At 47.3% G+C, this 52,511-nt stretch carries 46 protein-coding genes; 30 read left to right on the top strand and 16 right to left on the bottom strand.

Going from position 1 to position 52,511, the window contains the following annotated elements; all coding sequences use genetic code 11:
* Positions 1–266 precede the first annotated feature (266 nt).
* The 16 genes from AZ602_RS08435 to mscL all read left to right on the top strand — a co-directional run bounded on the left by AZ602_RS08435 (position 267) and on the right by mscL (position 20,464).
* The gene (locus tag AZ602_RS08435; protein ID WP_103034519.1) at positions 267–1,298 is read left to right on the top strand and encodes a hypothetical protein; all 1,032 of its coding nucleotides are present in this window, start codon (positions 267–269) and stop codon (positions 1,296–1,298) included.
* Positions 1,299–1,552: 254 nt separating this feature from the next.
* Entirely contained in the window at positions 1,553–2,365 is an 813-nt protein-coding gene (locus AZ602_RS08430) for an ABC transporter permease (RefSeq protein ID WP_103034518.1), read from the top strand.
* Positions 2,366–2,370: 5 nt separating this feature from the next.
* Entirely contained in the window at positions 2,371–3,042 is a 672-nt protein-coding gene (locus tag AZ602_RS08425; RefSeq protein WP_103034517.1) for an ABC transporter ATP-binding protein, read from the top strand.
* Positions 3,020–4,123, top strand: a complete 1,104-nt coding sequence (locus tag AZ602_RS08420; protein WP_103034516.1) for a capsule biosynthesis protein — start codon at positions 3,020–3,022, stop codon at positions 4,121–4,123. Before AZ602_RS08425 ends, AZ602_RS08420 begins: the two co-directional genes overlap by 23 nt.
* 8 nt (positions 4,124–4,131) lie before the next feature.
* Positions 4,132–5,841 carry a polysaccharide biosynthesis/export family protein gene (locus AZ602_RS08415; protein WP_103034515.1) on the top strand — a complete coding sequence of 570 codons (1,710 nt, stop codon included), beginning with the start codon at positions 4,132–4,134 and terminating at the stop codon, positions 5,839–5,841.
* A gap of 18 nt (positions 5,842–5,859) precedes the next feature.
* Entirely contained in the window at positions 5,860–8,160 is a 2,301-nt protein-coding gene (locus AZ602_RS08410) for a capsular polysaccharide biosynthesis protein (RefSeq protein WP_103034514.1), read from the top strand.
* Between the two features lie 97 nt (positions 8,161–8,257).
* A complete protein-coding gene (locus AZ602_RS08405) occupies positions 8,258–9,502 on the top strand; it encodes a capsule biosynthesis protein (RefSeq protein WP_103034513.1) in 1,245 nt (414 codons plus the stop codon).
* 167 nt (positions 9,503–9,669) lie between these two features.
* On the top strand, positions 9,670–11,484 hold the full coding sequence (lepA, locus tag AZ602_RS08400; protein WP_078317502.1) for a translation elongation factor 4: 1,815 nt from the start codon (positions 9,670–9,672) through the stop codon (positions 11,482–11,484).
* 128 nt (positions 11,485–11,612) lie between these two features.
* Positions 11,613–12,701: a signal peptidase I gene (lepB, locus tag AZ602_RS08390; protein ID WP_199174109.1), complete on the top strand. Its 1,089-nt coding sequence runs from the start codon at positions 11,613–11,615 to the stop codon at positions 12,699–12,701.
* A gap of 97 nt (positions 12,702–12,798) precedes the next feature.
* On the top strand, positions 12,799–13,512 hold the full coding sequence (rnc, locus tag AZ602_RS08385; protein ID WP_103034524.1) for a ribonuclease III: 714 nt from the start codon (positions 12,799–12,801) through the stop codon (positions 13,510–13,512).
* 23 nt (positions 13,513–13,535) lie between these two features.
* Positions 13,536–14,531 carry a GTPase Era gene (gene era / locus AZ602_RS08380; protein ID WP_103034512.1) on the top strand — a complete coding sequence of 332 codons (996 nt, stop codon included), beginning with the start codon at positions 13,536–13,538 and terminating at the stop codon, positions 14,529–14,531.
* Between the two features lie 39 nt (positions 14,532–14,570).
* The gene (locus tag AZ602_RS08375) at positions 14,571–15,401 is read left to right on the top strand and encodes a DNA repair protein RecO (RefSeq protein WP_103034511.1); all 831 of its coding nucleotides are present in this window, start codon (positions 14,571–14,573) and stop codon (positions 15,399–15,401) included.
* A 13-nt stretch (positions 15,402–15,414) separates the two neighbouring features.
* The gene (locus AZ602_RS08370) at positions 15,415–16,146 is read left to right on the top strand and encodes a pyridoxine 5'-phosphate synthase (protein WP_103034510.1); all 732 of its coding nucleotides are present in this window, start codon (positions 15,415–15,417) and stop codon (positions 16,144–16,146) included.
* Between the two features lie 266 nt (positions 16,147–16,412).
* Positions 16,413–17,705: an OmpA family protein gene (locus AZ602_RS08365; protein ID WP_103034509.1), complete on the top strand. Its 1,293-nt coding sequence runs from the start codon at positions 16,413–16,415 to the stop codon at positions 17,703–17,705.
* A 281-nt stretch (positions 17,706–17,986) separates the two neighbouring features.
* Positions 17,987–19,831 carry a translational GTPase TypA gene (gene typA / locus AZ602_RS08360; protein WP_103034508.1) on the top strand — a complete coding sequence of 615 codons (1,845 nt, stop codon included), beginning with the start codon at positions 17,987–17,989 and terminating at the stop codon, positions 19,829–19,831.
* A gap of 198 nt (positions 19,832–20,029) precedes the next feature.
* Positions 20,030–20,464 (top strand): large conductance mechanosensitive channel protein MscL, encoded by a 435-nt coding sequence (gene mscL, locus AZ602_RS08355; RefSeq protein ID WP_078317495.1) that lies wholly within the window; start codon positions 20,030–20,032, stop codon positions 20,462–20,464.
* A 48-nt stretch (positions 20,465–20,512) separates the two neighbouring features.
* Here mscL and glmU read toward each other — a convergent pair whose 3' ends face one another.
* The 7 genes from glmU to AZ602_RS08320 all read right to left on the bottom strand — a co-directional run bounded on the left by glmU (position 20,513) and on the right by AZ602_RS08320 (position 26,890).
* Positions 20,513–21,868: a bifunctional UDP-N-acetylglucosamine diphosphorylase/glucosamine-1-phosphate N-acetyltransferase GlmU gene (gene glmU, locus AZ602_RS08350; RefSeq protein ID WP_103034507.1), complete on the bottom strand. Its 1,356-nt coding sequence runs from the start codon at positions 21,866–21,868 to the stop codon at positions 20,513–20,515.
* Positions 21,869–21,877: 9 nt separating this feature from the next.
* Positions 21,878–22,606, bottom strand: coding sequence for an ABC transporter permease (locus AZ602_RS08345; protein WP_078317493.1), 729 nt, complete (start codon positions 22,604–22,606; stop codon positions 21,878–21,880).
* On the bottom strand, positions 22,603–23,322 hold the full coding sequence (locus AZ602_RS08340) for an ABC transporter permease (protein ID WP_078317492.1): 720 nt from the start codon (positions 23,320–23,322) through the stop codon (positions 22,603–22,605). The genes AZ602_RS08345 and AZ602_RS08340 overlap by 4 nt, the downstream gene beginning before the upstream one ends.
* Before the next feature lie 152 nt (positions 23,323–23,474).
* Positions 23,475–24,272, bottom strand: coding sequence for a transporter substrate-binding domain-containing protein (locus tag AZ602_RS08335; RefSeq protein ID WP_103034506.1), 798 nt, complete (start codon positions 24,270–24,272; stop codon positions 23,475–23,477).
* 85 nt (positions 24,273–24,357) lie between these two features.
* Positions 24,358–25,149 (bottom strand): transporter substrate-binding domain-containing protein, encoded by a 792-nt coding sequence (locus AZ602_RS08330; protein WP_103034505.1) that lies wholly within the window; start codon positions 25,147–25,149, stop codon positions 24,358–24,360.
* A gap of 85 nt (positions 25,150–25,234) precedes the next feature.
* Positions 25,235–26,008 carry a transporter substrate-binding domain-containing protein gene (locus AZ602_RS08325; protein WP_103034504.1) on the bottom strand — a complete coding sequence of 258 codons (774 nt, stop codon included), beginning with the start codon at positions 26,006–26,008 and terminating at the stop codon, positions 25,235–25,237.
* Between the two features lie 108 nt (positions 26,009–26,116).
* Complete coding sequence (locus AZ602_RS08320; protein ID WP_078317511.1) at positions 26,117–26,890, bottom strand: ABC transporter ATP-binding protein; 774 nt, start codon at positions 26,888–26,890, stop codon at positions 26,117–26,119.
* A 272-nt stretch (positions 26,891–27,162) separates the two neighbouring features.
* Between AZ602_RS08320 and AZ602_RS08315 the strand changes: the two genes are divergently transcribed.
* The 5 genes from AZ602_RS08315 (at position 27,163) to topA (ending at position 35,184) form a co-directional block, all read left to right on the top strand.
* Positions 27,163–28,467 carry a glutamate-5-semialdehyde dehydrogenase gene (locus tag AZ602_RS08315; RefSeq protein WP_103034523.1) on the top strand — a complete coding sequence of 435 codons (1,305 nt, stop codon included), beginning with the start codon at positions 27,163–27,165 and terminating at the stop codon, positions 28,465–28,467.
* A gap of 31 nt (positions 28,468–28,498) precedes the next feature.
* Positions 28,499–28,885, top strand: a complete 387-nt coding sequence (locus AZ602_RS08310) for a carboxymuconolactone decarboxylase family protein (protein ID WP_103034503.1) — start codon at positions 28,499–28,501, stop codon at positions 28,883–28,885.
* A 138-nt stretch (positions 28,886–29,023) separates the two neighbouring features.
* On the top strand, positions 29,024–31,726 hold the full coding sequence (locus AZ602_RS08305) for a DNA translocase FtsK (protein ID WP_103034502.1): 2,703 nt from the start codon (positions 29,024–29,026) through the stop codon (positions 31,724–31,726).
* 8 nt (positions 31,727–31,734) lie between these two features.
* Positions 31,735–32,367: a hypothetical protein gene (locus tag AZ602_RS08300; RefSeq protein WP_103034501.1), complete on the top strand. Its 633-nt coding sequence runs from the start codon at positions 31,735–31,737 to the stop codon at positions 32,365–32,367.
* Positions 32,368–32,553: 186 nt separating this feature from the next.
* Entirely contained in the window at positions 32,554–35,184 is a 2,631-nt protein-coding gene (topA, locus tag AZ602_RS08295) for a type I DNA topoisomerase (RefSeq protein WP_103034500.1), read from the top strand.
* Positions 35,185–35,496: 312 nt separating this feature from the next.
* On the opposite strand, the gene polA is transcribed toward topA, so the two are convergent.
* Both polA and AZ602_RS08285 read right to left on the bottom strand, forming a co-directional pair.
* Positions 35,497–38,454, bottom strand: coding sequence for a DNA polymerase I (gene polA, locus AZ602_RS08290; protein ID WP_103034499.1), 2,958 nt, complete (start codon positions 38,452–38,454; stop codon positions 35,497–35,499).
* 33 nt (positions 38,455–38,487) lie between these two features.
* On the bottom strand, positions 38,488–38,769 hold the full coding sequence (locus AZ602_RS08285; RefSeq protein ID WP_103034498.1) for a hypothetical protein: 282 nt from the start codon (positions 38,767–38,769) through the stop codon (positions 38,488–38,490).
* 143 nt (positions 38,770–38,912) lie between these two features.
* On the opposite strand from AZ602_RS08285, the gene AZ602_RS08280 reads away from it, so the two are divergent.
* From AZ602_RS08280 to AZ602_RS08250, 7 genes are all read left to right on the top strand, one after another.
* Complete coding sequence (locus AZ602_RS08280) at positions 38,913–40,496, top strand: peptide chain release factor 3 (protein ID WP_103034497.1); 1,584 nt, start codon at positions 38,913–38,915, stop codon at positions 40,494–40,496.
* Positions 40,497–40,658: 162 nt separating this feature from the next.
* Positions 40,659–41,159: a hypothetical protein gene (locus AZ602_RS08275; protein ID WP_103034496.1), complete on the top strand. Its 501-nt coding sequence runs from the start codon at positions 40,659–40,661 to the stop codon at positions 41,157–41,159.
* 384 nt (positions 41,160–41,543) lie between these two features.
* On the top strand, positions 41,544–42,128 hold the full coding sequence (locus tag AZ602_RS08270; RefSeq protein WP_103034495.1) for an NADPH-dependent F420 reductase: 585 nt from the start codon (positions 41,544–41,546) through the stop codon (positions 42,126–42,128).
* Between the two features lie 31 nt (positions 42,129–42,159).
* Positions 42,160–42,684, top strand: a complete 525-nt coding sequence (locus AZ602_RS08265) for a nuclear transport factor 2 family protein (RefSeq protein ID WP_103034494.1) — start codon at positions 42,160–42,162, stop codon at positions 42,682–42,684.
* An 84-nt stretch (positions 42,685–42,768) separates the two neighbouring features.
* Positions 42,769–43,632: a DMT family transporter gene (locus AZ602_RS08260; protein ID WP_255409089.1), complete on the top strand. Its 864-nt coding sequence runs from the start codon at positions 42,769–42,771 to the stop codon at positions 43,630–43,632.
* 79 nt (positions 43,633–43,711) lie between these two features.
* Positions 43,712–44,524 carry a putative RNA methyltransferase gene (locus AZ602_RS08255; RefSeq protein ID WP_103034521.1) on the top strand — a complete coding sequence of 271 codons (813 nt, stop codon included), beginning with the start codon at positions 43,712–43,714 and terminating at the stop codon, positions 44,522–44,524.
* An 8-nt stretch (positions 44,525–44,532) separates the two neighbouring features.
* The gene (locus AZ602_RS08250; RefSeq protein WP_146025233.1) at positions 44,533–45,189 is read left to right on the top strand and encodes a hypothetical protein; all 657 of its coding nucleotides are present in this window, start codon (positions 44,533–44,535) and stop codon (positions 45,187–45,189) included.
* Positions 45,190–45,254: 65 nt separating this feature from the next.
* Here AZ602_RS08250 and AZ602_RS08245 read toward each other — a convergent pair whose 3' ends face one another.
* The 4 genes from AZ602_RS08245 to AZ602_RS08230 all read right to left on the bottom strand — a co-directional run bounded on the left by AZ602_RS08245 (position 45,255) and on the right by AZ602_RS08230 (position 49,514).
* Positions 45,255–46,295 (bottom strand): 2,3-butanediol dehydrogenase, encoded by a 1,041-nt coding sequence (locus tag AZ602_RS08245; RefSeq protein WP_304442091.1) that lies wholly within the window; start codon positions 46,293–46,295, stop codon positions 45,255–45,257.
* Between the two features lie 245 nt (positions 46,296–46,540).
* Complete coding sequence (gene parC, locus AZ602_RS08240) at positions 46,541–48,766, bottom strand: DNA topoisomerase IV subunit A (RefSeq protein WP_103034492.1); 2,226 nt, start codon at positions 48,764–48,766, stop codon at positions 46,541–46,543.
* A gap of 150 nt (positions 48,767–48,916) precedes the next feature.
* A complete protein-coding gene (locus tag AZ602_RS08235; RefSeq protein WP_078254533.1) occupies positions 48,917–49,204 on the bottom strand; it encodes a 4a-hydroxytetrahydrobiopterin dehydratase in 288 nt (95 codons plus the stop codon).
* Between the two features lie 34 nt (positions 49,205–49,238).
* The gene (locus tag AZ602_RS08230) at positions 49,239–49,514 is read right to left on the bottom strand and encodes a GNAT family N-acetyltransferase (protein WP_103034491.1); all 276 of its coding nucleotides are present in this window, start codon (positions 49,512–49,514) and stop codon (positions 49,239–49,241) included.
* A gap of 306 nt (positions 49,515–49,820) precedes the next feature.
* Between AZ602_RS08230 and AZ602_RS09995 the strand changes: the two genes are divergently transcribed.
* Positions 49,821–50,012, top strand: a complete 192-nt coding sequence (locus AZ602_RS09995; protein ID WP_146025234.1) for a DNA/RNA helicase domain-containing protein — start codon at positions 49,821–49,823, stop codon at positions 50,010–50,012.
* Between the two features lies 1 nt (position 50,013).
* Here the strand turns inward: AZ602_RS09995 and AZ602_RS08225 are convergent, their stop codons facing one another.
* The gene (locus AZ602_RS08225) at positions 50,014–50,406 is read right to left on the bottom strand and encodes a MerR family DNA-binding protein (RefSeq protein ID WP_227525206.1); all 393 of its coding nucleotides are present in this window, start codon (positions 50,404–50,406) and stop codon (positions 50,014–50,016) included.
* A gap of 88 nt (positions 50,407–50,494) precedes the next feature.
* Here AZ602_RS08225 and AZ602_RS08220 point away from each other — a divergent pair, with 88 nt between their 5' ends.
* Positions 50,495–51,109, top strand: a complete 615-nt coding sequence (locus tag AZ602_RS08220; protein ID WP_103034489.1) for a cation transporter — start codon at positions 50,495–50,497, stop codon at positions 51,107–51,109.
* Between the two features lie 38 nt (positions 51,110–51,147).
* Here AZ602_RS08220 and AZ602_RS08215 read toward each other — a convergent pair whose 3' ends face one another.
* Both AZ602_RS08215 and AZ602_RS08210 read right to left on the bottom strand, forming a co-directional pair.
* Positions 51,148–51,516: a helix-turn-helix domain-containing protein gene (locus tag AZ602_RS08215; protein WP_103034488.1), complete on the bottom strand. Its 369-nt coding sequence runs from the start codon at positions 51,514–51,516 to the stop codon at positions 51,148–51,150.
* 20 nt (positions 51,517–51,536) lie between these two features.
* Positions 51,537–52,229: a GNAT family N-acetyltransferase gene (locus tag AZ602_RS08210; RefSeq protein WP_103034487.1), complete on the bottom strand. Its 693-nt coding sequence runs from the start codon at positions 52,227–52,229 to the stop codon at positions 51,537–51,539.
* Between the last annotated feature and the right edge of the window lie 282 nt (positions 52,230–52,511).

The following is a 52,511-nucleotide window of genomic DNA, read 5'->3' as shown; positions in this document are numbered from 1 at the left end:
CCGAACTCAGAAGTGAAACGTCTTAGCGCCGATGGTAGTGTGGTTCGCCCATGTGAGAGTAGGTCATCGTCAGCACCTTATTTGAAGCCCCCTTACAGAGATGTGAGGGGGTTTTTGTTGGGGGGTTACATACACTTACCGATTAGTAACCAAATACCTGTCAATCATTGCCAAACTCCTACTGATGCAATCAATTAATAGCTTATAATAAGTTGAATGCTTGATAAGCATTTGTTATTGATTTTCACATTTTGAATTGGAGTATTATGCGAATTCATACTACAGTAGGTAGACGCCCTTCTTGGCGTGGTATTTTTGCAGGCCTATTAATGGGTCTGGTTGTTTCTATGGCCATGCTGGCATTGGCATTGGTCCTTGGTTCATTTTTATCATTAGATCTTAGAGGTGCTGGTGTCGCAGCGGGCATTTATGCAGCGATTACGGCATTGATCAGCGCTTTTGTCGCAGGCTTTTTTGCTGTGAAAGCTTCTGCTCCAGAGGCGATATTTGGCGATGGCACAGATATTTTGCCAAAAGATGCGACATTGACAGGTATCTTGACAGCTGCGGCAATTGTGGTGATTTCTTCTGTATTTGCGATGAGTAGCGTATCAAGCGTGGTTAGAACAACTGGCAGTGCTGTTGGCACAGCCGCTAGCGCTTTAGGCGGTGCTGCCAGCACAGTGACTTCAACGGCAGCGACTGCAGTTGGCGTCGGCGCGGTGAATTCTGATGGCGAGATGAAAAATCGTGCACAAGAATTGTACCAAAAAGCCACAGGTAATATCAGTCGTCAAGACATTGAAAACTGGGTTGCAAAAAACAATGACACCTTTGATCAAGCGCAAATTCATGCTACTGTGAATGTACTTGAGGGTATGTTGAATAAAACCCAAAATGACTTGTCACAGATGGATTTTACTAATATCGATGATTATGCCAAAAAACGCGCTGATGAAGTTCAAGCTGTTTTGACTGGTGATGAACTGGTTAACCGCCTACAGGCTCAAGGCTTGTCTCAAGCACAAGCTGTGGAAGTTCAACAAGAAACCTTGGCTTCTTATCAAGAGTACCGTACAAATACTGAACAAGCAATTGCCGATGCTCGTGTTAAAATGGAGCAAACACTACGAGCTGCAGAAGAAGCTGGTCGTAAAGCTGCTTTGTACTCAGGCTTGTTCTGGCTGATCAGCACCTTGCTAACATTTGTTGCCAGTATTTTTGGCGCCAAAACTGCGGCTGCAAACTACCGCTTGGCAGCACCGATTGTGCGCGATGAGGATAAGCGTCAGTATTGATTACTGTTAGTTGTTCTTTTAAAGTTAAAAAACTCGCCCTTGTGGCGGGTTTTTTTGATGATGTTTGATTGACACCCTGTGCCAACCCGAATCAAGCCATAGGCGCTGCTTACTTTTGAGGACGGATTATTTTTTTTGGTACACATGGCCGATTGAGTTTTGGGGTTGGCGGGTTTTGTTGGCGTTTTGTCTTGTTAGCTAGTGCTTATAAAATCTATGTGCTAAAATATATCAAATTTTTCTGACTGAAATTTATGTCAATCCAGTTACCGCCTTACAGACCGATTAAAAAGCGCAGTGGCATCAAGGTGATGATGGCTGCCTTGCATGCATTGTTAATGCGTGAGCTTCAGACGCGATTTGGCAGCTATCGTTTGGGCTATTTGTGGGCGCCGCTTGAAGTGCTGCTGCAGGTATTGCTGCTGCTGATTATTTTTGGCACGGTCATGCAAAGAGTACTGCCTGGAATGAATTATTCTTTGTTCTTGGTTTCGGGCATGGTACCATTTTTCATGATGCAGCACATTGCCAATAGATCTTTGGGTGCGGTTGAGGCCAATCAAGGCCTGCTCATGTACCGTTCAGTGCGACATATTGATATCATTATTGCCAGATCGTTTCTTGAGCTGGTGATTTACTTTTTTACTTTTGTTTTGTTGCTATTGGGTTTGATGTTTTTTGGCATCGGCTTTGATATGGCGAATTTGCATATTGTGCTTGTCGGATGGCTGGGCATGTTTTTATTCAGCTTGGGACTTGCTCTGATTTTAATGATTGTTGGTTATTATGGTGGTGAGATTCGTAAAATCATTAGTATTCTTTTCACCATCTTGTATTTTACTTCTGGAGTGATCTATTCGGTTCATATTGTGCCTGAGCCGTATTTGAGCTATTTGATGTATAATCCATTTATCCATAATCTTGAGATGATGCGTCATGCGTTGTCACCAACTTATCCAATTTATCATGTCAGTTGGGCTTATTTCTGGGGTTGGGTGGCTTGTGTGATGTTTTTAGGATTGGCACTATACAAGGTCTGTGAGCGCGATTTGATTCGCAGTAAGTGATTGCTATGATTCATATAAATAATATCACCAAATCTTTTATGACCCCGCATGGCCGTCATTTTTTATTCAAAGATTTAAATTTGGTCATCGAAGACAAGCAAAGTGTCGGTTTGCTTGGTCGAAATGGTGCAGGTAAATCAACGCTCTTGCGCATTATCTGTGGACTTGATGAGCCTGACAGCGGTGAAGTCATTACCAACTCAACCATCTCATGGCCTGTGGGTGTGGCAGGTGGCTTTCAGGGTAGTTTGACAGGCCGTCAGAATGTTCGTTTTGTCTGCCGACTGTATTCAAGTGGTGATTATATCGAAGAAAAAATCCGGTTTGTTGAAGAATTTGCAGATATCGGCAAATATTTTGATATGCCAGTCAAAAGCTACTCATCTGGTATGAAAGCGCGGTTGACCTTTGGTTTATCGCTGGCTTTTGATTTTGATTATTATATGCTCGACGAAGCTGGTGCTGTGGGCGATGCAGCATTTCGTAAGCGCAGTGAAGAGATCTTGCAAGCACGGCGCGAGCAAGCTGGGTTTTTGGTAGTGTCGCATAATTTGGGCGATATTGAGCGCAATTGTGATCTGGGCATTGTCCTGATGGATCAGACCGCAAAAGTATTTTATGATGTAAAACAAGCAATTGAGGTGTATAAAGAGCATGTCCATCAAGCTAAAAAATAAACGCATCAACCAATGGCTGTTTGTCATTGTGGTCATCGCGCCTTGGATTGCCATCATTTGCTACATGCTTATGTTTGCTGCGCCGCGCTATGTCAGCACCTCAAATGTTGTGGTGAAGCAAGTCAGCGAGCAGGGAGTATCTGCAACGGGCATTTCTGCATTATTGGGTGTGAATAATACCAATCGTGATGATGCTGTGTATCTCACTGAGTTCATTTTATCGACGGATTTGGTGAATAAGCTGGATCAGCGCTTTAATTTTCGGGAAAGCTATCATCTGGATGGCCGTGATTTTATCAATGAAATCGACCAAGAGGCTTCTCAAGAAGAGTTGGTTGATTATTATAAAAAACGAGTTTCAGTCAGCTTGGATGAAGTTAGTTCGATTTTAACAGTTTCTACCCAGGGATTTACGCCTGAATTTGCGCTTGAATTAAACCAAGCCATCTTGGATGAATCTGAGCGCTTTGTTAATGACATCTCCAATAAAGTCGCCAGTGAGCAGCTGACTTTTGTAACAACACAAGTCACTGATGCTGAGAATCGCTTAAACGAAGCCAAGCAGCGACTGTTGGATTATCAAAATACCAACGAGGTATTTGATCCACAAACCAACGCACAAATTGTCAATCAAGTCATCGCAACGCTGCAAGGGCAATTAAGCAGTCTGCGAACCGAAGAGCGTCAGCTGCTCAGTTATTTAAATCCAGAAGCGCCTCAGGTGGTGAGTCTGCGTAGCCAGATCGCCTCTGTTGAGCGACAAATTCGCGAAGAGCAAGCCAAGCTGACTTCACCGCGCAATAGCCGACTCAATGCTCAGGCAGCTCAGTTTGAATCCATCAAAGCCGATGTGGAGTTTGCCAATGAGCTTTACAAACTTGCCCTGACTTCATTTGAAAGCGCGCGCATTGAAGCTGTCCGCAAGATGAAGAATTTGGTCATCATCACATCCCCTCATGCTGCTGAAGATGCGCAGTATCCACGCTATTTGTATGTCATCGGCACATCTTTGGCGCTGTTGTTGATTTTATACGGATTTGTGGTTTTGATTTTAGCAATCATTCGTGACCACTCTAAGTAGGAAAAGCTATGTTTAAAAAATCATTACTGGTATCTTGCATTGCGACTTTGTCGATGAGTGCAGCTTTGGCCAATACCACATCGAGCAATACAGGTCGTCTTGCGGTGATGGCAAATGCAGGTCAAGTGCCTGCAGAAGCCACAGCGGCTGAAGCTGTAGCGGCAGCCAGTCTTGGCAGCAGCGCTGTCATCAACAACACCAGTGCTTATCAACAAATCACGGATGTCAATCGCACACAGCCAAAAATCTTTGGTGAGCAGCTGTTTCGTGGTGCATTTTCAACGACATCAGGTTCGACATTCAATGACAGTTATGTCATCAATCCTGGCGATAATGTGCAAGTGCGAATGTGGGGCGCGTATCAGTATGCTGCGACAATGACCGTTGATCCACAGGGTAATATTTTCCTGCCAAATGTCGGTCCTGTACGCATTGCAGGCATTCAAAATGGCCAGCTTCAATCCGTTGTCCAAAATGCCATCGGTCGTATCTATCGCTCAAATGTCGGCGTCTATGCATCGCTTGAGCAGGCGCAGCCGGTGAAAGTGTTTGTGACAGGATTTGTCAATCAGCCTGGTTATTATGGCGGGTTGGCAGCAGATTCGGTACTTAGCTATCTGGATCGTGCTGGGGGTGTTGACCCAGAGCGCGGCAGTTATATTGACATCCAAATTCGCCGCAATGGTCAAGTGGTGCAGCAGGTGAATTTATATGACTTTTTGATTGCAGGTCGTCTGCAGCCGTTTGCATTTCGTGATGGCGATGTGATCACTGTTGCGCCACAGAAGCAGACTTTTAGCATCACAGGCCGTGTCCAAAATCCTTATATTTTTGAATACAATGTGCCCAATTTGACAGTGGCGGATGTGCTGTCGGTGGCCAATCCTCTGGCTGACGCAACCAATATCAGCATCACCCGAGCCTCAGGGCGTGCGCAGACGGCCGAGTATTACCCATTATCGGAGGCCGATCGCATTTCGGTGAACAATGGGGATGCTTTGGTGGTGACATCTGATCGCTATGCAGGCACGATTGCGGTACAAGTGACGGGTGCGCATAAAGGTAATGGTGCGGTGATTTTGCCACATGGTGCTCGCCTAAAAGATGTCATTGCACAGCTTGAGCCATCTAGCCTTGCCAATATCCAAAACCTGTCAATTTATCGTAAATCCGTCGCTGAGCAACAAAAGCAGGCCATCAATCAGGCACTTGATCGTTTGGAGGCCATGACTTTATCCACTCAGTCCGTGACTCGTGAAGAGGCACAGCTGCGTGCTGAAGATGCCAAGTTGGTTGAGCAATTCATCGCAAAAGCACGCCGCATTGAGCCGGCTGGTCGTATTGTTGTGGTGCCAAATTCATGGCAGGACATCATCTTGCAGCAAGGCGATATTATTCACATCCCAGAGCAGACCTCAGTGATTACAGTGAATGGACAGGTGCGCGCCCAGGGTGCATTAACTTTCGAACCAAGTTTGACAGTGGCTGATTATATTGCCAAATCAGGTGGCATGGATGAAAATGCTGACCCAAATAATATTTTGGTGATGCAGCAAAATGGCGAAACTAAGGTGGTGAATACCGCTTACCGTGTTCAGCAAGGCGATGAAATTATGGTCTTGCCAAAAGTAAAAACTCGCCGTATTGAAATTGCTCGTGGAATCTCGCAGATTTTTTATCAGCTTGCAGTGGCTGCCAGCGTGATTGTGGCCTTGTAACCTAAGTTTGAATCTGCGATGATCGAGCAGGCAAAGATTGGTGAGTTTATCACCACAGGCCATGGTATCGTCAATAATAATCGTTTATTGGCGATTGCACTTGGCGTGCCTGTACGCGCTTTGGGTAAGCAGTCTTTTAAGAATTGGTTTGGTAGTAAAAATACGCTTGATGCACATACAGCAGTGTTGACGTGGGGGCAAAAAGCATCTGCCAATAAAGCTCGCCAATTTGCCAAACAAGCCAATCTGCCACTATCGACGGCTGAAGATGGCTTTTTACGCTCGCTGGATAGTGGGATAAAAAGTCGCTATGGGGCAAGTTTTGTGCTTGATGACTTGGGGATTTATTTTGATGTGACAATGCCATCACGACTGGAGCAGCTGATTGCTGATCGTGTGGCGTGTTGGTCAGATGATGATGCTTGTCGTGCCAAGTCATTGATCAACAAAATAATTCATCATCAATTATCCAAATATAATCCCAGCACGCCACACGTACAGACTTTGCCGCCGCACAGTACATTGGTTATCGACCAAGTAGCGGGCGATGCCTCAATCCAAGGGGCGGGCGCTGATTCTACTGCATTTTATCGGATGTTGCTTTCAGTCTTACAATCACATCAGCAAATCAATATCAAAGCGCATCCTGCTGCCAAAGTGGGTTTTTTGGTGGATGAATATGGGCAACTCAATCAAGATGCGGTTAATTATTTATTGAGCCAGGGTATCAGCCAACAAAAACTGGTAGATATCCATATCATTAAACACGCCGTCAATCCCATTGCACTATTAAATCAAGCCAAGAGCGTCTATACTGTCAGCTCGCACCTAGGCTTTGAAGCACTGATGATGGGCAAGGTTGTGCATTGCTTTGGGGTGAGTTGGTATAGTGCTTATGGGTTGACCTGTGATGATGGCATCTGTGCTGATGATCAAATGGCGAAGCTGTATCGGCTAGTCAAGGCACGTCGAGCGGCATTGGGTGTAGAAACTGTCAATCTTGAGCAGCTGTTTTTTGCCAGTTATATCGATTATAGCCATTATGCCGATCCTGCCACAGGTAAAGCCTGTCAAATTGAGGCGGTGATTGACTATCTGATTCGTAATCGTGATTGGCAATCTCGCTTGGCAGGTGATGTATTGGCTTATGAGTTTAGCCGATGGAAAGTGGGCTTTGTCAAAGGTTATGCAGGCTTTCCTGAGGTGAATTTGGTGTTTAAGGCAAAGACCAAAATGCGTCTATTGTTCAGCGATAAACTCAATAGCCGTCGTGCCACGCGAGACGATAAGCTTGCTTTGACACCTTTGGCACAAAAACCAAATCAGCGGTATTTGGTTTGGGGTTTGGCTGCTAAGCGTAGCCTTGCTGACAAAATCCATATTTATCAAAATCAAACCAATCCTGCCATCATCTGCATGGAAGATGGCTTTATCCGCTCCAACGGCCTTGGGGCGACACTGCTTGAGCCATTGTCTGTGGTCATGGATGATGTTGGCGTGTATTATGATGCCACAGCGCCATCACGACTTGAACAAATTTTACAAAGCATCACCTTGGATGATGATCAAGCCGAGCGTGCTAGGCTCTTACACCAATCACTACTTGACAGGCAGGTCAGCAAATACAATGTCGGCAAAGTCAATGATGCATTGAGCGACTTACTTAGTCAGCTGATCGTCCAAAAGCCATCTGCCAAAGTGCGTCTGGTTATAGGCCAAGTCGAGGACGATGCATCGGTACAAAACTGCACCAGTATCATCAAAACCAACACCGACCTGCTCAAACAAGTACGAGCCGATCATCCCGATGACATCATCATCTATAAGCCGCACCCTGACATTGAAGCAGGGCTTCGTGTGGGCAAAGTCGATGACGCCACGCTCAAACTTGCCGACATCATCGCTCATGATACCGCCATGCCGCAGTGCTTATCGGTGTGTGATGTGGTACATACCATCAGCTCGCAGACGGGTTTTGAGGCACTGCTACGAGGTGTGGCAGTGGTGTGTTATGGGATGCCGTTTTATGCTGGATTTGGCTTGACGACTGATGTTGTTGAAAGTGATAACTTGCCCAAACAAGCCGCCATTGCACGACGCACTCGCCAAGTGCCACTGAGTTTAGAGGCGCTCATTCATGGCACGCTGATTGACTATCCTGTGTATCGATTGCCGCATGGTTATGGTCTTGCCAGCGTCGAGCAGGTGATTGATTATTTGTACAATCAGCAGCAGGGCACCTCCAAGCCATCCCTTAAAAAACGCATCATCCAAGCGGCCAAAACCAATTTTATGCGCCTACGCAGGTTTACGATTTAATAAAAGAAAAACAGCTGATTTGTGCTAAAATAGCGGTTTGGTTTATGATCATTAATCAAAGACAGCCTTTTGCCATCTTGATTTAGGTGAATGCCTTATGTCTGCATCCATGAAACGACTGCTCGATCATCGTCGCATCTTGCTCTTACAGGGTAAGATGGGGACTTTTTTTTGTCGTTTTGCGACATTTTTGATGGATGGTGGCCGCACGGTACATAAGATCAATTTCAACGCAGGCGATGCATTCTTTTATTGTCATAAAGACAAGATGAGTAACTATCGCGGGTCGCTTGCTGAATTTGATACATTCATCACACAGCTTATCGCTGAATATCAGATCGATGCAGTGGTCTGTTTTAATGATTGCCGACCATATCATACCATCGCCAAAGCAGTCTGTGAGCGGCGCGGTGTGTCATTTTTCGTCTTCGAAGAAGGGTATCTACGACCAGATTATATCACGCTTGAAGAGTATGGCATTAATGGCTACTCACAGTTGGATGCAGCACAAGTCGCGCATTTTGATAAGGCCAATGACGCACCAAAATACACCGCCAACCGATTTTGGCGACTGTGCGCAGCTAGCATTGTTTATTATGCCATCGTTTTTCTTGGCCAAAGATATTATCCGCACTATGAGCATTATCGGGGATTATCCATTTGGCAAGAGATGATGGCGTGGCTGATTGCCCCGATTCGTAAAGCGGTGCGTTATTATCCTGATAAAGCCCTACAAAAACGCTTGATGCATGAAGCAAGTGGCCAGTTTTATTTGGTCAGCTTACAAGTGCATAATGATTCGCAAATTACTCACCATAGTGATTATGCCGATGTGACTGAGTTTATTCGGGAAGTGATGGTGTCCTTTGCTAGATCTGCCCCACAAGGTACGCAGATTTTATTCAAGCATCATCCGCTGGATCGTGGACATCGGGATTATAAGGGTTTGATTGCCAAATGGGCGGATGAGCTTGGGATATCAGGACGGGCGCATTATGGCTGTGATATGCACTTGCCAAGTCTGATTCGCCACAGCATCGGCATGATTACGGTCAATAGCACCACCGGCCTGCAGTCGATTTATCACAAAAAACCCACCAAAATCATGGGTCGGGCATTGTATGACATCCAAGGACTGACCGATCAGCAAAGTCTAGATGAGTTTTGGACTCATCCAACTGCGCCTGATTATGAATTTTATCTGAAGTTTCGTGAATACCTGATCGAGCAAACGCAGCTCAATGGCTCATTTTATGGCACTTCACCGTGGGCATTGCCCTATATCCATGCCCAAGAAGTGGGCGTACCACCCAAAAAATCCAAATACCAATCCTTGGGCTGATGATTGTCGAGCTTTTAGCGACTGTTCAGCATACGACGCCCATGATGGGCGTTTTTTATGCAAATTATTTTATCAACTGATGATAAAAGATAGCGAAAATAAGGTAATTGGGGTACAATATTTGGTTTAACTTAACTTGTATCATCCCAACGCACCCCGAGTGTTTTATGACTGCCAAAAAACCGACTGATATTTCTAAGATTCGCAACTTTTCAATCATTGCTCACATTGACCACGGCAAAAGTACGCTGGCTGACCGCTTTATCCAAGTGTGCGGTGGCTTGTCTGACCGTGAGATGCAGGCGCAGGTGCTTGACTCGATGGATATTGAGCGTGAGCGTGGTATCACCATCAAAGCACAGTCGGTGACTTTGTATTATGATCATCCAAATGGCGAGCGTTATCAGCTGAACTTCATTGATACCCCAGGCCATGTGGACTTTAGTTATGAAGTGTCGCGCTCTTTGGCGGCGTGTGAAGGGGCATTGTTGGTGGTTGATGCCGCCCAAGGTGTCGAAGCGCAGTCAGTCGCCAACTGCTATACAGCGGTCGAGCAGGGCTTGGAAGTACTGCCTGTTTTAAACAAAATCGATTTGCCACAGGTGGAGCCTGAACGCGTCATCGAAGAAATCGAAGACATCATCGGTATCGAAGCGGTGGATGCGCCACGAGTGTCTGCCAAGTCAGGTCTGGGTGTGGATGAGCTACTGCAAGTCTTGGTAGAACGCATCCCTGCACCGGTAGGCGATCGTGATGCGCCACTACAAGCACTGATTATTGATTCTTGGTTTGATAATTATCTTGGTGTTGTATCATTGGTGCGTGTACGCCAAGGCTCGGTGGCAAAAGGCGATAAGATTTTTATCAAATCAACTGGCGAGAGCCATCTGGTGACATCCATTGGTGTGTTTACGCCAAAATCACTGGAGACAGATGTCCTACACGCTGGTGAAGTGGGCTTTGTGATTGCGGGCATCAAGGACATTCAAGGCGCGCCGGTGGGTGATACCATCACCCATGCCAAGACTCCTGATGTCGATAATATCCCAGGCTTTCAAAAGGTGACACCGCAGGTCTATGCTGGGATGTTCCCTGTTGATTCAAGCGATTTTGAAAAATTCCGTGAAGCACTACAAAAGCTACAAATCAATGATGCAGCACTGTTTTTTGAGCCAGATACCTCTGAAGCATTGGGCTTTGGTTTTCGCTGCGGCTTTCTTGGGATGCTGCACATGGAGATTATCCAAGAGCGACTTGAGCGTGAATATGACTTGGATTTGATTACCACTGCGCCATCGGTGATCTATGAAGTGGTCAAGAAAAATGGCGATATTGTCTATGTGGACAACCCATCCAAGCTGCCTGATGTCGGTGTGATCGCAGAGTTCCGTGAGCCGATTGCTCGCTGTCATATCCTAGTACCCCAAGAATATCTGGGCAATGTCATCACGCTTGCCATTGAGCGTCGTGGCGTGCAGGTGGATATGAAGTTTATGGCGCGCCAAGTACAGGTGGTGTTTGACATCCCGATGGGTGAAGTGGTGATGGATTTCTTTGATAAATTAAAATCTGCTAGCCGTGGCTTTGCGTCTTTGGATTATAATTTTGAACGCTATGAAGCCGATAAACTGGTGCGTGTCGATGTCTTGATCAATGGCGAAAAAGTCGATGCTCTAGCGATGATTTGCCATCAAGAGCACGCGCGTCGCCGTGGTGGTCAGCTTGTTGAGAAGATGAAAGAGCTGATTCCACGCCAAATGTTTGATGTTGCCATCCAAGCAGCCATCGGCAGCCAAATCATTGCGCGTAGCACGGTCAAAGCCATGCGTAAAGATGTTCTTGCCAAGTGTTATGGCGGTGATGTTAGCCGTAAGAAAAAGCTTCTTGAGAAGCAAAAAGCCGGTAAAAAACGCATGAAGCAAGTGGGTAGCGTTGAGATCCCACAAGAAGCGTTTTTAGCGGTGCTCAAAGTTGATAGCTAAGGCCAATCAAGCAGTTTGATTGAATAATTTGTACATATTTTATACCGATTGACTAATAGATGATACAAGCAGTTGTTATACTATGCCAATGGCAATCACGCCTAGCATCACAGCTGTAGGAGAGTTTGGTGGATTTTGATATTAATTTGATTCTTGTGCCTGTTACTTTGGTGTTTTTGCTGGTTTGGCTGCTGGATGTGCTGATTTTAAAGCAGCACCGCGTTGTCAAATCTTATCACACTGACATCAAACAAGCTGAAGACGCGCATGAAAAACAGCGTATGCGCATGAATGCTGCCTTGGCCAGCCATCAAATCACCGCCAATGCCGAAGCTTATATCCCGAACGAAACGACGCCTGCAGCAGTACAATCGGCGCATCAGGACTTCGTTGCCAGTCGTGTCAGATTGGCAAGTTTAAAAGGCAATCCGCCAAGCGAATCGACCTTAGTTCGCTGGGCGTATGAATTTTTGCCAGTGCTTGCGGTGATTGTGATTGTCCGCTCTTTTATCGTTGAGCCGTTTAATATCCCATCCTCATCGATGGTACCGACGCTTTATACGGGTGATTTTATTGCGGTTAATAAAACAGCTTATGGTCTGCGCTTGCCGATTACCCATACCAAAATCCTAGACACAGGCTCGCCTGAGCGTGGTGATGTGGCAGTATTTCGTTATCCTGTGAATGATAAAGTGTATTTTATCAAGCGTGTGATTGGCCTGCCTGGTGATACGGTGAGCTTTGATAAAGGGGTGCTGTCAATCAATGGTGAAAGGGTGAATACCACACCCGCCCAATATGATATGCCGCAGCCGTTGGTTGATCAGATGTATCCTGGTGTGATCAATCAGCAGCCAATCAGCGATGCTGATCGCGCTGCACTGGGTCGCGAAGAAGAGCGTTATGCGCGTTATCAGACCGAGCAGTTGGGCGAGCATACTTATTTGGCGCGCTATGTTGGTGAGCAAGGTATTCATCCTGATGAAGCGCTGGTACTACAAAGCCCTGAGGCATCCGTTGGCGGCAGTCAGTGGCGTGTTACAGTGCCAGAGGGGCAATACTTCGTGCTGGGTGATAACCGCGATCGCAGCCAAGATGGCCGCTTTTGGGGCTTTGTGCCTGAGGCCAATTTATCAGGCAAAGCCACTTATATCTGGATGCACAAAGAACCAGGCTTGAATCTACCGACATTTGGCCGAAATGGCGCGATTGATTGATACAGTTGCCGCGAGCCGACATCAGGATCCATGAGTGAATAAAAAAACCATAAAAATTGTCAAAAGCCCAAAAACTGCCCAAAAATCTTTAGGGCAGATGCCTTATTTTACCGATTTTGAGCTAGGATTGCCTGTGCTGTCGGCAAAACTTGGCCATCAATTTAGTGATTCAAGTCTGCCTAGGCGCGCTCTCACGCACCGCTCTTATGATCCCAAAAACAGCTACGAGCGATTGGAATTTTTGGGCGATGCATTGCTTGGTGTGATCATTGCGCGCAGCCTATTTTTGCGTTATCCACATCATGATGAAGGCAAGCTGACGCGTATGCGAGCGACTTTGGTGCGCCAAGAGACGCTGGTGCAGATTGCCGAAAAGCTTGAGCTGTCACGCCATCTAATCCTTGGTGTGGGCGAGCGTAAGGGCGGTGGTCGCCATCGTGCATCGATTTTGGCGGATGCAGTTGAAGCATTGATCGCAGCAATATATCTAGACAGCCGTGATGATGATTTGATTCATCGTCTGGTGATGGACTGGTATGGCGATCTGATGGATGAAGTCGGTCAAGAACAAGTCTTAAAAGATGCCAAATCGCGTCTGCAAGAGCTGCTGCAGGCCAATCAGCTGCCGCTGCCGATCTATGATCTCATTGAGACCCAAGGCAATGCGCCAAATCAAACTTTTGTTGTGCGCTGTACTGTGGCGGTTGCTGGCGCGCATGCCATCACCGAGACGGGTACATCACGCCGTATCGCTGAACAAAAATGCGCTGAATTGATGATCAATCAGCTCAATAAACTATCACAAAGCTAATCTGATATAAGCCAAGGAATCACATGACTGACGACACCAAAACTGTAAGCAACGAAGACACCATTGCGGCGTTTTTTGACAGCCAATCAACCCCGACCAATGACGCTTTTAAGGCTGGTTTTGTGGCGATTGTCGGCCGTCCAAATGTTGGTAAATCGACGCTGATGAACCACTTATTGGGTCAAAAACTTTCTATTACTTCACGAAAACCGCAGACCACACGCCATCGTATTCATGGTATCTTGACCAATGATGAGATGCAAATTGTTTTTGTTGATACTCCAGGTATCCACAGTAAAGAAGTGCGCGCGATCAATGAGCGTATGAACAAAGCGGCGATTTCGGCACTATCAGATGTCGATTTGGTGCTGTTTGTGGTCGATGGACTACAGTGGCGTGAAGATGATTTATTGACGCTCGAAAAATTATCAGCGACCAACCTGCCTGTGGTATTGGTAATCAATAAGGCGGATACCATTAAGGATAAGTCGCAGCTCTTGCCACACATCGAAAGCTTTAGCGAGAGTTTTGATTTTGCTGACATCGTACCCGTATCGGCACTGCGTCGCCACAATCTAGAACGCTTGGTGCAGGTGATTGGTGACTATCTGCCTGTACGTCCTGCAATTTTTGATGCTGAGCAGATTACTGACCGCTCGGAGCGTTTTTTGGCATCGGAGATTATCCGCGAAAAAATCATGCGTACATCAGGTGATGAAGTGCCTTATGATTTGACTGTGCAGATTGACACCTTTAAAGACGAACCTGCGCACCAAGACCCTGAGACAGGCAAATGGCGTCGTGCGGTGACTTTTATTGATGCGACGATTTTTGTGGAGCGAGCAGGTCAAAAATCCATCATCATCGGTGATAAAGGCGCTCGTATTAAGCAAGTCGGTATCGATGCTCGTAAAGATATGGAAGTGCTGTTTGACCGTAAAATCATGCTGACCTTGTGGGTGAAAGTCAAGCGTGGCTGGTCGGATGATGAACGTGCATTAAATAGCTTAGGTTATTGATTTTACCAGTATTATTGGTGAGTCTTTTGGAAGAATATCATGCGTGCCACCGCACTCAATGGCTATCTGTTGCACAGTCGGGCTTATCAAGAAAAACGCGCGATTTATCAGTTTTTCAGCTATGAGCATGGGGTGGTGCATGGCGTGGGTGCTCGGGGGATGCCGCTGTTTGCACCGATTTGGTTGATGGCAAATGGTGTCAATGCCCTAAAAAGCTTTAGCCAAATCAGTTTGGGCTTTCATCCAGACTTTGGAGCGGTGTGCGATGGCATGGATATCGATGATGTGCCAGCACCACAGATGGATGCGGTGAATTATCATCTAATCAAAGGGCGGGTGCAGTATGCGCTCTTGTATATGAATGAAGTGCTGTATAAGCTTTTGGCTGCTGAAAATCCTTGCCCCAAGCTTTGGCAAGTGTATCACACCAAAACCACCAAACTGCACGCACTTGACCGCCTAAAGCTTGATGATGCCGCTGAGATGCAGGCGATGCGACTGTATTTACGCCAGTTTGAGCAGGCGTTATTTGATGAGCTTGGCGTGGCGATGGATTATCAGGTGGATGGCGATGGCGTGCCGATCAATGCCGATACCGTGTATCGCTTTGTGCCGTTGACGGGGTTTGTTCCTGATGTGGCAGGCGTGGCAGATCGCTATGGCCAAACGGTGAAATTAAGCCGACAACGCTATCGTGGCGATGAGCTACTTAGGATGGCAAATGCAGTAGGCGATATGCAAGCACAGCTAGAGTGGATACCACAATTGAGCCAATTACAAAAAGAGCTGATGGATGCACTTTTGGACTACAAGCCACTCAATAGTCGCACGCTATGGCAACAGAGCATCCGTTATTTGAACTCGCAATAAAGGAAGTCTATCCATGAATACACCGCTATTAGGCGTCAATATCGATCATATTGCCACACTGCGTAACGCTCGTGGTGTTGGCTATCCTTGTCCAATCGAAGGTGCGCTGATTTGTGAGCAGGCGGGCGCTGAAGGCATCACTTTACATCTGCGTGAAGATCGTCGCCATATCCGTGACGCGGATGTCTATGAGATGGCAAAGCGACTGACTACACGCATGAACCTAGAAATGGCAGTCACTGATGAGATGCTTGCGATCGCCCTAGATGTACGACCTGCGTGGGTGTGCCTTGTCCCCGAAAAACGCCAAGAGCTGACCACCGAAGGCGGATTGGATATCGCTAATCTGCCAAATTTGGGTGAGTTTATTGATCGATTGCAGGCAGCAGGCATTCAAGTGTCGCTGTTTATTGACCCTGATATTCATCAGATTGATACTGCCATCACTTTGGGTGCTGATGCCATCGAGCTGCATACAGGTACCTATGCACACGCCACGCTTGATGGCGATGCTGCCAAGACCGCCGATGAACTGAGTCGCGTCAAGGCAGCCGTCGACCATGCTAAGGCGAAATCAACAATCTTGGTTAATGCAGGGCATGGTTTGACACGTCAAAATGTCGCTGCCATCGCCCAAATTGATGGCATTCATGAGCTCAACATCGGCCATGCACTGATCGCTGATGCGGTGTTTATGGGTCTAGATCAGGCGGTCAAGGCGATGAAGGCGGCGTTTGAGGCATAAATTGACACATAATTGTCATATCGGGCAAAAAATCGTAAAAAAATAGGATTTTTGTGTAATATTATGTGATTTTTCACAAAAAAGGGGTTGTAAATAATTTCATTTACCGTTAAGCTTTTAATACAAGCCATGATAAAAGCCTAAAACGGCATGGCTGCATCTGCCAAAAGTTACAAAAATTGTAACAGATTATTGGCAGATTACGGATAACTATGCTACAATAGGCACGGTAATCTTGAAAAACCAACCATTCCTTGGAGGAATTTATGAAATTTAATCAAATCGCTCTTGCAGTTTTGGCTGCTGGCGCTGCAACTGCAGCATCTGCTGGCGTAACTGTAACTCCGCTTATCGGTTACAACTATGTACAAGAAGACGCAGCTGCTGAAAAGCAACGCCGTCTATTCGAAACTGGTCGTCAACTAAACGATGCTCGTGATGGCGTTGAAAATCCAGCAAACGGTGGCGTAGCGCTAAAAAGCGACCTATACACTGGCCTAGCATTGGGCGTTGAACTAACTCCATCTACTCAACTACAAGTTGAATATGGCGTAACTAACCCATCAGCGCGTGCATCAGAAGATTCTTACTATGCCGCTGATCAAAACCGTTTCAGCGCTGAACAAGAGAACATCTCTGCAAACTTCCTAATCGGTACTGAGCAGTTCTCTGGCTACAACCCAGCTACCAAGTTCAAGCCATATGTGCTAGTTGGTGGTGGTATGCAAAAAACTAGCATCGAAAATGATGCTACATACTCAGCAACTTTAACTCAAACTGGTCTATCTGGTCAAGTTGATGCAGGTTCTGTAGTTGCTGACGCTGGTAAAGACACCATCGCTAACCTAGGTCTAGGCGCACGCTACCTAATCAATGACGCATTGGCACTTCGTGGCGAAGTCCGTGCTGAGCACAACCTAGACAATAGCTGGACTCAAGGTAAAGCTCTAGCAGGTCTAGAAGTTACTCTAGGCGGTCGTTTGGCTCCTGTAGTACCAGTAGCTCCACAAGTTGAGCCAGTAGCTCCAGTTGTGATCGATGATGTGGTTGTTGACTCTGACCGTGACGGTGTACCTGATCACCTAGACGCATGCGCAGACACTCCAGTAAATACTGTTGTTGACGCTCGTGGCTGCCCAGTACAAGTTAACCTAGTAGAAGAGCTACGCCAAGAACTACGCGTATTCTTCGACTACGACAAATCAGCAATCAAACCACAATACCGTGAAGAGGTTGCTAAAGTCGCTGCACAAATGCAAGAATTCCCGAACGCAACTGCAGTAATCGAAGGCCACGCTTCTCGTGATTCAGCTCGCTCAAATGCGCGTTACAACCAACGCCTATCTGAAGCTCGTGCGAACGCTGTGAAGTCTATGCTTTCTAACGAGTTTGGTATCGCTCCAAACCGTCTAAATGCAGTAGGTTATGGCTTCGATCGTCCGATCGCTCCAAACGACACTGCTGAAGGCCGTGCAATGAACCGTCGCGTAGAAGCTGTGATCACTGGTACTAAGACTACTACTGTAGATCAAACTAAAGACATGGTTGTTCAACCATAATTTAGCAAACATCCGATGATCTTTTGATAGATCATACGCTAAAAAAAGCCACCCAAATGGGTGGCTTTTTGTTTTTTGGTATCACCATGTTTGACGACACAATGATCATGTCTGGATTATTTAAGCATTGATATTTCACTGTTTTATCAAATATTTTAAAAATACCCAGGTTTTATGGTATAATAAGCAGTTATCCCAAAATCTTGGGATAAGATATTGTATCAAGACATTTTCACCAAATCTGGCATATTGCTAAGATTCACAATTTTATATGAGTATTTATGGCAAACGACATCAAGCACTTGCGTAACATCGCAATCATTGCTCACGTTGACCACGGTAAAACTACCCTAGTTGATAAACTTCTTCAGCAGTCTGGCGCACTGGGCGAGCGCTCAGGCGAAATCGAACGCGTGATGGATTCTAATGCTTTGGAATCTGAGCGCGGCATCACCATTTTGGCCAAAAACACCGCCATCAAATGGACGGACGGCCGCACTGGCACTGAGTACCGCATTAACATCGTCGATACTCCAGGCCACGCCGACTTCGGTGGTGAGGTTGAACGCGTGATGTCGATGGTCGATTGCGTGCTTTTGTTGGTCGATTCACAAGAAGGCCCAATGCCACAGACCCGCTTTGTCACCCAAAAGGCTTTTGCGCGTGGTCTAAAACCAATCGTCATCATCAACAAGATTGATAAGCCTGCTGCGCGTGCTGACTGGGTGATTGATCAAGTATTTGATTTGTTTGACAGCCTAGAAGCGACCGATGAGCAGCTTGATTTCCCGATCGTCTATGCATCAGGTATCAATGGCATCGCAGGTCTTGAGCCAGATAATCTGGCATCTGATATGACACCGCTGTTTGAGACCATCGTTGATATCGTCGAGCCACCAAAGGTCGATATTGATGGTCCATTCCAAATGCAAATCTCAAGCCTTGACTATAACAGCTTCGTTGGTGTCATCGGTGTTGGCCGTATTCAGCGTGGTTCGGTCAAGACCAATACGCCTGTGACTGTCATTGATAAAGATGGCAACAAGCGTAACGGCCGTATCTTAAAAATCATGGGCTATCATGGCCTTGAGCGCGTGGATGTCGATTCGGCACAAGCAGGCGACATCGTCTGTATCACTGGTATTGATGCACTAAATATCTCTGACACCATCTGTGATCCTCAGCATGTCGAAGCTCTACCTGCTTTGAGCGTCGATGAGCCAACGGTATCGATGACTTTTCAGGTTAATGATTCACCATTTGCTGGTAAAGAAGGTAAGTTTGTCACCTCGCGTAATATCCGTGAGCGCCTAGACCGTGAGCTGATCCACAATGTCGCATTGCGTGTCGAGGATACTGACAGCCCAGAGAAATTCAAAGTCTCAGGCCGCGGTGAATTGCACTTATCCGTATTGATTGAGAATATGCGTCGTGAGGGCTTTGAGCTGGGCGTATCTCGTCCGCAGGTCATCATGAAAGAAATTGATGGCGTAATGTGCGAGCCTTATGAAAATGTCACTTTTGATGTTGAAGAGCAGCACCAAGGTGCAGTCATGCAAGAGATGGGCAACCGTAAGGGTGACTTGACCAATATGGAAGTCGATGGCAAAGGCCGTATCCGCATCGAAGCTACCGTGCCATCTCGTGGCTTAATTGGTTTTCGCTCGGCATTTTTGACCATGACATCAGGTACGGGTATTATGACATCAAGCTTTTCGCATTATGGCCCTGCCAAAGACGGCAGCGTGGCCAAGCGCCAAAACGGTGTCTTGGTATCGATGGTCACAGGTACTTGCTTGGCGTATGCGCTATTTAGCCTACAAGAGCGCGGCCGTCTGTTTGCTAAGCCGCAGCTTGAAGTGTACGAAGGCATGATCATCGGCATCAACTCTCGTTCGGATGACATGGTGGTGAACCCAACCAAAGCCAAGCAGCTGACCAACATCCGTGCTTCAGGTTCGGATGATGCCATTATCTTGACGCCTGCGCTTGAATATACACTGGAGCAAGCGCTGGAGTTTATCGAAGATGATGAATTGGTGGAAGTGACGCCAAAATCCATCCGTATCCGCAAGCGTTACTTGACCGAAAATGAGCGTAAGCGTTTCGGTCGTAAAAAAGACTGATATCGTGGTGGCTGTAACATTCCTTAACACAGCCACCATCAAATGCTACAGAAACTCTGCACAGCTGTGCTAAAATGACCGCATTTTGGTGCAACTGTGCATCGCAAAATTGGCAATACCTGATCTCATTCGTGTAAATGTCGCCATTTGCCGAAGATTGGGTATTTTTTGTTGATTGATATAAATTGAGTAACTATTATGAGTATGCTTCAAGAATTTAAAGAATTTGCCCTAAAAGGCAATGTGATGGATCTGGCAGTCGGTGTGATCATCGGTGCTGCATTTGGTAAGATCACCACTTCACTGGTAGAAGACATCATCATGCCGATCATCTCATTCATCATGGGTGGCGAGTTTGATTTTAAAAACATGTTTATTTTGCTTGGCGATGCCCCTGCAGGCGTGCCGATGACTTATGATGCGCTAAAAGAAGCTGGAGCACCGATGCTTGCTTATGGCAGTTTCATCACAGTGGTGATTAACTTCATCATCCTAGCGTTCATCATCTTTATGATGGTCAAGGGCATGAACCGTCTGCGCCGCAAATCAGAAGAGCCTGCTGCGCCAGAAGAGCCATCAGAAGAGGTTTTGTTGCTGCGTGAGATCAGTGCCAAACTGGGTCAGCACAAGTAATTTGATAAAAAAACTGCCGTTCAAGATGAGCGGCAGTTTTTTTGGGGCTTATTTTTTGGTGGGGCGGCTCCAACCATCAATGGTGGTTTGGCGAGCGCGAGCCAAAGACAGCTTATCATCTGGTGTATCTTTGGTGATGACTGAGCCTGCACCGATGGTCGCACCTTTACCGACTGTGACAGGGGCGACTAGGCTTGAGTTACTACCCACAAAGGCGTTATCACCGATGACGGTGTTAAATTTATTCACGCCATCATAATTGCAAGTAATTACCCCTGCACCGATATTGACATCGGCACCCAAGGTGGCATCGCCGACATAGCTTAGGTGGTTGATTTTGCTACCTAGGCCGACTTGGGTTTTTTTGGTTTCGACAAAGTTGCCGATTTTGACTTTGTCTGCCAGTACGGTCTTTGGACGCAAATGTGCAAATGGACCGATGGCGACATCAGCACCGATGATGCTGTCATCGATGACGCAGTTTGGCTTGATGTGCGTGCCTGCACCGATACTGGTGTTGCTAATCACATTACCTGCATCAATCTGCACACCATCGCCTAGGCTGACATCACCGATAAAGACGGTGTTGATGTCGATAAATACATCACTGCCCGCTGTCAAGGTGCCGCGGATATCGACTCGGCTTGGGTCGGCAAATTGTACGCCTGCGATTTGTAGGGCATGGATTTGATGGGCTTGATAAGTGCGTTCAAGGGCGGCAAGCTGAATGCGGTCATTGACGCCTTCGATTTCAAACTCATGCTCTGGGGCGATGGTTGCGATGGTGACGCCATCAGCGACAGCAAGCTTGACGATGTCAGTCAGATAGTATTCGCCTTGGGCATTGTCATTACTGAGAATTGGTAGGTATTTATGTAGTAGGGCATTGTCCACACAGTAGATGCCGCTGTTAATCTCGGTGATGGCTTTTTGGGCATCGGTGGCATCTTTTTGCTCAACGATGGCGACGACTTTACCATCTTGACGGATGATGCGACCCAATCCAAATGGATTGGCAACATTCAAGGTCAGCATTGAGATGCCATCGGTGTTTGCTTCAACAAGCTTGGTCAAGGTATCCGCTTGGGTTAGCGGCACATCACCATACAAAATCAAGCTTTTGCCATCATTAGGCAAGTGCGGCAGTGCCATCTTGACCGCATGACCTGTGCCCAGTTGTTCGGCTTGCTCGGCAAAGGTCACGGCATACTCTGCCAAATCCGCCTTGACCATCTCACCGCCAAAGCCATAAATCAGCACTGTGCCGTCAGATTGGATGCTTTGGCAAGTATCAAGTACATGACGAACCAATGCCTTACCTGCTAAGGTTTGTAGTACCTTTGGGCGGCGTGATTTCATGCGAGTGCCTTTGCCGGCGGCTAAAATGATGGTGTGTAGAGTCATGGCAAATCCTTAAATCGGAGGATTGGGGTTGTTGACGACAGGTGGGACATAGCGCTTGTGGCGATTGATATGGCGTTCAAACTGTCTAAAGGCAAATAGGAAAATCCAGCTGATCACCAGATAAATCACTCCTGCAGCAAAGTACATTTCTAAAGTCAAATAGGTGACTGAAATGATGTTTTTGGCGGTATGCATCAGCTCAACCACAGTGATGGCCGACGCCAAAGCACTGCCTTTGAGCATAAAAATCACCTCATTGCTATAAGCAGGTATCATGATGCCAAACGCTCGCGGCAGGGTGATGCGTTTGAGCTTTTGGAGTTTTGACATGCCGATGGCATCAGCTGCCTCAAGCTCACCTTTTGGCACTGCCAAGATGGCACCGCGCACGATTTCACCGATATAAGCCGAGGTGTTCAGGGTAAAGGCGATGATCGCACACCAATAAGCTTGACTGAATACTGGCCCCCATAGCACCGACTCTCTGAAGGTGGCAAATTGACCCAAGCCATAATAGATCAAGAAAATTTGCACCAATAGCGGTGTCCCACGAAAGAAAAAAATGTATGCTGCAGGCAAAGCGCGCAGCCAAAGTATCGGCGATAATCGCCATAAGCCTAATAAAACGCCAAACACCAAACCGATCGCGCAAGAGATGACGACCAGTTCAATGGTAGTAAGTGACGCTTTGAGTAGCTCGGGGAAATGCTCGATGATCGCTTGCCAATTCCAGCTCATGATTTCACCCCCAGCTTGCGTAATTGTTTGGCGTAGCGAGCCGCAGGATTGGCACGAGACTCAAACCATGTCATCACAAGTGTGATGATCGAGGTCAATGCCAAATAAATCACTGCTGCTGCCAACAAAAAAGTAAAGGGCTGCTGAGTGGTCTGACCTGCACGCCCAGCATAGTACATCAGGTCTTTAAGACCGATCAATGAGACCAATGCAGTGTCTTTAAGCAGTACCAAGGTTAGGTTGCCAAGACCTGGCAATGCTACCATCCACATCTGTGGCAAAATGATGCGGCGAAAGGTCTGAAATGGCGTCATGCCAATGCTTTGAGCTGATTCCCATTGGCCTTTTGGGATGTCTTGGATCGCCATGCGAAACACTTCGGTGGCATAGGCACCAAACATGATAGACAATGCCGCCACGCCAGCCCAAAATTGACTGATGTCAATACGACCTGTATAACCAAACTGCTTAAGAACAGCTGCCAAAATCAAACTGCCGCCAAAATAGATAAAAAATACCATCAGCAGCTCAGGAATGCCGCGGATGACAGTGGTGTAAGCGTTGGCAATTTTTTCCAAAATCCAAACGCCTGACAGTTTGGCCAGTGCGCCCAATAAGCCAAAAATCAGGCCAAACACCAAACTGGCCAAGCCCAGCTGAATGGTTAAGAGAGTGCCTTTTATCAAAAGCGGGCCGTAGCCTTGTAAGTCAAACACGCTTCATACCTTAATGCCTACAAAATGAGTGCTGATAACTGTGGTAAAATTGCCATCCATATCACGCGATGCCAAAAACTGGCAAGCGTCTAAGCTTTCGGTGAGATGGCATCACCGAAAGCTGGGTTTGGCCGATCATCGCGCCGTTAAAATCATTCCATGCCAGCTGGCACGCCTTCTTCACCAAAATGCTTGACGGCGATTTGGCGATAAGTGCCATCAGCTTTGATGGCTGCCAAAGCATCATCAAATCGTTTTAGCAGCTCGCTGTTGCCTTTATCGACAGCGATGGAAATCTTATCGTCGATGTCAATGTCGCCGCCTTTGATCTCAAAGCCTTGGCCAACATCTGATTTAAGCCACGTCAATGCTGGTAATTTGTCAGAAATCATGGCATCGGCACGGCCATTACCCAGATCCATAAAGGCATTATCTAGGGTGTCATACAGCTGCGGTTGGCTGTTTGGATAAGTTTGGGTCAGCCATTGACTTGAAATGGTCGAACGCTGAGCGACGATTTTTGCCGATTCGATGGCAGCGGCATCACTTGGGTTAAATGTTGAGCCTTTTTTTGCCAAAAATACCAATGAGTTGATGTAATACGGCTGACTGAAATCCACTTGCTCGCTGCGTTCTGGTGTCACCGACATTGCTGCGACGATGGCATCAAATTTGCCAGTTTTAAGTGCAGGAATGATGCCGTCCCAATCTTGGGCGCTGATTTGACATTCTACTTGCATCTTGGCGCATAGCGCATTGGCGATATCCACGTCAAAACCGCCCAAACTGCCATCGGCATTGGTATAGTTAAAGGGTGCATAAGCGCCTTCAGTGGCGATGCGAATAACGCCATCGGTGGCAGCAGGCGTGCTGTCAGTTTGACCGCCGCAGGCAGTCAGGCCGATCGTCGCCATCATGGCTGCCATCAGTCCAAATGTTTTTAATTTCATAATCTACTCCTTGATGGTGATTGGTAATTTGGCTTATGTGCTGGCCGATCGGCTTAGGCATGTCAACCTAAGCCGATCTATCAAATCATTGAGCGACCGCTTGCGCGTCAAAATATTTGCCGACGATCTCGTCGTACTTACCATTGGTTTTTAGGCTGGCCAATGCCGCATCAAAGTCTGCTTTTAGCGCATCGCCTTTGCGCACTGCGATACCAACTTTATCACCGATATCGATTGGCGTGCCTTTGATTTCATAATTGGCACCAGCGTCGGTTTTTAGCCAATCAGACACAGGTACGACATCAGATAGCATGTAATCGGCGCGGCCTGCAGTCAGATCCAGATAGGCATTGTCTTGCTTATCATAGGTCTTTACGATAGCGCCTGGATGGTTTTTGGCCAGATATTCTGCTGAAACGGTGGCTTGCTGGGTGGCGACGGTCTTACCTTGAACACCATCAATGGTGGTTGGGTCGCCTTTTTTACCAATCAGTACCAAAGTATTGTCAAAATACGGCTCACTAAAATCCACTGCATTTAAGCGCTCTTCGGTGATTGACATGCCAGCCATGATCGCGTCTGATTTATTGGCATTCAAACTTGGAATCAGGCTGTCCCAATCTTGGCTCACGATGGTGCAGTTGGCTTGCATTTGCTCACACAACGCATTGGCAAGATCGATCTCAAAGCCGACCAAATTGCCTTGATTGTCCAAATAGCTAAATGGCTTAAAACTTGATTCGGTGGCGATGATGATGTCCTTAGTCGCGCCCGAATCGGTGCTTGCGGCAGTTTGGCTTTGGGTAGGCTGGTCGTTACTGCATGCTGCCAAGACAGCAGCTGCCAACAGTGCGGTGGTAAATTGGATTGCTTTCATGACATGCTCCTTAGTTGTCCGACAAAAAATTGATTCTAACACCTTTTAACATCATGGCGCACCACGATGGGCGCGCGGTTTGTGATTATTGAAAATGAGCTTTTTCAATTTCTGCCAATTTGCCATTTGCTTTAATGGCGGCCAATGCAGCATCAAAATCAGCTTTTAGGCTGTCACCTTTGCGTACAGCGATGCCCAGATTGTCGTTATTGTCGATCTCATCGCCAATCAGACCAAAGGCTTCGTTGCCTGGTTGTTTTAGCCAATCAGATGCTGAGACTTTTTCGGCCATCACAGCGTCGCTGCGGCCAGATTTCATGTCCAAATAGGCATTGGTGTAGGTGTCGTACAGATTGACACGGTTGCCATCTTTGCCATCAAAGCGCTCACTGATATAAGCTGCGCCAGTGGTTGAGCGTTGGCTTGCTAGGGTTTTGTTGGTGATGTTATTTGGGTCAAAGCTGCCATCGTTTTTGGCCAGCCAGACGATGGTATTTGAAAAATAAGAATCTGAAAAATCGACCTGCGCTTGACGCTCTGGGGTGATTGACATGCCTGCGATGATGGCATCGTATTTATTGGCCAGTAGGCTTGGAATTAGGCCATCCCAATCTTGGGCGACGATTTGACACTTGGCATTCATCTCGGCACACAGCGCATTCATCACATCGACATCAAAGCCGACGATATTGCCATTGGCGTCGGTGTCGTTAAATGGAGGGTATGCTGCTTCTGTGGCGATGACGATGTTGCGCTGTTCGGCAGCTGGCGCGGCATCTGCTGCCGCTGGCGCGTCTTGTTTGGCACAGCCAACCAGTGTCACGGCTGCCACAGACAGTAGGGCAAATGGTTTGATCATGAAAAACTCCTTGGGCTAATATTGGCTAAAACGGATCTTTGGCTATGGCAAAGCTTGGTGTCAGTATCAGGGCAGTTTAATATAAAAGGCAAAAACTTGGCGCCTTACTCATCGATGTGATGCCATAAACTCACGCACGCGTGCCGATTTGGGATTATCGAACACTTCTTCTGGCGTGCCGATCTCTTCGATGCGGCCTTGATGCAAGAAGACGACTTTGCTTGAGACTTCACGAGCAAAACGCATCTCATGAGTGACGATCAGCATGGTGCGACCTTCGGCGGCCAGCTCACGCATCACTGCCAGCACTTCATTGACCAGCTCAGGGTCAAGTGCCGATGTCGGTTCATCAAACAAAAGCACTTGTGGCTTCATTGCAAGCGAACGCGCGATGGCGACACGCTGACGCTGACCACCCGATAGATTATCAGGATAGGCATCTTTTTTGTCCAATAGGCCGACTTTGGCAAGCAGTCGCTCGGCTTCTTGGATGGCTTCGTCTTTGCTGATGCCCAGCACTTGAGTTGGGCCTTCGATGATGTTTTGGAGGATGGTTTTGTGCGGCCATAGGTTAAAGCTTTGGAAGACAAAGCCGATCTTTGAGCGCAATTTTTCTAGCTGCTTGCTATCAGCGGCCACCAACTCGCCTTTTTTGGCCTTAAGCTTAAGCTCTTCTTGACCGACAATGATCTTGCCTGAGGTGGGATTTTCTAGCAGATTAATGCAGCGCAGCAAAGTGGATTTGCCCGAACCTGACGAACCCAAAATGCTGATGACATCGCCATCATACGCCGTCAAAGACACGCCTTTTAACACATCAAGCGAACCATAGCTTTTGTGAATGTCTTGTAAATCAAGGGCAATCGGGCGTAAATCGGTCATGTAAATTCCTGAATAATAGGCATAGCTGCCATAATAAATGTCTGATCTGGTGATGATGTCAATGGCTAAGCTTACCCAAAAGACAAAATGCATCACTATATTTTTACCCAAAAATTCAATAAAGGCAATATTTTTCGCAATTTTTTCTATATTTATTACAATTGGCAATAATTCAGCGGTGGCATTTTGTGTGGTTTATGCTTACAATGGGTGAGCGAATGTATATTAAGATAAATCAAAAGCCAGACCATAAAAGCGCCACAGAGGGAAATATGACAGCAAAACAGCCATTCAATCAGCCAATTGACGATGTCGCCACATACATGACTCAAGTCGGTCGCCAAGCCAAAGCTGCCGCAGCTCACCTTGCTGGTGCCGACACGAAGACCAAAAACCATGCCCTAAGCTGTATCAAGCAGGCTTTGATAGAGCAAAAACAAGCGGTGCTTGATGCCAATGCCATCGATGTCAAAGCAGGGCAAGATAATGATCTTGAGGCATCGCTCTTGGATCGCTTGGTGCTCAATGAAGTGCGTTTTGATGGCATGATCGCATCGCTCGATGATGTGATCGCTTTGCCTGATCCTGTGGGTGAGATCAGTCACATGACCTATCGCCCATCAGGCATTCAACTGGGCAAAATGCGTGTACCGCTTGGTGTCGTCGGTATGATCTATGAATCTCGTCCAAATGTCACCATTGAGGCGGCAAGTCTTGCCATCAAATCGGGCAATGCCATCATCTTGCGTGGTGGCTCTGAGGCGTATCATTCCAACCAAGCCATCGCTGCCTGTATCCATGCAGGGCTGAATATGGCAGGTCTGCCACAGGATGTGGTGCAGGTGCTAGCAACCACAGATCGCTCGGCGGTGGATAGTCTAATCACGATGAAAGAGGCGGTCGATGTGATTATTCCGCGTGGTGGCAAGGGGCTGATTGAGCGTATCAGTCATGGTGCAACGGTACCAGTGATTAAGCATTTGGACGGGAATTGCCATACTTATATCGATCAAGATGCCAATCACGAGATGGCGATTAAGGTTGCCACCAATGCCAAAACTTCTCGCTATGGTACCTGTAACACCATGGAGACGCTACTGGTGTATGAAGCACTCGCAGCCGAGCTGTTGCCTGCCATCACACAGGCGATGATGGATGCAGACAGTGCCATGCAGTTTCGCTTATGCCCAGTCAGTCAAGGCATACTTGGGCAGAGTGACGCTTATCAGCCGGCGACAGAAGATGACTGGTACACAGAGTATCTGGCACCAATCTTGGCAATCAAGGTGGTGGGCAGTCTCGATGATGCCATCAGTCACATCAATCACTACGGCAGCCATCATACCGATGTCATCATCACTGAGAACTATACCACTGCCAATGCCTTTATCCGTCGTGTTGATTCATCGAGTGTGATGGTCAATGCATCCAGCCGATTTGCTGATGGCTTTGAGTATGGCTTGGGTGCTGAGATTGGTATCTCAACCGATAAAATCCACGCCCGAGGACCTGTAGGTCTGCATGGACTGACTTGTGAAAAATGGGTGGTCTTTGGACATGGGGAAGTGCGAAGCTAGTTAATCATCAGCATTTTAAGGAGAAATATGAATGGATAATAACCCAACCTACCAAAACGGCATCACCGTACGCAAGCAAGTGATGGGGGATGCGCATGTGGAGCGTTCGATGGGGCAGGTAACGCCATTTACTGCACCATTACAAGACTGGATTAATGAACATGCTTGGGGTTCGACTTGGCAACGTGATGGCATTGATCGTAAAACCCGTTCATTAATCACCATGGCGTTCTTGATCGCTCAAAAAAGTCCAGCCGAACTCAAAGGGCATATTCGTGGGGCCATCAATAACGGTGCAACAGTTGCAGAAATCCAAGAAGTACTGCTACACAGCTTACCCTACTGCGGCGCACCTGCGACCCAAGAAGCCTACCGTGCTGCCGTCGATGTGCTGACCGAGATGGGGCTGCTGGACTGATGGCTGATTAAAGCTTTGGGGTGGGTGGATCGCTAAGAGACATCGAATAAGTAATATTTGGCTAAATTTGTTAAATTCGCTATAATAGACGGTTTATGATGCATTTATAAACCGTCCATCGCCTGCCTACGAGTTATCATGACGAACCTATTTCAACACCCAACCATCACCAACATCATGGGCAAACTGCCCACAATTAAGCAGCTGATTTTTAGCATCTGCGGCATTATTTTATTTGTGTTTCTTTTCTTATCCTTGTTGTCCTTTGATGCAGCCGATTCGGCATGGTCACATGTCGGCAGCGATACACAAATCAATAATGTCGGCGGCAGGCTGGGCGCTTGGGTGGCGGATATTTTGCACGCGTTTTTTGGTTATGGATCGTGGGTGCTGGTGCTGGTGCTGGCCTATGAGTTGGTGCGTCTGTGGTGGACGCATGTCAAGCTGGTCTGGGCGTTGCGCATTTGTGCTTATGCATTATTGATGCTGTTTGTCAGTGGATTGCTCGCTTATATCGGTGCACTCAATGAGTCATGGTCAGCGGCCAGTTTGGGCGGTGCCATCGGTTATGAGCTACAAAAAAATCTGACGACAACTATCGGTGCGATGCCAACAGCACTGGTGCTGTTATTGGTCATTGTTGCCATCTTGGTGCTGGGCTTTGAAGTTCGCTGGCGCAATGTGATAGGGATGGTGTTTCAATGGATTGGCGCCGAAAAAACCCAACCAATGTCAGATGAACAGGGTGAGGATGTTATTGATGCACATGAGCTGTCTGATGATGAGCCTTTGGTGCAGGATGATGAGAATCTGCCCTATCAGGCGCACAATCACGCAGGCGCGCTAGAGAGCTTCTTGCAGCATTCGGGTCTGCGCGAAGAGCTGATCGCCAAAGAACAGGCCGAGCAAGCCGCTGCCGCCAAAAAAGTCATGGATGAAAGAATCGCTGGGCAGATGAATGCCGCTGCTGCGACCGATGCCAATCTGCAGGCGCAGACACCTGCGATGGATGCGCAGATGGGTGCATGGCAAAGTGAGATCGATCCAGTCCACTTTACCAATCAAGCTGACAGCGTTGTGCAGACCCATGAGATTAAGCCAGTGACTCAAGAGCCTGAGCCATCCGATGCACCATCGACAGTGGAGCGATTCAAACAGATCCATAAAGTCGGCGCATCTGAACAGATCATCCAGCCACAGCCCGAGCTAGAGGTGGACGAGGCAGAGGCGGACGAGGCAGAGGTGAGTGCGGTATGGCAAGCCCCAACTGCTGCCGTCAGCGAGCCAGCAGCACCGACACCAGCGCCAGCTGCACAGCCGATCGCCAAATCTCGAGCCATGGACACCTTGAGCCATCGATTGAGCCTCACGCCGCTGCCTGATCTTGACATACTTGATAAGCCAGATCTGAGCGCCAAGCCAAAGGTCAGCGAAGCCCAATTACAACAGGCCTCAGAGCTTTTGGAGATCAAATTACAAGAATTTAATATCCAAGCGCAGGTCGTCTCAGCGATGGTTGGTCCTGTGGTGACGCGCTTTGAGGTGGAATTAGCGCCTGGGGTGAAAGCCAGTCGCGTCACTCGCGTATCGCAGGATCTGGCACGCTCGATGTCCAAGGCATCACTGCGCGTGGTGGAAGTCATCCCTGGTAAGCCATACATCGGCATCGAAGTACCAAACGATAAGCGTGAGATGGTGCGTCTGATTGAGCTACTAGATACGCCAGATTATCGTGATCCAGACAAACAAATCGCCATCGCTGTCGGCAAAGACATCGGCGGCAAGCCTGTGATTGCTGACCTTGCCAAAGCACCGCATATGCTCGTTGCTGGTACGACAGGCTCGGGTAAGTCGGTACTGGTGAACTCATTTTTGATGTCGATGCTGCTTAAATACACGCCCGATCAGCTAAAGCTTGTGTTGATTGACCCAAAACAACTAGAGCTTGCCAACTATGGCGATATTCCGCATCTATTGACACCCGTGATTACCGATATGAAAGATGCGGTAGCGGCATTGACTTGGTGCGTCAATGAAATGGAGCGTCGTTATCAGCTGATGAGTAAGCTTCGTGTGCGTAAGATCAGCGAGTTTAACAAAAAAGTCGAACAAGCTGAGATGACAGGTGAGCCAATCTATGACCCGCTATGGCAGATGAATGATAGCGTCAGTCAGTCCAAGCCACCTAAGCTTAAACCATTACCAACCATCGTCATCGTCGCTGATGAATTTGCCGATATGATCATGCAGCTTGGCAAGACTGCCGAAGAGCCGATCGTGCGTCTTGCCCAAAAAGCTCGTGCCGCAGGCATCCATCTATTGCTCGCCACTCAGCGTCCGACGGTCAATGTGGTCACAGGCCTGATTAAGGCGAATGTGCCTGCCCGTGTGGCACTCCGCGTTAACTCAAAAGTCGATAGCCGAACCATCATCGAAGAAGGCGGCGCTGAAGATATGCTGGGTCATGGCGATATGATGTTTATCGGCCCGGGCAAAAATAACCCAGAGCGTGTACATGGTGCCTATGTCGATGATGATGAGGTGAACCGCGTCTGTGATGCGTGGCGTGAGCGCGGCAGCCCTGATTATATCGATCTGTCTGACAGCTATACCTTCGAGGGTGAGGGCAGCGGCGAGATGGGTGGCGGCAGTATCGATGGTGATGAGCTATACGAAGCAGCAGCAGCCTTTGTGGTGGAGACACGCAAGCCATCGATCTCAGCGGTGCAGCGCAAATTTAGCATCGGCTATAACCGTGCTGCGCGCCTGCTTGACCAGATGGAAGAGCGCGGCTTGGTGTCGTCGATGGACCACAGCGGCAAGCGCCAACTGCTTTTATAGGATGACAGATGGACTTATCAAGTAGCAGCATCGCCATCCTTGTTGTGCTGGGCGTGGCTGGATTTTTTGTGGGCAATTTTATGGCAGCGCGCCCCAAGGCACAAGAATCACGCGTGGCGGATTTTCGATTGATGGCGCGAAAGATGGGCATCTATCCCAAGCTCATCGCGCGCCCCGAATGGCTCAGCGATACGCTAAAGGCACTCAGACCGCCCAAAGCAGATCCATACGCGCGCACAGATACCAGCGTCCCGATGATCGCGCAGTACACTGTGATGATGGATGAGCTAAAGCTGCCTTTGGCGCACTATCGGGCAATCGATGGCCGATGGCAGCTACTTGATCAACAGATCCACACACCAAAGATGCAGCGACAAGTCTCAAAAATCGATGGCACAGTGATTGATTTGCCAGCATCGATTGCATCTTATGCATTGGGTTTGTCGATCAAGGCCAACCACATCAGTCTGTACTGGTTGGATGATTCATATCAACATAGCTACAAAGCCTATAAGCTGGATAATCAGCAAGCTGAGGCAGATTTGTCCCACTTAAAACAGCAGTTGATGGCATGGGCGCGGTCGGTGAATGATGGCATGAGCGCGTCATCAGATGAGCCAGAGGATAGAAAACTTTGGTAATTTTTTTATAAAATGATTGACAAAAAGCCATTTGCACCCTATAAATGCAAACAGGGAAGCTGATGCTGTTTGGGTCATCGGATCCAAAAAAGCGTTTATGATCGGATTTCGATCCTTGTAATCGCGCCATCAAAGCTTAAGAATATGGCGCAATTTTCATTTTATTAGTTGAATTAAGGCAAAGACATGGCAACCACCAAAAAAACCACCACCAAAGCTGCGGCAAGCTCGACCACAGCCAGCGCCAAGGGCAAAGCCTTGGTGATTGTGGAGTCGCCTGCCAAAGCCAAAACCATCAATAAATATCTGGGCAATGACTATATTGTCCGCTCAAGTGTCGGTCATGTGCGTGATTTGCCTGTCGGCGGCACAACCACCAAGGCCACCAAAGCAGACGACGAAGGATTGTCTCGTGAACAAAAAGCCGAGCGCGCCTTGGTGCGTCGTATGGGCGTCGATCCTGAGCATGGCTGGAAGGCAGTCTATGAAGTCTTACCAAATAAGACCAAAGTTATCCGTGAGCTTAAAGCTTTGGCCAAAGATGCTGATAAGATCTATCTGGCGACGGACTTGGATAGAGAAGGGGAGGCGATCGCTTGGCACCTAAAAGAAGTCATCGGTGGCGATGATGCCAAATATAGTCGAGTAGTATTTAACGAAATCACCAAAACCGCCATCCAAAATGCCTTTGAACACCCTGATCAGCTGAACATCGACCGTGTCAATGCGCAGCAAGCACGCCGTTTCCTTGATCGTGTGGTCGGCTTTATGGTATCGCCGCTGCTATGGGCGAAGATTGCTCGTGGTTTGTCGGCAGGGCGTGTGCAGTCGGTAGCGACTCGTTTGGTGGTGGAGCGTGAGCGAGAGATTCGTGCTTTTGTCCCTGTTGAATATTGGGAAATTCACACCAATAACAGTGCAGCAGGCGAGACGCTTCGTCTAGAAGCCACCAAGCAAAACGGCAAAACGCTTAAGATGAGCAATCAAGCCGAAGCGGATGCGGTGGTGCAGCTCCTACAAAGCTCCCCCTTTGTTGTCTCAAGCATTGATGAGAAGCCGACCCAGTCACGCTCATCAGCGCCATTTATCACATCGACACTGCAGCAGGCGGCAAGCACTCGCCTAGGCTTTAGTGTCAAAAAGACCATGATTTTGGCTCAGCGTCTGTACGAAGCAGGTCATATCACCTATATGCGTACCGACTCGACATTCCTAAGTCAAGATGCGCTCAATTCGGTGCGTGGCTATATCAGCCAAAACTTCGGCGATGCCTATTTGCCAGACAAGCCAAATTTCTATGGTAATAAACAAAACGCCCAAGAGGCACACGAAGCCATCCGCCCGTCATCGGTGGCAGTCAAGTCATCACAGCTGACTGGTATGGAGCGTGATGCACAGCGATTGTATGAGCTGATTTGGCGTCAGTTTGTGGCGTGTCAGATGACACCAGCACGCTATCAGTCGGTGAATCTGATTGTCACAGCAGGTAATGTTGAGCTCAAAGCTAAAGGTCGTACACTTGTGTTCGATGGCTATACTCGAGTACAGCCACCTGCCAAGAGTGATGATGTGTTATTGCCTGCAGTCAAGGTTGGTGAGAGCTTGCCACTGATCAGTGTTGAGCCATCACAGCATTTCACCAAGCCGCCAGCAAGATACAGTGAAGCAAGCCTGGTCAAAGAGCTTGAGAGCCGTGGCATCGGTCGTCCATCGACTTATGCATCAATCATCTCAACCATCCAAGAGCGTGGCTATGTCAAGCTTGAAAATAAGCGCCTATATGCCGAGAAGATGGGTGATATCGTCACCGAACGCTTGGTGGAGAGCTTCCCTGATTTGATGGATTATGCTTTTACCGCAGGGCTAGAAGACAAGCTTGATGAAGTGGCGGTCGGACACGAAGACTGGAAAGCGGTGCTGGATAATTTTTATGGTGGCTTTAAGGCAAAACTAGAAACTGCAAAGTCCAGCCAAGGTATGCGCCCGAACGATCCGACCAATGTGCCGGATATTCACTGTGATATTTGCAGTCGTCCGATGCAGGTGCGTACTGGTAGCACGGGCGTATTTTTGGGCTGTACGGGCTATAATCTGCCGCCAAAAGAACGCTGCAAAGGCACCAAAAATCTGATGCCTGTATCGGCTTTTGAGTTTGATGCTGATGATGATTCGGCCGAAGTCAATGCCTTGATGGAGAAAAAACGCTGTCCAAAATGCAACGCAGCGATGGATGGCTACATCGTTGATGGCGGTCTAAAGCTTCACATCTGCGGCAATAATCCTGACTGTGATGGCTATTTGCTTGAACAAGGTGTCTTTGAAGTGGGTGGGGCGACCAATGATGCGCCGACCATTGATTGTGATAAATGCGATGGACAAATGGAGCTCAAGACAGGTCGTTTTGGGGCGTATTTTGCGTGCCGCAAGTGTGATAATACCCGTAAAGTGCTCAAAAATGGCCAAGCTGCGCCACCACGCATGACAGCGATTGCCATGCCCGAGCTGCGTTCACAGAAATTTGATGATCATTATGTACTGCGAGAAGGGGCGGCGGGGCTATTCTTGGCAGCATCAAAATTCCCAAAAGTACGAGAAACTCGCCCACCAAAGCTTGCCGAGCTACGCAGCATCAAAGATCAGATGGAGCCAAAATTCCATTATCTGTTTAATGCGCCTGATGTTGATGATAATGGCAACCCAACCATCTTACGCTGGAGTCGTAAAAACAACGAGCAATACATCGGCTCCGAAAAGGACGGCAAGGCGACTCGTTTTGCACTTGTTTGGCGAAATGGTGCTTGGGTAAGTGAGTCGTGATGCGTTGTACGAAATTTCTTACAACGATTGACGCATTTTGCGTATTTGTATTATGCAAAAAATCATGCATAATACACACATAGCAACGGAGAACCCTGATGGAGCAGGGCAAGGATGACATGCTATTCAAGGAAGGTTGGTAAGGATACGGATTTTACGGTGGTAAAATCAGGGAAAACAACGGGCGGTGTCTGATGGCATCGCCCGTTGTTTTTTTGTCTGTTTTTTGGCCGAAATAACAGCTGGTCACAAGCCAAAAAAACCGCTCATGCACCACATGAACGGTTTTGGGATAGATTTAGAATTGGCGTATCAATGTGCCTGATCCCAGTTGTCACCGATACCGACTTCGACGACGAGCGGCACGGCAAAGTCCACCTGCCAGCCACGCACTGCCACAAAGTCGTCCAGTACCGATTGCATGGCATCTTTGATGATGGCAGCAATGTCATCGGCTTTGTCTTGATCCACTTCAAATACCAGTTCATCATGCACTTGCAGTAGCAATTTGGCATGATCTTTTGGCAACACTTGATCGACGGCAATCATCGCAAGCTTGATGATCTCAGCGGCTGAGCCTTGTAGCGGTGCGTTGATGGCGGCACGCTCGGCAGCTTCTTTGATCATGCGATTACTGCTGTTGATGTCAGGCGAATATAGCTTACGACCCAGTAGCGTCTGTACATAGCCGTGTAGTTTGGCATGGGCTTTGGTGTTCTCCATATAGTCATGGATGGCAGGATATCGAGCAAAGTAGCGTTTGATATAATCCTGCGCCACCGCACGATCCACACCAAGCTGCTTGGCAAGCCCAAAGGCACTCATGCCGTACAATAGCCCAAAATTCACCGCCTTAGCCGCTCGGCGTTCGTTCGATGTCACTTCATCAAGTGGCTTATTCATGATTTCACTGGCGGTGGCGGTGTGAATGTCTAACCCACGGTGAAAGGCATCAATCAGGCGTTCATCACCGCTAAAATGTGCCATCAAACGCAGCTCAATCTGCGAGTAGTCCGCCGCTAGGATGACACGACCTTTTGGCGCAATAAAGGCTTCACGGATCAGACGCCCTGTATCGGTGCGAATCGGGATATTTTGTAAGTTTGGATCTGATGATGATAAGCGACCTGTGGTGGTCAGTGCCTGATGGTAACTGGTGTGCACTCGGTTGTCTTTGTCGGCAGCACGAGCCAGTGCATCCGTGTAGGTGCTTTTGAGCTTGGATAGACTGCGATGCTCAAGCACGACATCGACCAGCGGATGATCGATTTTGGCAAGGATAGCTTCGGATGTCGAGTATTGGCCAGTTTTGGTTTTTTTGCCACCTGGTATGCCAAGCTTATCAAATAAAATCTCGCCAAGCTGTTTTGGGCTTGCTAGGTTAAACTGCTCACCGGCAAGCACTTCGGCACGCTGTTCAAGCCCCAAAATCTCAGTATCAAAGCGGTGCGACAGTGTACCAAGAAAATCGGTCGCAATCAAAATCCCATCATGCTCCATCTGTGCTAGAATCTGCGCTGTTGGGATCTCAAGCTTGTGCAATAAGCGGTGTGCTGTGGCATCTTTGGACAGATATTGTGAAAATATACTAAATAGTCTAAAAGTAATGTCAGCATCTTCACAAGCATAGTGGGCAGCGATGTCGATGTCGATTCTATCGAAGGTGAGCTGCTTTGCACCTTTGCCTGCGATGTCTTCGAATGTGGTGGTCGTCACGCCCAGATAGTGCTTGGCGATGTCATCCATATTATGACGCGTCGCAGTGTTGTTGATCACATAGCTGGCAAGCATGGTCTCAAATGCCCAATTATTCGGCGTGCTATGAATATCTCCAATCAAATCAATGCCATAATTGGCAAAAATATGCGCATCATATTTGATATGCTGACCGATTTTGCTGATGTTTGGGTTTTCTAAGAGTGGCTTGAATTTTGCCAATACAGCATCGCGTGGCAGTTGTCCATCAAGTAATACGCCCAAATCATCGACATGACCGACAGGAATATAATAAGCATCAAAGTTTTGGTAGGCGATGCTGATACCGACCAATTCGGCGTGTTGCCAGTTGATACTCGTGGTCTCAGTATCGATGGCAAAATACGGTACGCTATGAAGTTTGGCTAATAACTCATCAAGCTGATCCATCGTGCTGATGGTCTGATAAGTCACAGGTTGTGATGGCAAGGTTGGAACGCTCATTGCGTCGACGCTCTCATCACCAAGTGTGTCAATTTCCTGAAAGGCTTGCGTAAACTGTGCTTCAAGCTCGGTATCTATCTTGGCAGCCACCGCATCGACGCTCTCATCATCGGCATGAAAGGCAGTTTCAAGCTTGGCAAGTTTGTCACTGATGGCACTAATCTCTGTGCGAAACTCAAGCTCACCAAATAAGCGATGCAGCTCATGCAGGCGAGAGGGATCGTCATCGCCTTGAAGTTTGATATCATCAAATTCAAACGGCAAACGCAGATTGGTGACGATGGTCGCCAGCGTGCGATTGAGCGGAATCTCATCACGATGCTCGGCAAGATTTTTGCCCACCACGCCTTTGATGCTGTCCAGATTTGCCAAGATGCCATCGATGTCTTGGTATTCGGTGAGTAGTTTGGCGGCGGTCTTGGCACCGACTTTTGGGATGCCTGCGATGCCATCGGAAGCGTCCCCCATGAGTGTCAGGTAGTCGGCGATTTGGGTGGCGGTGACGCCAAATTTGTCGATGACTTGGGCAGGGTCAGTCAGCTTACCCGTGAAACTGTCTTCGAGCGTCACGCAGTCATTGACCAGCTGTGCCATATCTTTATCACCAGTTGAGATGATCACTGGATGTCCTGCTTGACACGCCTGATGGGCGAGTGTGCCAATGATATCATCGGCTTCAAAACCATCAAGCTTGATCAGGGGAATGCCAAGCAGTTCAATCATGCGATGAATGTAGGGAATCTGTACCCGCAAATCATCATCCATCGGTGGGCGGTGCGCCTTATAGCTGTCGGATAACTCATGGCGAAAGGTCGGCGCTTTGGTATCAAATGCCACTGCCATATATGCAGGCTTATAGCGACGCATGAGCTTATTTAGGGCATTCAATACGCCACGGATGGCATTGGTCGGTAGGCCGTCTTTATTGGATAAAGGTGGCAGACCAAAAAAACAGCGAAACAGATAATATGAGCCATCGACCAGCACCACAGGCGCGCGCGTGCTATCGATGTGGCTGGTGTCAAATTTGGCAAGGTTTGGGATGTCGGTATAGGCGGTCAAATCGGTCATGGGTGTGTTCTTATAATCAAGTGAGCTGTCAAATCAGCGGATATTAGCACGAATCCACTCAGGATAGCGGACGGCAAGTTTGGCACAGACGGCCTTGGCGATAATTTGAATGATAAAGGCAAAGACAATCATCACGCCGACATAGATGGCGACTTCTAGCGTGCTTTTGTTATCCAGCCCGGCGTGTTGGCTGGCTGAGAATACCAATACGAAGCCAAGCACCATCATGGCATATTTGAGCCATAGCTTACGCTGATAGACATTAAAAGCAATTAATAGTAAGCCAAGCAGTGCATAAATCACGGTAAGGGCCATAAAATTCCTATTGTCTAAATCGAATGTATGCCATCATTATAACAGTCAATACTGTCATTTCATACTCAAAAATTGCTTGATGTGTGCTATAATTTGGCATCATTTTTATCCAATTTTTTGCCAAATTTAACCGAAATACAATTATGACCACACACCTATCCCAAATCCAGCGCCGCCGCACCTTTGCCATCATCTCCCACCCTGACGCAGGTAAAACCACCATGACCGAAAAGCTCCTGCTATGGGGGCAAGTCATTCAGACTGCAGGCGAAGTCAAATCCCGCAAAACCGACAAACACGCCACCTCTGACTGGATGAGCATGGAGCAAGAGCGTGGGATTTCTATCACCACCTCTGTCATGCAGTTTCCTTATGGCGATAACATGGTGAACTTGCTTGACACCCCTGGACACGCCGACTTTAGTGAAGACACTTACCGTACGCTGACTGCGGTGGACAGTGCCTTGATGGTGATTGACGGTGCTAAGGGCGTAGAAGAGCGGACGATTAAGCTCATGGATGTCTGCCGTATGCGTGATACGCCAATCATCTCATTTGTTAATAAGCTTGACCGCGAAATCCGTGACCCTTTGGCACTGCTTGATGAAATTGAAAGCGTGCTAAAAATCAAATGCGTGCCGTTTACTTTTCCGATTGGTATGGGGCAGGATTTTGTTGGCGTGTATCATCTGGGCGAAAACAAAACTTACTTTTATAAAAAAGGCTTTGGCACACAAATCACCGACATCGAAGTGCGTGATGGCTATGAGCATGACGACATCAAAGAGCGACTGGGCGAGCTTGTGTGGAATAAGTTTGTGGAAGACTTGGAGCTTGCACAGATGGCACATGAAGACTGGGACGAAAGCGAGTTTTTGGCTGGTCGTCAGACGCCTGTGCTGTTTGGTACGGCGTTGGGTAATTTTGGGGTAAATATGATTTTGGATGTGCTCACCCAATACGCCCCACCGCCAAAAGACCATGAAACGCTTGAGCGTACGGTCAAAGCAGACGAGCCAGAATTTACAGGCTTTGTCTTTAAAATCCAAGCCAATATGGACCCCAAGCACCGTGACCGTGTTGCCTTTATGCGAATTTGCTCTGGGCGATATGAGCGTGGCATGAAGATGAATCATGTGCGTATCGGCAAAGAAGTGCGTGTGTCGGACGCGTTGATGTTCCTAGCGGGCGACCGTGAGACGCTGGACGAAGCTTATGCAGGTGATATCATTGGTCTGCACAACCATGGCACGATTCAGATTGGCGATAGTTTTACCAGTGGTGAGAATCTAAACTTTACGGGCATTCCGCACTTTGCCCCAGAGCTGTTTCGCCGTGTGGTGCTAAAAGACCCGCTCAAATCCAAACAACTTCAAAAAGGCTTGCAGCAGCTGTCCGAAGAAGGCGCAACCCAAGTATTTATGCCACAAATCAATAATGATTTGATTCTAGGTGCGGTGGGTGTCTTGCAGTTTGAAGTGGTGGCACATCGCCTAGCCGAAGAATACAAAGTGCAATGTACCTTTGAGCCTGTATCCATCGCGACCGTACGCTGGGTGCATTGTGATGACAAAGTGGCGTTTGAAAAATTCAAGAAAAAAGCCCACGACCAGCTATCGGTGGACGGCGGCGGCTATCTGACTTATCTTGCCCCAAGCCGTGTCAATCTACAGCTCATGCAAGAGCGTTATCCTGAAGTGGAGTTTCGTGCGACAAGGGAGCATTGATTTGACAATCAAATCGCTCATTTAAAATCCTATCAATATAGTAAATTGCTCATTGATACTAATGAGCAATTTACTAAATAATATCTTAAATTATAATCTATTAACAAAGAGCTAAACAAGGCAATATTAAAAAAGCAACAGATTTTTTGGATGGGATTTTGTATGAATAAAATTATTTATAAAGCTTTTATGATCGCTGTTTTGGCTTTTGTGCTGCCTATTATGATTTATTCTTGGATGGATAGATTTAAAAATCCTGAATTTTACGCACCTATCAAATTGGATTATGATAAAAAGAAAGCTGAACTGCAACAAATCTTAGATACGGTCACAGTCAATCTACCGCCATTTGATAACAGAGATGATTTTAAACGCACTGATGCACAATCCATTTCTATCACCTATCATTATCACAACCCCAAAGCAAGTGATATTGAAACATTGCTAGAAAACATTCAAAAAATTGCCGATGATGTTGAATTATCCGAACATAACACTGCCAAACATTCTTTTTATAAACGGTTTTGTGTCGGCGAAAATGAAATATCGGTAGGTGATTACAACTTTGATAATTTATACCATGTAAGTTTATATGTTAGTTTTTATAAGTATGATGATTGTCGGCGCTGGGTGTATGAAAGTAATAAGAAAAAGAATGAGTGATTTACCGGTATCTGCCAATAACTTCATGATATAAAATAGATATTATCTACGACTCCCGCATTTGGAAGTAGGCTCATTTTGTTCTCTCTGATAATTTAGGGTGATTCTTTACTTTGTCTTATTATTGACAAAGTGCATGGCATTGATTGCAAATCATCAAATCATATATGCACTACCTGCACAATTAAGTTGGATGCAACAGGGTGTTGCAAATGATCATATGTAAAGTTTTGAATTTTGGTTTATTTTTATATCTGATGATTAGAATAATTTTCATCCAATCCACCCAAATGACCGCCAAGTTCTACCCATTGCCAACCGCCTAAGTATTGGCGTATGATGATGTCATAACAATAAAAGTCATAACAACAAAAAAGGATCATTATGAACATCTCAATCATCGGCCAAGGCAACATGGCCAACGCCATCAAATCCCATCTACAAGACGCCGGCCATGCGGTCACGCTCATCGGTCGTGATGTCCCTGATACACTGGATTCATTGGTGATTTTGGCGATTCCGTATGCATCACATCAGCAGTTTGTGGCGGATCATCAGGCCAAGCTTAGCGATAAAATCATCATCGATATCTCAAATCCTGTTAATTTTCAGACGCTAGACACATTGGTCGTGCCACAAGGCGAGTCAGCAGCAAGCTTGCTGCAGCAGGCATTGCCATCAGCACGCATCCTAAAGGCATTTAACACCACATCGGCATTTATACTAAATGCCAAAAAAGTCGCCGATCGAGATGCGCCGACGGTGCTGATCGCAGGCGATGATGCCGACGCCAAACACACACTCATCACCGCTCTACAAGGCTCAAGCCTAAATGCTGTGGATGTCGGCAGTCTTAATCAAGCCAAGCAGCTAGAAGCACTCGGGATGCTGCAAATGTATCTGGTCAAAAACGGCATCACTGCCAAGACGGGTGGCTTCTCGCTCTTGGGCTTGACTTCGGATAAATAATCAATCACACCACAACAATAAGGAAAAAGACATGAAATATACTCTAAAATCATTGGCAATACCCATGGCGGCAGTGATACTAAGTGCCTGTGCTGCCACACCAAGCGTCACGCAGCCTGTCATCGTCAGCACAAATACACCATCAGTGACTCAGCAGGCGAATGAAGCTGCCGTACGAGCCGTCATGCAGCGTTATCAGCAGGCGATGCGCACCGCTGATGTGGATGGGATCGCAAGTGTGCTGCATCCTGATGTGGTGACTACTTTTCAAGATCGCTTAACTGCCAAAGGCAAAGCACAGGTGCTACAAAATTATCAAGGTACCTTTGCGGCGATGGATTTTGGCACCATTGATTATGTGATTGATGATATCGTCGTCGATGACCAGCTGGCGATGGTGGCGACCATCCATCCTGTCGGCTCATATGTCACCAATAAAAAAGACGGCAGCCGACATCTGGATCATAATCGCGAATTGTTTATCCTAAAACAATCTCAAGGCGATTGGCTGATTTATCGTTATATGTACAACCAAACGCCAGAACAGGCACGATGATTGTGCTTGCTTTGGTCAGTTAAGCGGTTATAATACAGTGGGGCGTGATGCGTCCCATTTTTGTTATAAAAAAGGTGGTCATCGGTGAAATCATACACAGACACAGGCTCATTTCTCGGCTCGCTATGGATGGTGGTCGCTGCGGTATGTTTTTGTACGATGGGCATTTTGGTCAAGGCGGCAGGTGGTCGATTTGCCATGCACGAGTACGAACTGGTGTTTTGGCGAGTGATTTTTGCTACGATTGTGCTGGGCGTGCAGGCGTGTATCGCCAAACAAAGCTTTGCCACCGCTTATCCCAAAGCGCATTTTTGGCGGTCGTTAGCGGGTACGCTTGGGCTTGTGATGTTCTTTTTTGGCTTGGTGCATCTGCCTTTGGCGACGGCGATTACTTTTAATTATACTTCCAGTCTATTTTTGGCACTGTTTTCGGTACTGATTTTGAAGCAATATCCATCAGGGCTGACTTGGTTTGCTTTGGTGCTTGGCTTGGTGGGTATTGGCTTGATTTTGCAGCCGAGTATCTTGGGGCACGGATGGCTACCGACTTTGGTGGGCTTGGGTAGTGGTGCGGTGGCAGGCTATGCCTATCTACAGGTACGAGAGCTGTCGCTACTTGGTGAGCCGTCGTGGCGGATTGTGTTTTATTTTTCGGCATTGGCAAGCGTGGTGACTTTTATCATCAGTACCATTAAGGGCTGGACGATGATCAGCGTGGAGATGGTGCCGTATTTATTGGGCATTGGGCTGTCGGCGATGTTTGGGCAGTTGGCAATGACTCATGCTTATAAGGTTGGGCGTAAATTTATGGTGTCTGCTTTGGCGTATCTGACTGTTGTGCTATCCACCTTGTACGGGGTCGTCGCCTTTGATGAGATGCTACCGATGATGGCGATGGTGGGGATTGGGCTTGTGATTGGTAGTGGCATTTTGGCAGGCAAAAAATAAGCACCAACACCGCCAATCCCAAAAAATCAGTCAGCTATGCTACAATAGCCAATCCATTGACAATGACTCAAAATACATCATGCTCACCTGTCCAATCTGCCAACAGTCCTTGATACTCACCCAAAAAAGCTACCGCTGCCCATCCAATCACAGCTTTGATATCGCCAAAGAAGGCTATGTCAATCTGCATGTTGTTCAGCATAAAAAGAGCAAAAATCCTGGTGATACGCCCGAGTCGGTGGCAGCACGGCGAGCGTTTTTGTCGGCAGGATATTATCAGCCGCTCAAGACAGGCGTACAGCATATCATCAGTCGCTTGTCGGCACGCACGGTGCTTGATATCGGCTGCGGTGAAGGCTATTATACCGAAGCACTTGGACAAGTAGCACAAAGCGTCATCGGCATGGATATCGCCAAATCTGCCGTGCAAGCCGCCGCCAAAGCGTATAAAACCAGCACTAACATCACTTGGGTGGTCGGCACAGGTGCGGTACTGCCTGTGGCAGATGGCAGTATCGATGTCTGCACGAGTCTATTTAGCCCACTACCAAAAGATGAGATGCTAAGAGTACTACAGCCAAAGGGTCATCTGATCGTAGCAACCCCTGCACCCAACCATCTGTATGCCATGCGTGAAGCATTATTTGGTCAAGTGATATCGCATGAGCCAGAGAAGTTCATCGCAAGTCTGGCGCCTGAATTTGAGCTTGTGGATGAGCATCTGATGATGAGTGAGTTTAGCTTGGATAATACCATGCTTAAGCATCTGATTGCCATGACGCCTTATGCCTACAAGGCAAAAGCTGACAAACGAGCCGAGCTTGAACGCTTTGATACACTTGATGTGCGTGGCGAATTTTGTGTGTTTGTGTTTAAAAAGGCGGTGAGATGATGGGGCAGATGACGCGATTTTTTGGCAAGATCAGTATTGTTGCAGGTGCTATGGCAGTGATTTTGGCAAGTGCAGGCTGTGCCAATCTGCCAAACACCACACCAAGCCAAGCACCAACCATAACCTCAACCACAACCGCTCAAAGTTATGCGCCGTATGACTTTGCCATCTTATCACCGATGGCGCAGGCATATCTATACTCACAAGCAGGGCAGGCGTATGATGTTGCCTTGCGCGATGAGTTTATCCGCTTTGTTAATCATCATCACTTGATCGGACATGACGGCGCAAGATTGCAGCTGAATGCAGATGGCACGGGCAGTTTTTTGGATGAATACAAATACTGGCTGAATCTTGCGGTGAATATGGCATACCATCAAGGCGATGACTTGCACGCGTATGAATTTCTTGCGCAGAAAAAAGATAAAAATCCGTATTATATCGATGATTTTCAAGGATTTATCAATAAGCAAGTAACAATGACAAGCTGCACCGCACCTGATCGCTGCACGGCTGCACCCGTGATCAGTAAACTTACCCAAAACAGCAACAGCGCTTGGCTGATCCGTGATGGTGCGCGTTATGATCATGCGCTGATGGCGATGATAATCGCTGCCAAACTGCGTGCTGATGGCAAGCGGGTGAATTTTGGGCTGTTTTGGTGAGTGAGAAAAATCCCAAAGCGATGAACTTTGGGATTTTTTGGTAAATTTAAGCAAGATTGGTTGGTTTATTTTGGCTCAACCAAGATTTTGACTTGGCTTTTTTCTTTGACCAGTGCTTCAAAACCTTCTTCAACGATATTTTCAAGCTTAATGCGTTTGGTAACCAGCTTATCTTTACTAAAGTAGCCTTGTTCCATCAGTTTTAGCACCGCAGGGAAGACATCACGATAGGCAATGATGCCTTTGACGGTTTTTTCTTTGATGACGATTTCGTTCGGGTGGATGGACGCTTCACCTTCCCAGATACTGACAATCACGCATTCGCCGTCATTTTTGATGGCTTCGATGGATTGTTTTAGCACAGGGGCAACGCCTGTCACTTCAAACGACACATCCGCACCACCACCTGTTAGGCGTTTGATTTCGGCGACAGCGTCCACTTTGGCAGGGTCAATGACGATGGCACCAAGCTCAGTGGCTTTGGCTTGGCGTTCGGTAGATAGCTCTACGGCATAAATGTCGGTTGCACCCGCTGCACGCAAGGCTTCAATGACTAATAGACCAATAGGACCACAGCCAAACACGGCAGCAGTATCGCCAGCTTTTAGCTTGCTTTGACGCACCGCATATAGGGCGACGGCCGCAGGCTCGGTCAAGGCGCCTTGTTCATAGTCAATGCTGTCAGGTAGCTTATGCACAAGCTCGGCATCCACCACACAAAATTCAGCAAAGCCACCATCCGCCATTAGGCCTACAAAGCCTAGGTTTTCGTCTAGATTGTATTTGCCTGTTAGACCGTTTTTGGCAAGGATTGGCTCAACGGTGACACGGTCGCCCACTTGCACACCAGTCACATCGCTACCGACTTCCACGATTTCACCGGCAAATTCATGCCCCATGGTGATGGGGGCTTTTTGACCTGAATAAGGGTGGTTGTCTTTGGTGGGGATAAAAATAGGTCCGCCTAGATATTCGTGCAAATCAGAACCACAAATGCCTGTGTATTTGACAGCGATTTTGACTTGATGGGCTTTTGGGCTAGGGATGGGAGCGGTTTCAACACGGATATCACGCTGACCATACCAGCGAGCGACTTTCATACTCATAGGAATTGTCCTTTGATTTATTTAAAACACACCGAAAATAAGATCGGCACTATTTAGGTTGGGTGGATGATGATGTTTATCAAGGGTAAATTTGGCACTATTTTTATGCTGATATGGAATAATTCATAATACCAGTATGATTATTTTATCTTAATAATCCACCTGAGAGTGAGTTGATAAATGATGAGTGATTGATCAATAAAAAACGGTGGCTATTACACCACCGTCTGTCTTGCTTGTCATCCTCATTCAGCATCTTTGATGAGCTTGGTCATTGCATTCACTTTGCCAAAACCCTTTGGTAGTGCAGCACCACGACCAGCGCGCTTGCCAGTATAATTGGCAATGTCATTGGGCTTTAGCGTCAGTGTGCGTTTGCCTGCACTGATGACTAGGCTATCATTTGCCGATAGGCTTGTGATGGCGGTGATGGTCTCATCGCCTTTGAGATTGACCAGTTTATTACCCTTGCCCTTGGCTAGCTGTGGCAGATCATCAAGCGGGAAAATCAGCAGATTGCCATTGGAGACACTGACCGCCACAAGCGTATCTGCTTCATCAATCAGTGCGACGGGTAGGAGTGTGCCATCGCCTAGGTTGATGCTGGTTTTGCCAGCTTTTTGGGCGGTGTCGAGATTATTGATGCTATTGACAAAGCCATAACCTGTGCTACTTGCCATGATGATATTGTGCGGGGTGTTAAATAGCAGCTGCTCGATTTTGTTACCACTGGCTAGGTTTAGTAGGCTGGTGATTGGATCGCCTTGACCACGAGCTGATGGCAGATTGACGGTATCTAGTCCGTAGCTACGCCCTGTGTTGTCCAATAAAATCAGGCGTTCAGTTGATTTGCCCAGTGCATGGGTCAGATAGCCGTCGCCAGCACGGTAGTTCATCTCGCTTGGATCGGTGCTATGCCCTTTGGCAAGGCGAATCCAGCCTGCTTGTGAGATAACGACGGTCACAGGCTCAGCACTAATCAGCTCAGTGGCTTTTAGGCTGGTGGCTTCATCACGCTCCACTACAGGTGATCTGCGTTCATCGCCATGCTCTTTGGCGTCGGCGGTCAGCTCATCGATCAGTAAGGCGGTGAGTGCATCCGGATTGGCCAGCTGTTCGGCGATCACAGCGCGCTCAGCTTCTAGGCGATCGCGCTCAGCATTGAGTTCGATTTCTTCAAGCTTGGCAAGCTGACGCAGTTTGATATCCAAGATGGCATCTGCTTGAATGTCCGACAGTCCATAGCGATTCATCAGTTCAAGCTTGGGGTCGTCTTCTTCGCGGATGATGCGGATGACTTCATCGATATTTAGGTAAGCAATCAAAAGACCTGCCAAGATGTGCAATCGCTTATCAATCTTATCCAAGCGGTGATTGAGCCTGCGAATGACTACATTGCGACGCACGGACAGCCACTCAGACAAGATGGTTTTTAGGTTTTTGACTTCAGGCTTGCCATTGACGCCGATCATGTTCATATTGACCCGAAAACTGGTTTCAAGATCGGTATTGGCGAATAGATGGCTCATGATTTTATCAATATCAAGCTTGCCTTTTTTGAGCTCAATCACGATACGGCACGGGTTGGCATTGTCCGATTCATCATTGGCATCGACGACCCAAGGCAGTTTCTTATCATTCATCAATTTGGCGATTTGTTCGATGATTTTGTTGCCAGAGACTTGATAAGGCAGGGCATCGATGACGACGAGATTTTTTTGTTTTGGGTCGATGTGATAAGTGGCACGCATCTTGTAGCTACCACGACCAGTTTCGTACATGGCGACGAGCTCATCTTTTGGGGTGATGATTTCGGCGGTGGTCGGCAAATCAGGCGCAAGGATGGTTTGGGTCAGCTGCTTGACCGACAAATCAGGGTTCTTTAATAGGCGGATACAGGCTTTGACGACTTCGTTCAGATTGTGCGGTGGGATGTCCGTTGCCATACCGACGGCGATGCCTGTTGTGCCATTTAATAAAATATTTGGCAAGCGAGCAGGTAAGGTGACAGGCTCGGTCAATGAGCCATCAAAGTTATCTTGCCAATCCACCGTGCCTTGCTCAAGCTCGGTCAGTAGCGTGTTGGCATACTGACTCATCTTGGCTTCGGTGTAACGCATGGCGGCAAAGGATTTTGGGTCATCAGGGCTACCCCAGTTGCCTTGACCGGTGATGAGCGGATAGCGATAGCTGAACGGCTGTGCCATCAGCACCATTGCTTCATAACACGCAATGTCGCCATGCGGATGGTATTTGCCCAGCACATCACCGACGGTACGAGCGCTTTTTTTGGGCTTGGCGGTGTGGCGTAGCCCAAGCTCGCTCATGGCATAGACGATGCGTCGCTGTACAGGCTTGAGCCCGTCAGCGATGTGCGGCAGCGCACGGTCCATGATGACATACATGGCGTAGTTGAGATAGGCATATTCGGTAAAGTCGCTTACCGAGCGGGTATCGATGTGCGTGGTCATAATAGGGTATCAATCAGAAATAATCGACTATGATAGCAAGTTTTATCAGTTTTAGGCAATGCCCAACCGAGCTAAGCCGACCGATTTATAAGCAAATACAACAAAAGCAATGACCGATCAGCCATTGCTTTTGTTGGGTGATGTGGGTGATTATAGTGCTTGTAATGAGCTTTCCATACGCTTGGCAAGCTGCACATCACGGCTTTGGACAGCAGATTGTTCTGCATCGCCGATACGGACGCTCACGACATTATAGTCGTGCTGCCACACAGGATAATGCTCAAGGCTTTGGGCAAAAAACGAGACACGCACCATAAAGCTCATCGCTGTGGCAAAATCTTCAAAAGTATAAGTCTTAATCAGGCTGTTGCCATCTCGAGACCACCCTGGTAGCCCATCCAGCTGTAGGGCGACTTGGTCGGAAGTTAGACTGCTCATAGTGTTTCCTAAATTCAATCAATCAAAATGTGGTTTATTTTAGCACAGATTGATATTGGGTGTGCTTATTTATGTAATGCGCGACAAAAGAACAGGTCGGCACGACTTTTTTGCCGTGCTCGACGGCATAGTCTAGGGCGACTTGGGTCAATGCCGAGCCGATGCCCCGACCGCCAAGCGCACTTGGGACGATGGTGTGATCATAAATCAGTATGTCATCGCCAGCCACTTGGTAGCTCAGATAAGCGGTAATCCCATCGATGGTGGTCTCAAAGCGTTGGGCGGTGGTGTTGTGGGTGATGTTCATGATGCGTCCTTGTTTGGTTGTTGATTTATAATAATACAGTTTTTAAATTATGTAAATGGGCGGTGATCTTAAGTATCGCCAAGTTTTTTTGATTGCTTGAGGTTTGTATGATATTTATCTCAAAACATAAATAGGCAAAGAAACGCTACACTGTTTTTTGGCAAAAAAACAGCGGTTTGTCAGCTGATTATATGATCAGAGCCAGAGTTTTGATTGATGTGATGAATCGCCATCAGGCTGGTGCGTTATTGCATGTCTGATTGGCGGTGGCCAAGAAATTAATACTGGTGAAGTAGGTCTTAACTCGGGATTTGGCAGAATGTCAATAAAGCGGACGATAGACAATACATCCAAAATGCTCACCGTGTACTACTGACACGTGCTCGTCAAGGTATGGTGATTTGGATTCCTGAAGGCAGCAGAGCAGATGATACTCGCAAACCTTGTTTTTATGATGGGACGTATCAGTATTTGCGTTCGTTGGATATTAAGGAATTATAATTCATTCCCCAAACTTCTTGATACCCTCAATGATCTGACAATGGTCAATATCGCGAGCATGACAGTTTACCACGCGCTCAAGTAAGGCTTTGATCTGTTGGCACTGCTCGATCTGCCGGTCAATCTGATTCAGATGCGCTTTGGCAAGGGTATCAGCCATTTGACAAGAATTATCGGGATTGGCTTGTAGGACAAGCAGCTCACGAATCTCATTAAGGCTAAAACCAATGGTACGGCATGCCTTGATAAAATGCAGCTCATCTAACTGCACCTGATTAAATGATCGATAGCCATTGACATCTCGCTTGGCAGGCGTGATAAGCCCAAGCCGTTCATAATAGCGGATGGTCTCAAGATTGATGCCGCTTGATTTGGCAAGTTCGCTAATTTTCATCATTTTTCCTTCGTTTATCCTTGACTCTGTAGCGACTACAGGGTTTATAGTATAGCTGAGTTGATGAGAAATTACATGGGAGATTATCATGGCTTGCACTTCTTGCTCGCACGACACAGCCGCCAAACGACTATCACCAGCCTACAAAAGAGCCTTATGGGTTGTCCTGCTGATCAATGCAGCGATGTTCGTCGTTGAGATCTTAGCGGGCATCAGTTCAGGCTCGGTGTCGCTATTGTCCGATAGTTTGGACTTTTTGGGTGACAGCGCTAATTATGTCATCAGCCTGATCGTGCTGCCGATGGCATTGTCTTATCGTGCCAAGGCATCTCTAGTCAAGGGAGTGACGATGGGAGCGTTCGGGCTGTTTATCCTAGCGACCACGGTGTATCGGCTGTGGTATGGTGAAGTACCAAGCCATAGCCAGATGAGTCTTGTGGGGGCGCTGGCGTTATTGGCGAATGTCACAGCAGCATGGCTGCTATACCGCTTTCGTGATGGCGATAGCAACATGACAAGCGTCTGGCTATGCTCCCGCAATGATGCTATCGGCAATGTTGCCGTAATCGGTGCAGGGATTGCTGTGTATTTTACCAGTTCAAGATATCCTGATCTGGTGGTGGCGTTTATCATGGCGGCATTGGCGTTGAGTGCGGGTGTCGCCATCATCAAGCAAGCATTAGGCGAGCTAAAAACTGCTTAATCCAATAAACCTCAATGGCGATCCAAAGCGATCGCCATTTAACAATTATTTTGACTTGCCAAAATCCCACCCAAATTCTCTTCTAGCCAGTCCACCAAATCGGCAAGCTTTTCACCAGCGATTTTGCCATAGTCGGTGAGTGAATATTCCACATGGGGTGGCACGGTGTTATAAGATTTGCGATGCACCATGCCATCATGTTCTAGTTGTTGCAAAGTTTGCGTGAGCATTCGTTCGCTGACGCCTTCAATCTCACGGCGAATTTCGCTAAAGCGTTTTGTGCCATCGGCAAGCACGATCATCACCAGTACACCCCAACGGTTGGTGAGATGCTGTAGGATTTGCCGAGATGGACAACTGGCTGCCAAGACATAGCCGCGTTCGATTGAGTTTGAAACATTTTCCATTTTTATCTCCTTGATTTTTTTTATTCATCATTTAATGCTGTGCGCTGTTGCCCGTTTTCATCAAAATTTTCAGGTTGTAACCAGCGTTCATATTTGGGTTTCATCGCTTGATAGTCTTCTTTGATCATTGAATACCAATTGGTATCTCGTGTGCGGTTTTTATACACTTGTGCTCGGCGAAAGGTGCCTTCGAAATGAAAGCCTAAGCGTTTTGCGGCACGGTTAGAGGGCGCATTTAAGCTATCGCATTTCCATTCATAACGGCGATATTGCAAAACCTCAAACACATATTGCATGACCAAAAACTGTGCTTCCGTTGCCAAGCGTGATTGCTTTAATTCATCGCCATAAAGCACCCAACCCATTTCTATGACACGATTGGCGGCATCAATACGCATCAAGGCAAATGTTCCAACAGTTTTACCTGAGACTTTGTCCACAATCGCTAAATAATAAGGATCGTGAGATTGTGTCATTTTTTCAAAATAAGCCCGAAAATCCGCTTGATTTTTAAAGGCTTCAATAGATAAATAAGTCCATTGTGCTTCAGGGCTTTCTGCGCCATAAAAATGGTAGGCATCATCAAAATGTTTAAAACTGATTGGTTCAACAATGGTATAACGACCGATTAGCTGTTGAATATTGGGCTGTTGTCCTGCTGAATAATCCGTTAATGTTTCCCCGATGGGTTGATTGAGATGGTTGAGTGGCATAATAATCCTTTCATAAAATATATAATAAAATCAATGAATTAAAAATTATTTTCATACTTACATTTTTGTAAGTACTTACTAAAAATAATTTACTCATCTATAATACGCCACATCAAGCAATTTTTCAAGATGTTAACTTTTGATAATCGGAGTATTTTTATGAGCTGAATTTACAATCCAAGTGCAACAAAAAAAGAAGTACTCATCAACTAGAATATAATTTTGTTTCCACACAAAAACCACTTCCAAATGATGAGTACTTCCTACCGACATCTTACAATA

Origin of the sequence: Moraxella sp. RCAD0137 (genome assembly GCF_002894025.1) — a bacterium.
Lineage (GTDB): Bacteria > Pseudomonadota > Gammaproteobacteria > Pseudomonadales > Moraxellaceae > Moraxella > Moraxella porci.
The sequence above is the reverse complement of the archived record's forward strand: the minus strand, read 5'-3'. Positions and strand labels throughout refer to the sequence as shown.

Coding starts and splice junctions, on each gene's coding strand:
- AZ602_RS08425 (WP_103034517.1), top strand. CDS start 2,371: ATGATTCATATAAATAATATCACCAAATCTTTTATGACCCCGCATGGC.
- AZ602_RS08405 (WP_103034513.1), top strand. CDS start 8,258: ATGTCTGCATCCATGAAACGACTGCTCGATCATCGTCGCATCTTGCTC.
- AZ602_RS08250 (WP_146025233.1), top strand. CDS start 44,533: ATGACGCGATTTTTTGGCAAGATCAGTATTGTTGCAGGTGCTATGGCA.
- AZ602_RS08365 (WP_103034509.1), top strand. CDS start 16,413: ATGAAATTTAATCAAATCGCTCTTGCAGTTTTGGCTGCTGGCGCTGCA.
- AZ602_RS08225 (WP_227525206.1), bottom strand. CDS start 50,406: ATGAAAATTAGCGAACTTGCCAAATCAAGCGGCATCAATCTTGAGACC.
- AZ602_RS08220 (WP_103034489.1), top strand. CDS start 50,495: ATGGCTTGCACTTCTTGCTCGCACGACACAGCCGCCAAACGACTATCA.
- AZ602_RS08270 (WP_103034495.1), top strand. CDS start 41,544: ATGAACATCTCAATCATCGGCCAAGGCAACATGGCCAACGCCATCAAA.
- mscL (WP_078317495.1), top strand. CDS start 20,030: ATGAGTATGCTTCAAGAATTTAAAGAATTTGCCCTAAAAGGCAATGTG.
- AZ602_RS08430 (WP_103034518.1), top strand. CDS start 1,553: ATGTCAATCCAGTTACCGCCTTACAGACCGATTAAAAAGCGCAGTGGC.
- AZ602_RS08325 (WP_103034504.1), bottom strand. CDS start 26,008: ATGATCAAACCATTTGCCCTACTGTCTGTGGCAGCCGTGACACTGGTT.
- lepA (WP_078317502.1), top strand. CDS start 9,670: ATGACTGCCAAAAAACCGACTGATATTTCTAAGATTCGCAACTTTTCA.
- AZ602_RS08235 (WP_078254533.1), bottom strand. CDS start 49,204: ATGAGCAGTCTAACTTCCGACCAAGTCGCCCTACAGCTGGATGGGCTA.
- AZ602_RS08215 (WP_103034488.1), bottom strand. CDS start 51,516: ATGGAAAATGTTTCAAACTCAATCGAACGCGGCTATGTCTTGGCAGCC.
- glmU (WP_103034507.1), bottom strand. CDS start 21,868: ATGACTCTACACACCATCATTTTAGCCGCCGGCAAAGGCACTCGCATG.
- AZ602_RS08345 (WP_078317493.1), bottom strand. CDS start 22,606: ATGAGCTGGAATTGGCAAGCGATCATCGAGCATTTCCCCGAGCTACTC.
- AZ602_RS08315 (WP_103034523.1), top strand. CDS start 27,163: ATGACAGCAAAACAGCCATTCAATCAGCCAATTGACGATGTCGCCACA.
- AZ602_RS08255 (WP_103034521.1), top strand. CDS start 43,712: ATGCTCACCTGTCCAATCTGCCAACAGTCCTTGATACTCACCCAAAAA.
- AZ602_RS08275 (WP_103034496.1), top strand. CDS start 40,659: ATGAATAAAATTATTTATAAAGCTTTTATGATCGCTGTTTTGGCTTTT.
- AZ602_RS08320 (WP_078317511.1), bottom strand. CDS start 26,890: ATGACCGATTTACGCCCGATTGCCCTTGATTTACAAGACATTCACAAA.
- AZ602_RS08335 (WP_103034506.1), bottom strand. CDS start 24,272: ATGAAATTAAAAACATTTGGACTGATGGCAGCCATGATGGCGACGATC.
- AZ602_RS08435 (WP_103034519.1), top strand. CDS start 267: ATGCGAATTCATACTACAGTAGGTAGACGCCCTTCTTGGCGTGGTATT.
- rnc (WP_103034524.1), top strand. CDS start 12,799: ATGCCTTATTTTACCGATTTTGAGCTAGGATTGCCTGTGCTGTCGGCA.
- AZ602_RS08245 (WP_304442091.1), bottom strand. CDS start 46,295: ATGAGTATGAAAGTCGCTCGCTGGTATGGTCAGCGTGATATCCGTGTT.
- AZ602_RS08415 (WP_103034515.1), top strand. CDS start 4,132: ATGTTTAAAAAATCATTACTGGTATCTTGCATTGCGACTTTGTCGATG.
- AZ602_RS08300 (WP_103034501.1), top strand. CDS start 31,735: ATGGACTTATCAAGTAGCAGCATCGCCATCCTTGTTGTGCTGGGCGTG.
- AZ602_RS08330 (WP_103034505.1), bottom strand. CDS start 25,149: ATGAAAGCAATCCAATTTACCACCGCACTGTTGGCAGCTGCTGTCTTG.
- topA (WP_103034500.1), top strand. CDS start 32,554: ATGGCAACCACCAAAAAAACCACCACCAAAGCTGCGGCAAGCTCGACC.
- era (WP_103034512.1), top strand. CDS start 13,536: ATGACTGACGACACCAAAACTGTAAGCAACGAAGACACCATTGCGGCG.
- AZ602_RS08280 (WP_103034497.1), top strand. CDS start 38,913: ATGACCACACACCTATCCCAAATCCAGCGCCGCCGCACCTTTGCCATC.
- AZ602_RS08310 (WP_103034503.1), top strand. CDS start 28,499: ATGGATAATAACCCAACCTACCAAAACGGCATCACCGTACGCAAGCAA.
- AZ602_RS08375 (WP_103034511.1), top strand. CDS start 14,571: ATGCGTGCCACCGCACTCAATGGCTATCTGTTGCACAGTCGGGCTTAT.
- parC (WP_103034492.1), bottom strand. CDS start 48,766: ATGACCACGCACATCGATACCCGCTCGGTAAGCGACTTTACCGAATAT.
- AZ602_RS08305 (WP_103034502.1), top strand. CDS start 29,024: ATGACGAACCTATTTCAACACCCAACCATCACCAACATCATGGGCAAA.
- typA (WP_103034508.1), top strand. CDS start 17,987: ATGGCAAACGACATCAAGCACTTGCGTAACATCGCAATCATTGCTCAC.
- polA (WP_103034499.1), bottom strand. CDS start 38,454: ATGACCGATTTGACCGCCTATACCGACATCCCAAACCTTGCCAAATTT.
- AZ602_RS08420 (WP_103034516.1), top strand. CDS start 3,020: ATGTCCATCAAGCTAAAAAATAAACGCATCAACCAATGGCTGTTTGTC.
- AZ602_RS08285 (WP_103034498.1), bottom strand. CDS start 38,769: ATGGCCCTTACCGTGATTTATGCACTGCTTGGCTTACTATTAATTGCT.
- AZ602_RS08410 (WP_103034514.1), top strand. CDS start 5,860: ATGATCGAGCAGGCAAAGATTGGTGAGTTTATCACCACAGGCCATGGT.
- AZ602_RS08210 (WP_103034487.1), bottom strand. CDS start 52,229: ATGCCACTCAACCATCTCAATCAACCCATCGGGGAAACATTAACGGAT.
- AZ602_RS08265 (WP_103034494.1), top strand. CDS start 42,160: ATGAAATATACTCTAAAATCATTGGCAATACCCATGGCGGCAGTGATA.
- AZ602_RS08370 (WP_103034510.1), top strand. CDS start 15,415: ATGAATACACCGCTATTAGGCGTCAATATCGATCATATTGCCACACTG.